We start from the raw sequence: 57671 nt of genomic DNA, 5'->3' as shown, positions 1-57671 counted from the left end.
TGGCCGATGGAATTAGCTGATAAAAAACCCCAAATGTTTTGGAAATCATGCAAATATTCCTTTACACGATAACAGACTCAATTTAAAGTTGATGAACTTGTAAAAAGTCAAAAAACACCGTTTCCCGTCATTCCGGCGAAAGCCGGACACGTAGTGAAGCTAAAGCGCTATCCAGTCTTTTCAGGTAGTTGCAACTGCTATGGACTCCGGTTTTCACCGGAGTGACGACTTTTTACGAAATCATCGTTTTTTAGAGGAGTTAAAAAACTAAATGGGCAAAAGTTGCCTGATACTTGGTGAAATTGAAGATTATATTACCGGCAAAACCATAAAAGATACACATGACGAGCGATATAGACAAAAATTGGCGCATTTGCTTGTTAATCATAAAGGGTATCAAAAAAAGGAGATCAAAGCCGGGCATCAACTTCTTGTAAATGTGGGAGATAAAACAGCTGTTATAAATATTGATTTCATGGTTACTTTATCAGGCAGGATCTGCATGATAATAAAATACGGCCCCGGTTCCATGGTAACCAGATGCCGGCCCGCTCTTGCCATATCAAGGCTTGTTTCCGGTTATCAGGTGCCTGTGGTTGTCGTATCAAACGGAGAGGATGCGGAAGTTGTCAGCGGATCAACAGGAAAGGTAATTTCGAACGGCCTTGATTCAATACCTTCAAAACCCGAGCTCCTCGAAATTGCCGGACATGCTGACTTTATATCAATTTCGGAAAAGCAGGCCATGATGGAAGCAAGAATTGTTTATGCATTTGAAATTGATGGGAGCTGCTCAATATGACACGACTTATGAACTATAATTATTTTATGGAAAAAGCGCTTGACCAGGCAAAAAAGGCATTATCAGCCGGAGAATTCCCTGTTGGGTGTGTGATAGTGCATCAGGATAAGATTGTCGCAACCGGATCCCGGGCAGGCACCTCAGGAACCTCCGCAAATGAAATAGACCATGCAGAGATAGTTGCCTTAAGGCATCTTGTCAATTTTAAAGGGGTTTTAAACAAGAAAGAAACAACCCTGTTCTGCACACTGGAACCGTGCCTTATGTGCTACTGCGCTCTTGTTTTAAGCAATATCGGCAAAATTGTTTATGCATATGAAGATGTAATGGGAGGATTCACAAAATCTGATTTGACAAAATTATCTCCTTTGTATAGAAATAGTAAAATTTTAATGATTCCAAATATATTACGTGAAAAAAGCCTGAAACTTTTCAGGCAATATTTTGCAAATCCGAATAATAATTACTGGGCGGGAAGCCTGTTGGCCAAGTATACACTTATACAATAGCACTACAGCGCGAGTTCTTGTTTTTCAGCAATAAGGTTGCACTGTATTTAAATCAATGTTTTAAACCGTATTTTTTTTCTTGCATTTATTAATATTGTTATATATGCGATAGTATTCTATATTAAAATTGTAAAATTTTAATATTTACTACGGTTGATTGAACTGCAACATTAGGAGGTGAAGGCATAGCAATATTCAGACACACAAATAAACCAGAGAGATCAGACAGAACAAACATTAATAACAAGATAAGAGCAAAAGAGGTAAGGGTTATAGATCCCGACGGCAATCAGATCGGTGTTATTCCAACTTATAAGGCGCTCGCAATGGCCAAGGATTTTGGCCTTGATCTGGTAGAAATTTCTCCTAACGCAAACCCTCCTGTTTGCAAAATAATGGATTATGGGCGGTATAAGTATCAACTAACCAAGAAATTGCAGGAAGCCAAAAAAAAACAAAGCTCATTTCAGGTAAAAGAGATAAAAATACGTCCAAAGACCGGGAATCATGATCTCGTGACCAAGATCGGTCATATAAAGAAATTTATAGGCAATAAGGATAAGGTCAAGATAACAGTCGTTTTCAGAGGCCGGGAAATTACTCTGTCTCAGTTCGGCAGGGATTTGTTGGCACAAATTGCCGAAGAAACCAAGGACATAGCATTTGTTGAGCAGTTTCCCAAATTTGAGGGACGCAACATGATGATGATTCTATCGCCAAAATAATAACCGGAAACCGGATTATTTATTAATAATCATTTCCTTAATGAGGCCTTTGAAAGAAGGTTTCGATGGCGTGGGCCGGCATTTGTCAATCGCTCACGCCATCGATTTTTGAGCTGTAAAGGAGAAAATATAACATGCCAAAGATTAAGACAAATAGAGCCGCTGCAAAGCGTTTCAAGAAAACAGGCACAGGTAAATTCGTCTTTTCAAAATCGCATTCAAGTCACATACTGACTAAAAAGACCACTAAACGTAAAAGGTCTTTAAGGAAGAGCCAGATTATAGACAAATCCAACAAAAGGGAAGTGCGGCTGCTTCTTCCTAATACATAGGTTGAGGCCAATGACGAATAACAGTAGTGTTGCAAAGCTTTCAAGCTGAGTTATTTTAACAAGGTAGCCGAACTAAATATTATTGAGGAATAAATTATGCGTATTAAAAGAGGTTTTAAAGCAAGAAAACGTCGCAACAAGGTTTTAAAATTAGCAAAAGGGTTTCGTGGAGGCCGCAGCAAACTATTTCGCACTGCTGCTGATGCTGTAGATAAAGCACTCATGTATGCTTATAGGGATCGAAGAGCTCGCAAAAGGGATTTTCGCAGTCTCTGGATTCTCAGGATTAATGCAGCAACCCGCATGAATGACATGTCATACAGTAAATTCATCCACGGGTTAAAGGTCGCAAATATCGAGCTTGACCGCAAGGTGCTTGCAGAGCTGGCAATATCCGATCCTTTAGCATTCACACAGATAGCCGGCCTGGCTGCGCAACAGATATAAATTCTGAGTAACCATCAAAACCCAACATGCTTCGGTCATTGCATGGTTTATTGAAAAAACTGTGGGCCGATAACTGTAAACAGTTACAATTTTTTTATACCCTATGATAAGGGATGTAAAACAATAAGTGAATAAAAGCATAGAACAGATTAAGGAGGATGCGCTTAAAGAGATTGAAGCCGCTTCTGACACCAAAAAGATTAATGATCTTTCTGTAAAATATCTGGGGCGAAAAGGGGCTGTTACTCAATTCTTAAGAACTATTGCAAGCCTGCCAGAGGGGAAAAGAGCAGAAGCGGGGAAAAAGACTAATGAAATAAAAAAGAGCCTGGATGAAGCATTTAAGGAAGCATTAATACGGATAGAAAACAGGTCAGCGGCAATTGAAGACAGCATTGATGTTTCGATGCCCGGAAGAATTGTAAGCCATGGTTCTTTGCATCCCATTACACAAATTACCCGGCAAATATGTGATATTTTTTCCAGGCTGGGTTTTGCTATAGCTGAAGGACCTGAAGTTGAAACAGATTATTATAATTTTGAAGCTCTTAATATCCCGAAAAATCATCCTGCCAGGGATATGCAGGATACATTTTATATATCACAAAATATAGTTCTACGAACTCATACCTCTCCAACTCAGCCCAGAATAATGGAAAAGCAGAAGCCTCCATTAAGGATTATTGCTCCAGGCAAGGTTTACCGGTGCGATTCCGATTTAACACACACCCCTATGTTTCACCAGGTGGAGGGCCTTCTTGTGGACACACGCGTGTCTTTCGGAGATCTCAAGGGAATACTTACCACCTTTATTCACCAGATTTTTGACGAACAGACAAGCCTGAGATTTCGCCCCAGTTTCTTCCCTTTTACAGAACCAAGCGCCGAGGTTGACATACGCTGCGTCATGTGCAGGGGAAAGGGATGCAGGGTCTGCTCACAAACGGGATGGCTCGAGATAATCGGCGCTGGCATGGTTCATCCCGCTGTGTTTGAAAATGTCGGATACGACACATCTATTTTCACAGGATTTGCCTTTGGGATGGGGATAGAACGAATTGCCATGCTGAAATACGGAATTGATGACATCCGCAAATACTATGAGAATGATTTAAGATTCTTAAGGCAGTTTTAATATGAAGGTTAGTTTAAGCTGGTTAAAAGACTATATCTCCGTTGATAAGAATATTGATGACTTAGCCGATGCTCTTACCATGGCCGGCCTTGAAGTCGAATCTGTTTCAGACAGATACAGCTATCTCAATACCGTTGTCATAGGCCGTGTTGTAGAAATCGAAACACATCTCAATGCCGATAAGCTTAAACTTTGTCATGTGGATATAGGCAACAGGGTTATTCCTGTTGTTTGTGGCGCGCCAAATGTAAAAAACGGTATTCTTGCACCATGCGCTCTGCCCGGCACTGTTTTTCCGAACGGAACCATACTGGAAAAATGCTCTATCCGGGGAGAGGTGTCGGAAGGAATGCTTTGCAGCGCCGTTGAATTAGGGCTTGGAGCAAACAGCAACGGCATAATGGAGCTCGAAGAAAGTTTTGATGTTGGAGATAAGCTTCATCAAGCGCTTAACCTGTCAGACCATGTGCTTGAAATCGACCTCACTCCAAACAGGCCGGACTGTCTCAGTATAATTGGGACAGCACGTGAAATTGCTGCATTTCAAGCTACAAAGCTAACCTGCCCTGAGATCAGCCTCCCTGAATCTGATGGAGATATTGCAAACTTTACTTCGGTTAAAATATTAGATCCTGATCTTTGCCCAAGATATAGCGCACGGCTTGTTTTTGATGTTAAAATTGCGCCGTCACCTTTCTGGCTTCAGGACCGCCTGATATCGATAGGGTTAAAGCCGATAAACAATATTGTTGACATCACTAATTTTGTAATGATGGAAACCGGCCAGCCGCTTCATGCCTTTGATTTTGACCGCCTTGCAAAAAATAAAATTATTGTCAGAACAGCTGAAAAAGATGAAATTTTTACAACTCTTGATAGAAAAGAGCACCCTCTTTCTCCGGAAATGCTCATGATCTGTGATGGTGAAAAACCGGTGGCTCTTGCAGGCGTTATGGGTGGATTAAATTCTGAAATCAAACAGTCCACAACAAGGATTTTGCTTGAAAGCGCGTATTTTGATCCTGCCTGCATTCGCAGGACTTCTAAAAAAACAGGGCTTGCCACAGATGCGTCCCACCGTTTTGAACGTGGAACAGATCCTAAGGGCACGATCACGGCATTAAACCGGGCAGCGCAGCTTATCTCCGAAATCTGCGGGGGCAATCTGATCGGCGATGCAATTGATGAATATCCAAAACCTGTGCCTGACAAGGTGATTACCATGAGCGCCGACTCTACAAATCGCATGTTGGGCACTGAGTTAAGCCAAAATGATATTAAGCAACACTTAAGTTCCATTGAATTTAAGGTTGAAAAGATTGACGATGATCAGCTTCGAGTTATTCCGCCATCTTTCAGGGTGGATATAAATAGATTTGAAGACCTTGTAGAAGAAATTGCGCGTCTTTACGGTTATAACCATATTAAAACAACCTTTCCTCTTATAGCAGCCGAAGCAGTTAGACCGTCAAAAAAAATCGATTCAAGGTATCATATCAAGCGCCTGCTTGTGAGTTTTGGTTTTACCGAAACGATAACTTATAGTTTTATCAATAAATTATCATGCGATCGCCTCGAACTTAAATCAAATGATCAGAAAAGACGCTTAATGAACATTTTAAATCCAATTGCAGAGGATCAATCGGTTTTGCGGACATCACTTATTCCAGGCCTGCTTGAAACAATGCATTACAACATGGCTATGCAGAATAAGAATCTTAAGCTTTTTGAGATCGGCAATGTTTTTTTCAATACCGGCAAAGAGGACAGCCAGCCTGATGAGATTGAAATGCTGGCAGGCCTGTGGACTGGAAATAGAATGGATGACTCCTGGCTTTCCATGGGAAAAAGCTGTGATTTTTATGATATAAAAGGGGCTGTTGAAGCTTTTTTAAGAAATCTGTGCGTAACAAACGTAAAGTTTACCCGCATGCAGCCTGAAGACTGCTGCTATACGAAACCCGGATATACAGCCCAACTTTTTGCTGGAAATAAATCAATAGGCATTCTCGGAGAGATTCTTCCTCAGGTGCTTAAGAATTATGATCTAAAACAACAGGCATATATTTTTGAACTTAATGCCGACAATCTTATTGAACTTATACCTGATATTAAGTCGGCAAAACCGCTGCCAAAGTTTCCATCAACATCCAGAGATGTTACCCTGATTGTCGATAAGGATATCGAGGCATTTAATATTATAAAAAGTGTTGAAGTTCTTAACGAAAATCTGGTAGAAAATTTACATTTGTTTGATGTTTATGAAGGCAGTCCGATCCCTGCCGGCAAAAAAAGCATCTCACTTAGAATAACATACAGGTCGGCCTTTGAAACACTTGAAGATAAAATAATAAATTCCCTGCACAAGGATATTACAGGCAAGCTGATAAAGGGATTTGATGCAATACTTCCTGCCTGATTAATTTTTTACATATGCAAAATAACAGGCCATATCAAAAAGAATTGCCGGACAAACTATACTTTAAGATCGGAGAGGTTGGCGAACTCGCAGAGCTTCCAACGTCCGTATTACGATTCTGGGAAACCGAGTTCACAAAGATAAAACCAAAAAGAACATCTTCAGGCCAGAGACTGTACAGCAAAAACGATGTTGAGCTTATCCTGAAAATCAAGCATCTCTTACATAACAAAAAATATACTATCCAGGGAGCAAAGCAGCATCTTAAATCCAAAATTCCTGAAGAAGAGTCAAATTCTTCATCAAACATACTTGATGACATCCGATCAGAACTTAAAAGCATCCGAGATCTTCTTGCCTGATCATTAAAGTAAGACATTTGAACCACAATAGAAAATTTGAAAGGTAAACAATGAAACAAAAATATTTAATCCTTAAAAATGAGGAAAAAAACGAGTTGATAATTAGAGAATTCCTGGAAATAAATAAAGAGCACTTTTCACTTGTCTGCGAGGAAACATACGATAAGAATGACATAGAAGCGGCTGTTGCAAAAGGCAGGAAGCATCTGGTCGAAGCGTTGAGAACAAATAATATGTTTCCTGTTGGGTTATATGCAGACAAATTAGCCGAAGCTGTTATAAGTATATATAGCACGGAATACAAAGAGCCCATTAAACTTTTTTTTGATGATGCCGCATCGTTTTCAAAAACAATAGAAGTTAGTATGGATTTAGAAGAGGTTGAAGATAAGGTGCTTGGGGATGATGAATTGTTTGAGGATGGTTTTGATAGTCATAAAATATTAAAAAATGTTTGCTCCATTAAAGTGGCGGATGATGAGCCGGATGATGATGTGATTGATTCTGAAGAAGAAAATTAAAGCTTCAGAGCTATCCTCGAAATATTCTCATATGTAAATAAAGTAGCCGAATCGATTGAGACCACGTATGGTTCCCGCGAGGATTAATCCACGGAGTTTTTTTGTTTAACTTTCTTCTTGACAGGAGTACCGAATCAAACTTATAAGTTACAAAAATGGATGGGCTGGTAAAAAGTTGTTTTATACGTTACGCCTTCGATTTTTATAAATTCGTCAAAATTTGTTTAACGTACAGAAAAAGGCAACTATGTCGAAAGACATTGGCGCAAAACCACGAGTCTACAGCCGCAAGGTCATGATTGTCGGGTTACCAAAGGTACGATATGATGTAAAAAAAAACGCCTTTGGTAGAAAGATACCAGAGGCGTTTTTTTTGTGAGTTTACCTCCTAACAGGTTATGGTAATGGCGTATATCGATAACAGGATAATAAAATTGCCAAACTTACACTTAATCGATAAATATAATCGATGCTTGAACTATTTGCGCATATCTATTACCGACCGTTGCAACCTGCGATGCATATACTGCGCTCCTGATGATCTGCATCAGCTCCTTCCGTATAAAGAAATTTTAAGATATGAAGAAATACTGCGTCTTGTCAGAATCGGGGCGCGGCTGGGGATATCCAAGGTCCGAATTACCGGTGGAGAACCGCTTATACGAAAAGGGGTTTACGATTTCCTGGGCGAATTAACTAAGATAAATGGCCTTGCGGATGTGTCTCTAACAACCAACGGTATTTTGCTGAGAGATAATATTAAAAAAATTAAATCTGCCGGCATAAAACGAATCAATGTCAGCATGGATACATTAAACAGACAAAAATATAAAGAGATAACAGGGCACGACATGTTTGATCAGGTCTGGGAAGGTATAGAATCAGCGCAAAGAGAGGGTTTTAATCCTATAAAAATTAATGTCGTAGCCCTAAATGGAATCAATGATGATGAATTAACAGATATCGCTAAATTATCCTTTTCTTATCCATTTCATATTCGATTCATCGAGTACATGCCAATAGGAATTCCTCATATTAAGAATATCGGCAAGCAATTGCTTGCTCCTGAAATAAAAAAACGCATCAATGAATTAGGGGAATTGATTCCTGTTAAAAATGGAATCAATGACGGCCCTGCAAGGCGTTATAAGTTTAAAGACGCAAAAGGGGAAATAGGTTTTATTGATGCAATAAGCCGCCATTTCTGCAATCAATGCAATCGGTTGAGATTAACGGCAAGCGGCCAGCTGCGAGCATGTCTTTTGTCAGATTATCAAGATGATCTTAAAGGTCCTCTCAGAAAAGGATATCTTGACAGCAGTCTGGCCGATATTTTTCTACAAGCTGTAAGCCACAAACCATTTGATCACAACATTGCCTGTGATCACCCCGGCGAAGTTGCAGGGCAAATGTCGGCAATTGGTGGATAATATTAATTAATATTAACCGGAGATTTAAAAAGGAGGTAGGTTTTATGAATGTTACTCGAAGGAAGTTTATCCAGATTACTGGTGCTTCCGTTGCCGGTCTTGCTGTAAGCGGTTGCGGTTTGGGAGTAGATCTTACGCCGATCAAAGCCCATGCGCAGATGCTCAAGACAAAGTATGCCAAGGAGACCACCACAATCTGCTGCTATTGCGCGGTGGGATGCGGTGCTATTGTGCATACCAGCAAGAAAGGCGACGGACGTGTCATCAACATCGAAGGTGACCCGGACCATGTCATCAGCAGGGGTTCGCTCTGTTCAAAGGGAGCTTCAATTTCTCAGCTGACCGAGAATGAAAATAGGCTTGTTGAACCCATGTACAGAGCGCCGTATGCTAAAGAGTGGAAAAAGGTTTCCTGGGACTGGGCGCTAACCCAAATCGCCAAAAGGGTTAAGGAAACAAGGGATGCGGCATTTGAACACAAAAATGCCAAAGGGCAGGTGGTAAACCGGACGACAAACATTGTTTCGGTAGGAAGCGCTGCCATGGACAATGAGGAGTGCTGGATTTACCAGGCGCTGATGCGAGCGCTCGGACTTGTCTATATTGAACATCAGGCCCGTATCTGACATAGCGCTACTGTTGCGGCTCTGGCAGAGTCGTTCGGACGCGGCGCAATGACAAATCACTGGATTGACATCAAAAACAGCGATTGCATACTTATCATGGGGAGTAATGCTGCAGAAAATCACCCCATATCATTCAAGTATGTTACCGAGGCTCAACAAAATGGCGCAACGCTCATCAGTGTTGATCCAAGGTTTACAAGAACATCTTCAAAGGCCGATATCTACGCTCCTATGCGTTCAGGTACGGATATTGCCTTTCTTGGTGGTATGATAAAGTATATAGTGGACAACAATCTCTATAATAAAGAGTATGTGGCCAATTATACAAACGCCCCCTTTATAGTTGGAAAGGACTTTAAATTTAGCGATGGTCTGTTTTCCGGCTATGAAGCAAAAAACAGTAAATATGACAAGGGCAAATGGTCTTTTGATATGGACGCAAACGGTGTACCCATGTTAGACCGTTCTTTAAAAAACAGCCGTTGCGTACTGAATCTTTTAAAACAACATTACAGCAGGTATAATACAAAGCTGGTTTCCTCTATTACCGGAACCCCGGAAGCCGATCTCCTGAAAGTTTACAAGGTTTATGCTGCTACCGGCGCTACAGGAAAAGCCGGCACATCCATGTATGCCATGGGTTGGACTCAGCATACAGTAGGCGTCCAGAATATCCGGACAATGGCGATAATACAGCTTCTTCTTGGCAACATGGGTGTTGCAGGCGGTGGTATTAATGCTCTGCGAGGCGAGTCAAATGTTCAGGGTTCCACAGATCAGTGTCTGCTGTGGCACATCTGGCCCGGATATCTTAAAACACCGAGGGCTTCAAATGTGTCTCTTGCCGAGTATAACAAAAAGTGGACTCCAAAGAGCAATGATCCGCTTTCAGCCAACTGGTGGCAGAATTATCCAAAATATTCTGTCAGCCTTCTGAAATCGTTCTTTGGTGAAAAGGCCACAAAGGCAAACGATTTTGGGTATGACTGGCTGCCTAAGGTTGAGGATGGGACCGATTATTCCTGGTTGAGCCTCTTTGATGTAATGTACAAGGGCACTGTTAATGGTTTCTTTGCCTGGGGTCAGAATCCGGCCTGTAGTAGCTCCAATGCCGGAAAAGTCCGCGAGGCCATGAAAAACCTTGACTGGATGGTTAACGTCAACCTTTTTGACAATGAAACCGGCTCCTTCTGGAAAGGTCCTGGCATGAATCCTTCCACAATAAAGACCGAAGTCTTTATGCTTCCGGCATGTGTGTCTGTTGAAAAGGAAGGAAGTATTACCAACAGCGGCAGATGGATGCAGTGGCGCTATCAGGGGCCGAAACCGCTTGGAAACAGCCTTTCTGACGGAGACATCATAATGGAGCTCGGCCAGAAGATCAAAGAGATTTATGAAAAAGGCGGCGCTTTTACCGAGCCCATACTCAACCTGAAATGGGATTATACGACGGACGGCCTGTATGATCCGCACAAGGTAGCTAAAGAGACCAACGGCTACTTCGTGGAAGATGTTACCATAAAAGATAAACTTTACAAAAAGGGAACCCTTGTTCCGAGCTTTGCTTTTCTGCAGGCTGACGGTTCAACCTCATCAGCGAACTGGCTCTACTGCAACAGCTACACGGAAAAGGGAAACATGTCAGCAAGGCGCAGCAAAGTAGATGCACCGAACAACATCGGTCTGTATCCTGAGTTTGCATGGTGCTGGCCTGTAAACAGGAGAATTATTTACAACCGCGCTTCAGTCGATCTCAAAGGACAGCCTTGGGACAAAAAAGACTGGGTTATCAAATTCGCAGGCGATGCCAAGGACGGCAAGTATGTCTCAAATAAGTGGGTCGGAGATGTTCCGGACGGTGGATGGTATCCTCTTGAAAATCCTGACGGAACAAAGAGAGCGGATTCAAAACATCCTTTTATCATGAGAAAGCATGGACATGGGCAGATATTCGGCCCGGGCCTCGCTGATGGTCCGTTCCCGGAACATTACGAGCCTCTTGAGTGTCCTGTTGAAAAGAACCTTATGAGTAAGCAGCGCATGAGTCCGGTAGCGCCTGTTTACGGGACAGCTGCGGATGCTTATGCTTCATGCGATCCAAGGTTCCCGTTTGTAGGCACGACATATCGTGTGTCAGAACACTGGCAGACAGGCCTTATGACGCGTCCACAGCCTTGGCTGCTCGAACTTCAGCCACAGGTCTTTGTTGAAATGAGCGAGGAGCTTGCCAAACTTAAAGGCATTAATAATGGAGAACGGGTCAGTGTCTCATCTGCTCGTGGTGCCCTTGACTGTACGGCTATTGTAACAAAGCGCTTTAAGCCATTCAACATAGGTGAAAATGTTGTACATCAGGTCGGTATTCCATGGCATTTTGGATGGAGATGGCCTGAAAGCGGCACAGAGGAGAGCGCAAATCTGCTCACTCCATCTACCGGTGATCCAAACACCAGGATACCTGAAACCAAGGCCTTTATGGTCAATATAACCAAAAAATAAGGGAGGTGATCTGAATGAGTAAGTCTTTTTTCGTAGATACGACTATTTGCACGGCCTGCAGAGGATGTCAGGTAGCCTGTAAGCAATGGCATAACCTTCCCGCAGAAATAACTACAAACCGTGGAACTTACGAAAACCCCGCAGATCTATCCTTTATAACTTATAAAGTGGTTAGAATGCGTGAGCAGGTTATTGACGGAAAGTTAAACTGGCTCTTCTTTCCTGAACAGTGCCGTCACTGTATTGAGGCACCCTGCCTTGAAACAGCGGGAGATCCGGGCGCTATATTCAGGGATGATAAGACAGGTGCCATTATATTTACGGCAAACACCAAACGTTTGGACGCTGCGGCCATTATTGAAGCATGTCCTTATAATATTCCGCGGAAAGCAGCCGACGGCACACTTGCCAAGTGCGATATGTGCTTAGACAGGGTTGAAAACGGACTGCCTCCGGCATGTGTCAAGACATGCCCGACAGGCGCCATGAATTTCGGCGACCGGGATGAAATGCTCGGTCTTGCAAAAAAGCGTCTTGGAGAGGTTAAAAAGACCAATCCAAAGGCCATGCTGATAGATGAAGATACTGTAAGTGTTATTTATCTTGTAGCTTATGAGCCGAAACTGTATTGCAAGAATGCCATGGCCTCAAATGCTGACTTCAGCATTACAAGGCAGATGGCATTAAAGCGGATGATTCGCCCGTTGACGAATATTACTTCGCGTCTGCTTTAATTAAATCTAATTAAGTCGGTAACTATAAAAGGGGAGGGGATTTTTATCTTCTCCCCTTTTATGTTGCAAACAAATGTGATAAGAAATAAGAGGCCTTTGAGAACACTCAACATGAAAATCTATTTGTTCACATAATAACAACCACTTGAAAACATCTGAACAGGAGAGCACATGGCAGATAACATTCAACTTACCGAAGATCAGATAACAAAGGCCGCAGAGTCATTAAAGCAGCTTAGGCCTGCTTATGGAGCTATTTTAGATTTTTACAAACAAATCTTTATTGCCCAGGAAGATTCCAAAGACAAGATACAGATCGACCCGATACAGATTCCGGAGGAGATGCTTTTAATAAAGGCCGATGAAGAGTTTCCCCTGGTAAATCTGTCTGAATTTGCAATTGATGCTAAAGCATCCAAGATGCTTTTAATAAAAATTTGCGGGATAATAAAAGCATCAAGCGGAGACATGGCCTCTTCCGCCCGGGCAATACTAAAAGCTGTTGACGCAGAAGAATTTGATTTTGACTCTCTGTTTTCCGGTCTTCTCGAAGAGGATGACTCTGTTTTTGAAAAAACCGCAAAGAAACATGATATAAAAAAAGGTGACCTTGCCTTTATCATTTACAACAGCATAAAACCATCTTTATCAATGTGTGCTCAGCAACTTTCAACCTGTCTTAATAAGAATCAGCCCTGGACAAAAGGATACTGCCCCATTTGCGGAAGTCCTCCTGTGTTTTCAATGTTTGAAGGAGAAGGGGGGGAGCGCTTTCTGCTATGCGGTTTCTGCGCGCACAAATGGTCGTCCAGAAGACTGTACTGCCCATTTTGTGACAATACGGACAGCAAGACACTCAGCTATTTATACAGTGAAGAAGAAAAGGAATACAGGGTTGATCTGTGCGACAAATGTAAAAAATATATCAAAAACATAGATACAAGAAAAACAGAGCGTATTATATATCCTCCCCTTGAACAGGTGGCGACGCTGCATCTTGACATAAAGGGTAAGGAAGCGAAGTATGAAAGCGGAATAGATTTTGCTTAGTTCCTCAAAATTAACAGTTTCGTAAAAAGCTACATTATGCCGATTTAGGGCACTGCAGACCAAAACAACCAAGTTGTTCGAAAGTCTGTTTTTCACCGCAGAAAACACAGAGAATGTGGTAAGATGGCTATGACTTCCCCCAAAAGAACATTTCCTTTTTTATTGATTATACTTTTTCTTATCCTTATTCTCATTGGTATTAACCTTGGCGAAGTCTCAACGGTCATGGGAAAAGCGGCCAGGATCTGCCTGGACTGTATGGGGATTGGATAATGCGGGTTTTAAGGCGATGGATACAGATCATTGCAACTGCTTTAAGTAATGCCTACTGGTTGTTTCCACACACAAAAGGAATATATCAGGGCACGCTTAAATCAATATGTGTGCCCGGTCTTAACTGTTATTCCTGCCCTGCTGCGACAGGTGCATGCCCGCTTGGTTCATTACAGAATATAATAGCCGGTTTGAGGCCGGCTGTTAAAGCAGGTCATTACCATTTTGGCACATATATTATCGGAACACTGGGACTGATTGGAAGCCTGGTGGGACGCATGCCCTGCGGCTGGATTTGTCCTTTTGGTTTACTGCAGGAATTAATTCATAAAATCCCTTCACCAAAGTTCGAGATCCCTAAAATTCCAACATATATGAAGTATCTGTTTCTGGCGCTGTTTATTTTTATTCTTCCCGCGCTGGTTATAGATGACTATGGCTACGGGATGACATGGTTTTGCAAGTTTATATGCCCTGCCGGGACCATGGAGGCCGGTCTTCCGTTGATGATTCTACAACCTGAACTAAAAGAGTCAATAGGGGTGCTATTTTACTTTAAGTTGACGATATTGTTCATTTTCATCATATGGATGATATTGAGCCGCAGACCGTTTTGTCGTGTAGCATGTCCTTTGGGAGCTATTTATTCCCTTTTTAATAAACACAGCGTGTTCAGGATGGTTTACAATTCTGATAAATGCACACACTGCCGGGAATGTTACAACAATTGTCCAATGGGGATTAAGTTCTATGAAGGGCCCAACCAGCATGATTGTATCAGATGCCTGAAATGCCTCAATGAATCATGTGGTTTTGGGGCTATCTCCTATGAGATTGCCGGCATGACGGTCATAAGTCCTGAAGAACGAAGATCAGAAATCAAAGGTCGGATGCCAGAGAGAACCAGTAACCAGCAACAAGCAACAAGTAGCGAGTAACAGGCTTAACCCTTTTATCCCAGAAAATCTGCCAATTTCTTATCCAGAAACTTTTCTGATCGTATTCCGACAATTTTTTCAACTATCTCGCCTTCTTTGACTAAAAAAATCATCGGCACGGCATAAATATTATATTTTTTTGCTGCTTCTTCGTTGATCCAATATACAAGAAAATTAACACGCACCTTGTCAATAATCGGCTGCATGGCCATTGGCCCATCAAAGTCGATACTTATACCGATTATTTTGAGGCCACGGCCCTTATACTTGTTGTTCAGATTAATTAATCCGGGCAACTCTTCTCTGCAAGGGCCGCACCATGATGTCATAAAAACAATCAAATACCGGTTTTCTCTGTCCGCGATAATCTTGTCAAAAGCAGCAGGGGTGATACTTTCAACAATTATCCTGTCAGCAGGTTCAGCATGAGCGGTTGATAAAATTTCCGGCAAAGCAATGGTTGAACCTATTATTAACAAAACATATATTATTAATTGTCCGGCAATCTTTTGCATTGTTTTTGTTTAGCTCCTACCACACAATATATTCCCTTGCCGTTCATGGCTGGAATAAAGCACTTGCTGTCGGAAAGGCAGGCAGCTTGATTATGATCTCCGGCCTTCCAGCGTTTTATCAGACCAGGCTCTCTGATAAACGGCCTGCTCATGGATATATAATCCGCGATATTATCGTTAACTAACTGTTGTGCAAGAGAAAAAGACCTGATTCCACCCACAAGCATTATCGGAAGATCAATCTTTTCCTTAAACACAGAAGCTGCGTCCTTGAAATAAGCCTCATTTTTCCCTGATACAATTCCTGTTCTTACAGGCCCTTTCTTTCCTGATGCAATAGTGCCGCCGCTTAATTCAATAGCGTCTATACCCGCCTTTTTCAGGATAGCTCCGACTATCAATGAATCATCAAGTTCAAGCCCTTGTTCAAGAAAATCACATGAGTTCATTTTAATCAGCACAGGATAATTATTCCCGACCTGCTTTCTTATACCGCTCAAAATCTCAATTAGGATATTGGCTCTGTTTTCAATGTCTCCCCCATATTTATCCTGCCGTTTATTAAAGGCGGGAGAAAGGAATTGACTCAAAAGATACCCGTGTGCCGCATGAATCTGAACACCGTCAAAACCGGCTTTTTTTGCCCGTTGTGCCGCCAGGCCGAATGCTTCAATTACGTCCTGTATGTCCTGCGGCATCATCTCCTGTACCGCAGATTTTCTAAAACCACTGACAAGTGAAGGGGCAAAAGGTATATCCCCTTTAATGCCGGTGTTTGCATACATGCCGGCATGCGCAAGCTGCACCGCGATTTTGCCTCCCCTTTTATGCACGGCATCTGTCATTTCATGCAGCCCTGGAATAAGCCTGTCTTCATATATGCCCAACTGCCAGGGGCTTGCTTTCCCCTTTTTATGAACATAAGTATGACCTGTAATAATGAGGCCCACCTCCCCTTCGACCAATTTACACATTAAATTTATCAGCTTATCTGTGCACATGCCGTCATCTTCTGCCAGTCCCTCCCAGGTGGCGGACCGGACAAACCGGTTCTTAATAATCATGCCGTTTATGTTTGTTGCTTCAAACAGCTTTGACACCTGAACCTCCTTCAAACATATCAACCCATGACTGAAATTTCATAACCTTATCATGACCATATTGCTCAAGAAGGAGCTTGATATCTTCAACAGATTTTTCCTTTGCGATAAAATCATTGTTTTTGGAATAAAACTTGTCAGCATAGCATATAATCTGTTCCTCTATTGAGACAGGTTCCATATTACGTTCAGGAAGCGGAAGGTTATAATGTCTTATATCTTCGGGCGTTATTCCAACGCCTACATGCCGCTCACATACAAGCGCGAGTTCGGGCATGCCTTTGTTTTCCAGCAGGTTGCGTCCCAGATACCCGTGACATATATAAGGATGTTTACCAGTACAACCCAGCTTTGGCATATTTGTAAGGAAGATGCCGATGTCATGGAGCATGGCGGCATGCTGTATAAAATCAAGATCAGGATTTAGGTGGGATACATTTTTAGCTGTATCAAGAGCCTTTTTTGCAACATTTTCACCGTGCTGTATGAGAATTTCATACAGCACGGTGCCCTGTTCGTAATATTCACTTATGATATCAAGACAATCCATAGTTTAAACTAGGTTTTCCCTGCGAGTAACACCCCTTCTATAAAAGGATCGAGCCCTCCGTTCAGAACATTGTTTACATCACCGATCTCAAGATTTATTCTGTGATCCTTAACCATTTGATATGGTTGCAAAATATATGATCTGATCTGGCTTCCCCAGGCTATTTCATCTTTGGTTCCATGCAGATCTTGCATTTTTTCGTCCTGCTTAAGCTTTTCACGCTGGTAAAGCCTGGCTTTTAACACCTTCATAGCCATCTCTTTATTCCTGTACTGGGATTTTTCCTGCTGGCACTGAACAACAATCCCGCTTGGATAGTGTGTAATACGGACGGCACTGCTTGTTTTATTGACATGTTGTCCTCCGGCGCCGCTTGCCCTGAAAACATCTATACGCAACTCTTTATCCTCGATATCGATCTTGATTTCATTGTCAAGCTCAGGATAGACAAATACAGAAGCAAAGGAGGTCTGCCGTTTCCCGCTCGCATTAAACGGTGAAATTCTCACCAGGCGGTGCACCCCGCTTTCTGTTTTTAAGTATCCGTACGCATATTCTCCGCTTGCTGTGAAGGTAACACTTTTAATGCCTGCCTCATCACCGGGTTGATAATCGATCATACTGATTTTAAAGCCTTTCCGTTCAACCCATCTTGTATACATTCTAAAGAGCATCTCAGCCCAGTCCTGGGCATCGGTTCCACCGGCTCCGGCGTTAATTGAAACAATAGCGTTATTCTGGTCGTCTGCGGCGCTCAAGGTCAGGCCAAGCGAAAATTTTTTTATTTTTTCCTTGATGTCCTGAACTTGCTGGATTGCTTCTTCAACTGTATCAGCATCTGATTCCTCCCTGGCAAGATCAAACAGGATTTTACTTTCTTCAAGGTCATTGTAGAGCCTTTTCCATCCTTCGATTTTATTGGAAATAGATGTTCGCTCTTTTAAAACAACCTTATTATTTTCAGGATTGTCCCAAAAATCCTTTTTTGCAATCAGGTGCTCAATTTCCTTTAGCCTTTTTTCTTTGCCGGCAATGTCAAAGATAGCCTCGCAATTGTTCTAATTTTACGAAAAGTTCCTTTATTGTTTGCTCAAGTTCTATCGACATATTATTTCCTCCATAATAATTACGGTTTACGGTTGTAGGTTCACAGTTCACAGTTTTTCAACCGTAAACCGTGAACTCTTATGATCTATTATAAACATATTTTAACATATAGCAAATAGCTGTTGCAACCATACAGGCTATGGCAAACAGATCTCCGAAACAGGTATAAAAGGATGTCATCTGTATCAAAGGCACAGTACGTGTAGCTACCGCTTCCTTAAAAAGATCTGTTTTTTCAATGATTCTGCCGACAGGATCGATAAATCCGCTTATTCCTGTATTGGCCGACCTGACAAGGGCTCGCCTGTTTTCTACAGCTCTAAATATTGCCATGGAAAAATGCTGATAAGGAGCGCTGGTTGTGCCAAACCACGCATCATTGGTAATATTTATGAGTAATGCCGCATTGTTTTTTACCATAGCTCTGGAAAGGTCAGGAAAAATAATCTCGTAACAGATCTGCAAACCTAAACTATAGTCACCCCACTTAATGGTTTTACCTTTAATGCCAGGCTTGAAATCACCAACCCCTTCCACCATTTTGCCGACAAATGGCAACCATTTATTAAAAGGGATGTATTCTCCGAAAGGGACAAGACGCACCTTGTCATATTTGCCGCATACCTTTCCATCCTGGCTGACCAGGTAAGCGGTATTGTAATATTTAATAACCCCTTTTCCGGAAACAAATGAAGGGCTGCCAAGCAGGAATGTTGTCCCTGTATTATTAATCCCTTTTTTAACCATGTTTGAGAGCTCGATATCATAAAGGAAATAAAAAGGGGTAGCGGTTTCAGGCCAAACAATAATGTCGGGATTATCAGCTTTTGATAAAAAAGAAAGCTTAATATATTTTTTTACAGTTAAGCGTTGAAATTCGGGATTCCATTTTACAGCCTGATCAATATTCCCCTGAGCAACTGCGGCTTTAATTGATGGAGAAGAGCAAACAAGTCTGTCAATTGAATCTATCCGCCATTTTCCATAAGACAATACAAGGACAAAAATCAGCGCAAAAACAGATATTGATCCTAAAACGGTTTTTTTTGTTACAGTCTCCCTTTTCCAGTCTTTTTTAATTAAGTAAAGAAGGGTTAAATAAATTGTTGTATTTGACAAGGCGATTAAAAAGGATACGCCATAAACGCCGAATATATCCGCAATCTGTATAAGGGGTAAATTATTATATTGGGAATAGCCGATAAGTTCCCATGGAAACGCGAGAAAAAAAAGGCTGCGCGTATATTCAAACGCAACCCATAAAACAGGAACCGCAAACATGCAAATCGCAGGCTTTGCGCATAAGTTTAACAGGGTTGCTGAAAATGCCGCAAGGTAAAGGGCAAGAAAGGCCGAAGCAAGAATAAGTATAAACACGCATAGCACCATGGGAAGATAACCGTATGTATGCATTGTATATACAAGCCAGTATAAAAGTGTCAGATAATGAACAAGCCCTGCAATAAAACCAAGGATAAAACCTCTTTTGGGAGAAAGATCTCTTAAGGCAAACAGGAGTGGAACAAGGGCAAACCAGGCAAGCAGACTAATACCGGGTTTGGGGAAGGAGCCGGTAAGGAGCAATCCGCTTAATATTGCCAAGCATAATTTTAGTTTGTTAATTTTTTGATTTTGCAATTTTCAACGTCTTTCATGTTTGCATATAAGGCCTGATTTTTTTAATACTCTATCATACTTTGACGATTTCGTAAAAAGTCATTTTGCAAAAGCGTCAAAGTTGAGTTGACATTTATTCCATCCGTTTATAGTATTATTTTTTAATAATTGCTTCAAAATGAATTTAAAATGCATGATATCAAGGTTATTGTCAGGACAACAGAGATGCAGGAATATTCCGATCATATGCGGAATCTGGGCAAAACTGTTGCCTTTGTGCCGACCATGGGGTTTTTGCATGAAGGACACCTGTCCCTGATAAAGGAGGGACGCAAACTAGGAGATAATTTAGTTGTCAGCATTTTTGTAAATCCCTCCCAGTTTTCTCCTGAAGAAGATTTTGAATCATACCCAAGAGATTTTGATAACGATCTTAAGCTATTGCAAAAAGAGGGCGTAGATGTAATTTTTTATCCAGACAAAAATGATCTGTATCAGGATGGGTTTCAAACACATGTAGAGCTGGACAACCTTCCGAAACACCTTTGCGGAATCTCCAGACCGATATTTTTTCAAGGGGTTGCGACAGTTGTTACAAAGCTGTTTAACATTGTAAGACCGCATATTGCCATATTCGGCCGGAAAGATTATCAGCAGCTTGCAGTCATACGCCGGATGGTGAGAGATCTTAATTTTGATATAAAAATTGTCGGATTTCCGACAGTAAGGGAGCCTGACGGTCTTGCAATGAGCTCAAGAAACACTTATCTTACTCCTGAGCAGAGGATTAATGCGCTCTCACTTTACAAATCATTAAAGCATTCTAAACAACTTGTTGAAAGCGGAGTTAAGGATGCGAAAAAGATAATTGATGCGGCATATACTTTGATCAAATCACACCCGGAAACAGTTATAGATTATATCGCCATCTGCGATCCTGAAACCCTTGTTGATATGGAAACAATCGACAGGCCGGCATTGATGGCTCTTGCGGTAAATGTAGGGAAAACCCGCCTGATCGACAACATGATGCTTAATCCAGAGTAACAGTTCAGCCACAAAGCACAAAAAAGGAGAAACTTATGAGCAAAGAACAATTCTTTTTTACATCTGAATCCGTCACAGAAGGGCATCCGGACAAGGTGGCCGACGCGATATCTGATTCAATACTGGACGCAATTATTAAAGAGGATAAAAACTGCAGGGTTGCATGCGAAACTCTTGTAACAACGGGTCTTGCTTTTATCGCCGGCGAAATTACAACCGAGTGCTATGTTGATATGCCTCAGATTGTTCGGGAAACGATTCGTGAAATAGGATACCATTCCTCCCAGATGGGTTTTGACTGGCAGACATGTTCGGTGATTACCAGTATAGACCATCAATCACCAGATATCGCTCAGGGTGTAAATATAGGCGAAGGCCTGTTCAAGGATCAGGGTGCGGGAGATCAGGGGCTTATGTTTGGTTTTGCAAGCGATGAAACTCCTGAGTTAATGCCCATGCCCATAATGTATGCTCACAAGCTGTGCCGCCGTTTAGCAGAGGTTAGAAAGAACGGTTCCCTTGGATTCCTAAGGCCTGATGGAAAGTCCCAGGTTACAATAGAATATGAAAATGGTATGCCAAAGAGGGTTGATGCAATCGTAATAGCTGCCCAGCACAAGCCGGATGTGGAATATGAAGATTTGAAAGAGGCTATCATAGAAGAAGTCATAAAAAAAGTTATTCCAGAAGAAATGACAGACAGAGGTACCCGATATTTTATTAACGCCACAGGCAGGTTTGTACTTGGCGGTCCCATGGGTGACTGCGGTCTTACCGGCAGAAAAATCATTGTTGATACATATGGCGGTCAGGGCAGCCATGGCGGCGGATGCTTTTCAGGAAAAGATCCTTCCAAGGTTGATCGCAGCGCATCATACATGGGCAGGCATATTGCCAAGAACATTGTTGCAGCAGGTTTAGCAAAGAAATGTGAGGTGCAGATAGCATATGCCATAGGTGTGGCTGAGCCGGTTTCTATTATGGTAGATCTTATGGGTACAGGGGTCGTATCCAAATGCAGGATTAAAGAACTAATCAGAGAGGTTTTTGATTTAAGGCCTGCTGCGATAATCGAGTATCTTGATCTATTGCGACCTATATACAGAAAAACTTCCGCTTATGGACATTTTGGAAGGACTGAACCGGAATTCACGTGGGAAAAAACCAATATGGCTGATGTGCTCAGAGAAAAAGCAGGGTTGTAAAATCTGTAAGCGTTCACGGTTAACAGTTTACAGTTAACGGTTGATCAAAACATAAAAGCAATCAGTAAAAAAACCATAAACCGACAACCCTGATACCAAGGAGAATGATAAAATGTCTAAGATAGATCCCTCTCTTCCATATAAGGTAGCCGACATTTCACTTGCGGATTTCGGATTCAAGGAGATGAAACTTGCAGAAAATGAAATGCCCGGTCTTATGGCGGTCCAGAAAAAATACGGGCATGAAAAGCCTCTAAAAGGAATGAAGATCATGGGAAGTCTCCACATGACCATTCAGACCGCAATGCTTATTCAAACACTAAAGGAGCTTGGAGCCGACCTTCGCTGGGCCACGTGCAACATCTTTTCAACACAGGATCATGCGGCCGCTGCAATCGCCAAAGCAGGACTTGCCGCAGTATATGCATGGAAAGGCGAAACTCTCGAGGAATTCTGGTGGTGTACGGAACAGGCCCTTACATGGCCCGACAACAGCGGCCCTGATCTTATCGTCGATGATGGCGGAGACGCTACCCTATACGTTCACGAGGGCGTAAAAATAGAAAATGACCCTGCTCTTTTAGACAAGGCTTATGACAGCCGTGACATGCAGTATCTTATAAGGCGTTTAAAGGCAAGCTATGAGCGGGACCCTAAGCGCTGGACAAAAATTGCATCAAAAATCAGGGGTGTTTCCGAAGAAACCACTACCGGCGTTCACAGGCTTTATCATCTCGCAAAAAACGGTGAACTTCTTTTTCCGGCTTTTAATGTAAACGACTCGGTCACAAAATCAAAATTTGACAACCTTTACGGATGCCGGGAATCTCTGGCTGATGGAATCAAACGCGCCACAGATATTATGCTTGCCGGCAAAGTCATAGTAATATGCGGTTACGGAGATGTCGGCAAGGGATGCGCAAAGTCGATGAGCAGTTACGGCGCACGTGTGCTTATTACTGAGATCGATCCCATATGTGCTCTTCAGGCTTCCATGGAGGGATATGAGGTCGTAACCATGGAATATGCAGCAGCCATAGCGGATATCTTTGTCACAGCCACGGGATGTTATCATGTTATTACCGGCGAGCATATGGAGCAGATGAAAAACGAGGCTATTGTCTGCAATATCGGCCACTTTGATAATGAAATTCAGATGACCTATCTGGATGATAATCCGGATTGTAAAAAGGAGCGGATTAAACCACAGGTTGACAAGTGGACCCTTAAATCAGGACGATCCATTATTGTTCTTGCTGAAGGGAGACTGGTAAATCTTGGATGCGCGACAGGACATCCAAGCTTTGTAATGAGCAACAGCTTTACAAATCAATGCCTTGCGCAGATTGAACTTGCGACAAAACAATACGAACGCAAGGTTTATACTCTTCCAAAAAAGTTAGATGAAGAGGTGGCCAGACTTCATCTCGGCAAGCTTGGCGTAAAACTAACAAAACTCAACCAGTTCCAGGCCAATTACCTGGGAGTGTCGGTTAACGGGCCATTTAAACCTGATTCTTACAGGTATTAGCCGCGGCCCCGCTTTCGGGCGGGGTTCGACCGCGTGTCCCCTATATCCCCCGTCCCCAACTGTTGCCCGAAAGTTTCCCTAACTGCCAATATGCTTCTCGGCAGGATTGAGATATTTGCGTTTATGCTGTTTTTTATGGTAAAATTATAAAAACGAGTAATTGTATCTTAATTAAAAAGTTTAATGGAGAATAAATAATATGATGATAATGGGACATCGCGGGGCTGCGGCTATTGAACCGGAGAATACTCTGTTATCTATTAAAAAGGCAATGGACATTGGTGTAGATGCTGTGGAAATTGACGTGCATCTGAGCAAGGACAAAGAAATAATTGTAATACATGATTCAACTCTTGACCGGACGACCAGCGGAACCGGACCGGTTAATAATTATACCTTATCTGAACTAAAAAAATATGATGCCGGAAAGGGTGAGTCTGTTCCAACTCTTCAGGAGGTTATGGAATTAACTGATAAAAAGGTTAAGCTTGTAATTGAGCTCAAGGAGAAAGGTACGGAAAGAATAGTTGTTGAACAGATAAAAAAGAACGGTTTTGAAGACAATGTTTATGTTATTTCATTCTGGCACAGACTTGTAAAAAACGTTAAGGAAATAGACAGCAATATTAAAACAGGCGTTCTCATGGTTGGATGTCCTGTTGACACAAGTATTGCGGATCAGACATCGGCTGATGCGCTGGTTATGAAATATGATTTTGTTGACGCGGAATTAGTTGAATTATCTCATAAAAACGGTTTGAAAGTTTTTATATGGAACATAGATACTCCAGATCTTGTTAAGCCTTTTGCCGATATTGGTGTTGATGGTATTGGAAGCAATAACCCCGGCATGCTGGTAGATTACTTCAGGCGATCAGGGATATAGTCAACCCGGGTTCAAATTTCTTAATAAAGAAAGGAGTCGCATAATATGAATCCTTATACTGTAATCAGCATTTTTACTCTGCTCGCCGGTTTTTCATGGGTCGTGCTTTCCTATAATCATTATGCTGAACTTAAAAACTGGCATATCAGCAAATGGTATGAAAAAAATACCTCTCTGATAAAAATTGCCGGCTTGATTTCTTTACCAGGTTCAGCACTTGCTTCTGCTTACCTGTTTCAGTGGTGGAGCCCATTTATAGTACTTATTATTGGTTTCTGCTTAGCTCAGTTAATGACAAGTATATTTAAAAAGAATGTGCAGTACATAGCATTAGTGGGCACTCCAATCTTACTTTTTACAGGCATAATAATTTTACACAATATTTAACATAAAAATAGTTCGCTTCCCTTCCGTGCGGGCCACGCAGGTATCACCCCACCTGTTTCTTTCGGAGTTTGTGTAAAGATTAGGAAGAAAATTGCAAAAGAAAATCAATGTTCATTTCTTGACGATACAAACTTATAAACTGAGGAATGTCCCATAGTCCAACGAAGCGCCAGGATACACAAGAAAGGTCTTGACTGCGTGATATTTGACATGTAAGCTGGCAATTATCATGATATATGACGGTATTCATGGCAATATTGTGGAGGCGAGTGATGTATGTTAAAAGGCAATTGGATTTATTAGGGATTCTACAAGAAAAATCTTACTTTTTATTCGGACCGCGTCAAACAGGAAAGACATCCTTAATTCAACATACGTTAAATGAATACAGGTATTACAATCTGCTTCAAACGGATGTTTATCTGAAATTAAGCAGAGCGCCCCAAAGACTTCGCCAGGAAATAACGGACGATGACAAGATTGTTATCATCGATGAGATTCAGAAGCTGCCGATTCTGCTTGATGAAGTACATAACCTGATTGAAGAAAAAGGGATTCATTTCCTTCTTACAGGGTCCAGCGCCAGGAAGTTGAGAAATAAGGGTGTGAATCTGCTGGGAGGGCGCGCCAGAACCAGGCACCTGCGCCCCTTTATTCTCAATGAGTTAAAGGGGAATTTCCAATTACTGAAAGCCCTGGATACAGGCTTGATCCCTTCTATCTATTTTTCCACTGCACCATTTGAAGATCTGGAGGCATATGCGGGAAATTATTTAAGGGAAGAGATTGCAGCGGAAGCCATCGTTCGGAATGTGCCTGCATTCAGCAGATTTCTCACCGTGGCCGGGCTGTGTAACGGTAAAATTATTAATTATACGAACATAGCAAGCGATGCACAGGTTCCAAGATCAACGGTGCAGGAATATTTTCAGATTCTACGCGACACGATGCTTGGCGATGATCTGCCTGCATGGCGGAAATCCGTCAAACGAAAACCGGTTTCCACCTCTAAATTCTACTTTTTCGATATAGGAGTCGCCAGATTTCTGCAAGGTCGTAGGGGTCTGAAGATGAGATCTCCGGAATTTGGGGAGGCATTTGAAGCTTATATCCATCATGAGATAAAAACCTACTGTGATTACAAGCGGGGGTGTGATCTGTCTTACTGGAGGGCAACCTCAGGTTTTGAGGTTGACTTTGTTGTTAACGGAAAAACAGCGATTGAGGTAAAAGGTAAGGCAAATATCACAAAAAAAGACTTCAAAGGATTGACTGCGATAAAGGAAGAAGAACTTTTAGAAAATTATATATTGGTCACTCTTGAAGATACCCCCCAAAAAGATGGAGATATATGTATCGTTCCCTGGAAAGATTTTATTACAAACCTGTGGCAGGATGCGTATGTATAATAATCTCCCTAAACGCTCGCTCCGCAATGCGAGGCTTTTCGCTTCAGCCCACCTGTTTTTTAACATACCCTCTTGGATCTTGATTAATTAAACAACAAGGGTCAAAGGCAGACCCCATCTCCCTATGTCAACATATGAAGGAGCGTCCCATAAATGCCCCTAATTTCATAATTTCCAAATCAATTACCCGCGCTTGCATAATATGGCGATGGGACAGTCGGATATGCCCGATAGACATGATAATAAACATCTTCGGCCTTTTTATATACATCGTTTTGAGTATAAAACGCCACAGGCAAACCGCCAGCTTCATCCCATAAGAAATTTCGTATTAATACTTTCACATCATCTCTTGTAGGCTCCTTGTCTTGCCACCTATACAGATACTTCAATTTTGCTTTCAGTGTTTTTAGCAGTTCTTTGGCTACCTTCTTTATCTTTTGGATTTCCTGAGATTTCAAATCTGTTTTTATCAAAAGGTCATATATAGCCAGCGTCTCCTCATTCAATCCCTCTCGCACTGCTCGGCTTTCTTCCTCGTCCAACTCTTGCACAAATTTCAACAATGCCTCAAAGGTGGCCTCAATATTCTGGCGGTCTTTTTCTTTATTGTACTCATTGATTATCTTTTCATAATGTTCCTGAAAATCTGTCCGGAGCGGATTTCTTTGGATGAGCCGTGCCAGTTTTTTCTCAATCACGCTTTTCAGGCTTTGAACAGTGGTGTTTTTTGTTTTAGCGTGTTCAAATTCCGCCCGCAACCGGTTAAAGTCAACTTTGCTGATATCATAAGCCTTGTTGGGTTCTTTGCCTCTGTCGGGTGTAACGGTTATCGACTCATCGATAACTTCATGAAGCTGTTTAATGATATCGCTGATATCCGCTTTATCTCGGTCTTTTTGCAGGCTTTTGTAGATGATATTTATTGCGCTGTATTGGTTGCGATAAGTATTTACACCAGGAATTGTCAGGCACGCTTTAAATTTAATAAACACTTCGCGGCACATTACCTCAAACTTCTTTCTGGTTTCATCATTTTCGTTCACCGCTTCTTTAGCCGCGACAATCGCCTTGTTTCTCTCAAAACCGCTCGCGTTGATGATTGCATCAAGAGGCGCTTTTCGCTCATTAAGAAAATCGCTTACCAGGCCAATCGCTTGTTTTAATCCTTCGAGTAATTCTTCTTTAGTTCTGGTTGGATCCAGTTCATCCGGCCCCAATCCACCGGGTCTGCCGGTATCGCCTGTACCGGTGAAAGTAGCGAGAGCTTTGCGTAAATTTTTGAGGATACCGCAATAATCAATAATAAGGCCGTTATTTTTATCGCCGTTTACCCTGTTGGCACGGGCAATCGCCTGCATCAGCGTATGGGCTTTGAGCGGTTTGTCCAAATAAAGGTTTGCCAGACTCGGCACATCAAACCCGGTTAACCACATAGCGCAGACTATCGCGATTCTAAATGGATGTTCTTCTTTCTTAAAAGCGGAATCCACATCAATTCGTTTTCCATCGGAAAGTTCAAAGCCATTTTTAATAAGCCGCCGATGAGATATGATATCAAAACCCCATTTTTTGAACTTGTCGACCTCGCCTTGCTCTTCACTCACAATCACCGCCATCTTTGTCTCTTTCATCCAGATGAGCTGATTGGAAAGATAATCCTTTTCTTCCCCTGCGGCCATTTTCCAGGATTCTTCTATTTCCTCTTCTTTCTGATCCCAGTATTGCCTTATCAATTCATACATCCGCACACAGGTTAATTTATCGATGCATATAAACATCGCCTTGCCTGCTTCCCAGGAAGTGGTGTAGTGATAGACAAAATCCCTGGCGATTTGATTGAGCCTCTTTTTCGCCGTAATGATATGGTAATCACGCTTGAGTTCTTTTTGCAGCCTCTGACTTACATCAATATCATTAATTTCAATCTGTTCCAGTTTTTCGGCGATGCGCTCATTAATATCGTTCGTGGCTACACCCAAGGTGTCGCCACGCGAGTCATAATAGAGCGGGACCGTAGATTTATCTTCCACGGCACGCTGAAAATCGTAAGTGGAAACATAATCACCAAAGACCTGCATGGTGATTTGATCGTCTTTAAATAGCGGTGTTCCCGTAAATCCGATAAAGTTGGCATTCGGCAGAGCATTGCGCATATTCAAGGCCAACGCGCCGTATTGAGTGCGATGCGCTTCGTCAGTAATTACAATAATGTCATCGCGTTTGGTATATCCCTCACCCGGATCTACATCCTGATTGAATTTTTGTATTGTTGTAAACAGATAGGCTTTGTGCTGCGTCATCAGTTCGGCCAAGTGTTTACCACTACCGGGGCGGCAAGGATTTTTATCATTATCAGCCACACCACATCCGGCAAAGGTTTTATATATTTGGGTATCCAGGTCCTCGCGATCTGTGCAGATTAAAAATGTATAATTACCGCCGATTTTACGGTGCACTTTGGCGGTAAAAAACACCATCGAATAACTTTTCCCGGCGCCTTGCGTATGCCAGAAAACGCCGAGTTTTCCTTTGACTCTTCCGGGATCATGAAGGGCTTTGATAACCTGATTCACGCCAAGATACTGATGGTTTTTCGCCAGAACTTTTATCTGCCTGCCGGTGGAATCGTCATAGATGATGAAGTTTTCAAAAATATCCATGAAATTCTTTTTATCGCAAACACCTTTTAAAAGTGTTTCCATATCCACCACGCCCGGGTCGGATTCGGACAAGCGCTTCCACTCATGAAAATGCTCATAACCGGCAGTAATAGTGCCGATTTTTGCTTTTTCGCCGTTTGCCAGCATAATAATAGCATTATGATGAAAAAAATGCGGGATAGTGTCTTTGTAATCGGCAAAGTTTTTTGCGTAAGCGTTTTTAAGGTCTTTATGTATGTTTTTGCATTCAACGAACAACAACGGGATGCCGTTTACAAACCCGACGATGTCAATCCGACGTCGATATAAATCACCCTGTACCCACAATTCCCGGACCGTCAAAAAGTGATTTCTTATCGCTTCATTAAAATCAAAAATCTTGAGCCGTTCCTTTTTTATCTCGCCATGTTCTCCCTGAAAAGAAACCAGCACACCATCTTTGAACAGTTTGTATTTATCATAGTTGGAAGAGAGCATTGACTGGCTCTGGGAATAATTTACAACTTGTCGTACTGCCTCGTCGTATGCGGTTTCGGGAAGTCCTGGATTGAGTTCTTTAAGAGCGTGCCTGAGATATCGTATGAGTACCACTTCACGATCGGATTTTCTCCCCAAAAGACCATCCTGTCCAAAAGTTTCCTGATTATAGGCATACACCGAATCCCAACCGAGTTTATCTTTTAAGTAATCGACGGTTGTTTGCTGGACCAATGTATCTTCGTTCAAGTAGGTCATAACTCATTCCTCTTCCGAATGCCCGATCAGCCCTTTGGCGTCTTTTTCTTCCAGTTCCAGCTTTGGAGGTACACCCTTTACCCTTTTCTCGACAAGCTTTATATGTTCGGCAGGAGGTAAATGCTCAGGAGGTGTTCCACCGATACGTTTGATAGCGTCTCTAACCTCCTTGCCTACACTTTCATGGGTTCGTATGGCAGCCTGTTGATCCCTTATCCGTTCGCGCGCCAGCTTGTCACGCGTCTGGGTCATGCGGAACTGGTTTGCAGCAAGTTCGGTTGTATCCATCCTGTCCATCAGATTTTCTTTTTCGGGTATCCTTTTAAATCGCTTAATGGCGTCACGCCCCATACCACCGTACATCCCTTTATATCCTGCATCATGAAAAACACCAAACATCTTGTCATGAACCCCTGCTTCCCGCGCTGCGCCCGACAGGGCTTTAAACTCCTCAGCGGTCTGTTTGCGAAGCTCCAACCGTTCTAAATCGGCAGTAACGGCATCAGAAATTTCCTGTCTGCGCGCCTGAATTGCAAAATATTTTTGAGCATTTGCGATTTCAGGTTTGCGAGGATCTCCATTCTGAGCAATCAAATAACAGGCAAATCGGGACAGATGGTAGTCATTAACCAATTGCACTGCACCTTTTCCACCCTCTATCGGTTTGCCGGCGCCGGCAAAGTGATAGCGAGGTTCATTCCCTGAATTTTTACAAGATGTTATTGCCCTTTTAACGGCGTCTTCAAATCTCCTCCATTGCGTATATCCCAAAAGAGGCTGAATCTCCCGCGCGCTCCAATATTCCGCTCCATATTCATTTATTTTCTTCAGGTCTTCAAAAGACTTGCTTCCCATTGATACCAAATGTTTATCCGACATACCCTCCCCCAAAATAAAGAAATAATATCAAGTGTTCACAGCTCATCATTTCATACCTCAATCGCGCCGCTCATCAGCCGCGGCAAAAGCAAATCACGGGCTTGGGCGAGTTTTTGGTTTTGAATTAATAGCTGGATTATCTCACTATTTATCAAACTAAATATTTCATCAAACGACTCAAGCAATGGATCGGGTGGAAGAATTACCTTTTGCTCTCCAAGCTTAATGGGGCTCAAATTTTGCTGAGCGGAACCATAAGATAAATTTTCAATTCTCTTTTGCATTGTTGGGCTATCAAACATCCAATAAATATAGCTTTTAGGTAATTTGTTTTTCGATTCGATTTTTGCTACGCGTTGGTTTAGTAAAAAGTTCTCACCATATACTAAACAGACTCTTCCAACATTGCCCGTAAGAGACATTAAAATATCGCCATTAGATAAAAAACAATGTTTTCTCATTGCATTTGGGGTGTCGTCCAAGTAATCAGTGCATTGAGGAATAAAACTGCCTTGCTGAACATTTTTTATAGTTACAATTCCGTACTTACCCTCTTGTTGATATGATGTGCCTTTAAATGCATGGCCTCCCAAAAGAGAAACGAGGGTATTTATCTTTTCTTTCTCCCACCCATCCGGCACGCCATCGACTATCTTTACTTTTCCATATCCCGGAAAGCGGAAATACACAAACCACTCGCGGAATAATAGCCGCGCCGATTCTTCCAAAAGCTGTATCCGTCGGCGGTTGGTGTAGATAAGGTCGTCGTAGGCATATACAATGTCAATAATGCTTCGCTGAGTGTCAATATCTGGCAAAGTAATTTTTAAATTGTCCAGCACCGGTTTTGTTAAATACTGCGTTGCAGCTCCTATTGAAGCACTTTTGAAATACTCTAAAACGGGGCGAAGAGAGAAATAAACAAATTTGTTTAATACTTTATTCCTATCTTTTGATTCTATAATGTAAGTCCTTTGATACGCATTAAACTTCCCTTGATAATATTTTAGTGGAAATATCCCATTAGCATTGTTTCCTCCAAGTAACACCGCCTCTGTATCGAATGCGAATTTATCTATACTGAATGTTTCTTGAGCACAAGTAAAAAAAGGGTATTTGCCGCCTTCAACAGCAGCATTAGAATCAAGCTTGCCTGTTCTGATTGTACAAATATGACCTAATTTCGATTTTTGACTTGTTTTCATATCTCTATCTTCTTAAAATTTTCACTAATTTTTTTTGCTAAATCGACAGCTTGGGCGTTCAGGCCTTCCAGCTCGGTATGAATAGTGCGCATGGTTTCACCAAAGTCAAAATCCGGGTCTTCCTCCTCCGGTGCTACGCCCACATACCTGCCCGGGGTCAGGCTCCAGTCGTTTTCTTTCAGTTCGGCTTTATCCACCAGCTTCACCAACCCTTCCACATCGCGGAGTTTTCCTTCCGGGAATCGCTCGATGAGCCACTGCGCTTGGTGATGAAAATAGCGGGCTAATTTAAGTTGTTCTACCGCTGTGTCGCGCGCCGCTTCGGTTTGTTTTTTGAGGATGGCAATTTCTCGCGTATTCCACTTGTCGCTATCTTTGGAGTTGTGGGTATTGAGGCACACATCAATCAAACGGTTGGCGAGCCGATACATCAGTTCGGCTTCTTTAATTAGCTTATTGTTTTCCTCTGCGAGTGGTTCCAATTCTTTGAGCGCTGCGGCAAGTTTAATAGTGTCTTTATTTTGCTTTTTCCACCAGGCGGTTTTTTCTTGCGCCAACTTGGCAAATGCCTGACTTCCGCTGGTGTAGTCTTTCAGACAGTCGGCTAACTCTTTAACTGTTTCTGCTTGTTTCCCGCCTTTAGCAAGTGTAGCCATAAATGGTTGAATCTCTTTATTTAATTTGGTAAAAATAGTTTCATAGTCTCGTGCCGGAGCGATGCTTTGCACGGCTTCATTAATCGTGGCGGAAATATAATTCACTACCAAGTGATGAAAACGCTTCGTCTCACCCCGATAAAGCCATACGATGGAAAGAATATTTTGCAATTGCTCCGGTGAAAATTCCCAAATTTTCCTGCTTCCCTTTAGTTTACGAGCAACATTCCGCGCATCGATCATCAGTACCTTATCTTTTAGATTCTCCGGTTTAGATTTATTAAAGAACCAAAGCTCACATGGAACAGTACGTGTATAAAAAAAGCCTGATCGGATTGCGATCATGATATCCACATGACCGGTCTCAATCAGCTTCTCCCGCACTTTGGCTTCAGTGTTGCCTGCACTTGACGCCTGGGACGACATTACAAATCCAGCCCTGCCTTGTTCGGTCAAGTAACTGTAAAAATAACTGATCCAGACATAGTTGCCGTTGCTGACTTTGCCTTTCTTATTCACTCCGGGCAGGCCAAAAGGCAAACGGGGATCGTTTTTGATTTTGTCGGCATCAATTTCATCCACATTAAACGGCGGATTGGCCATCAAAAAGTCGGCTTTCTTATACAGATTATGCGGGTCTTCATAGTAGGTAATCGCTTTTTTGATATCACCCACCAAGCCATGCACCGCCAGATTCATTTTTGCCAGGTTGATCGTGGTGGCGTTTTTCTCCAGACCATAAAAGCTCAATTTATCGTTTGGATTTTCGTGCAGATTTTCTACAAAACGCGCACTCTGAACAAACATCCCGCCGCTGCCGCAGGCTATATCCAGCACTGTTCCTTTTTTGGGTTCCAGCACATTGGCAATGAGTGCTACCAAGGATACCGGCGTAAAAAACTCGCCGCCGTCATGCGCTTTTTGATCAGCGAACTGTGTGAGAAAATATTCATAAATTCTTCCAAATACATCGCCGGATACTTTTTTAAGTTCTTCAGGATTCAACCCCCGCAGCAGTTGGCCCAATATTTCATTATCCAATTCACGATATTCTTTTTTGGGCAACACGCCGCGCAGAGTGTCATAATCTTCTTCAATTGATTCCATTGCATCAATAACTGCCTTGGCGCGATCATCGCTGTCTTTGAGAGCTACGAGATAATCAAATTGAGCTTTGGGCTGTAGAAAAATAGCGGATTTTTTGCTGAAATCCTTTTTTGTCAACGCCGGGGTTTTGCCCCCGCGCATCGGCAGGCTGGCAATGATTTCATCTTTTACCGCCAAATACCGGCTGTAGGCATGGCGCAAGAAAACCAATCCCATTACCGGCATAAAATATTCATTGCTTGCATAATTGGAATTTGCCCGGAGCGTATCCGCCGCGCTCCAGAGTCTTTTCTCTATTGCTTCTATATTTTCCAGTTGTGACATGGTTTTATTTTACTTAAAAAGTAATCCTTTTTCCTTAAAACTGATATAACCGTCATCGGTGATGATGATATGGTCAAGTACTTCAATATCGAGAATCGTGCCCGATTGGATCAATTTTTCAGTTAGCTTGATATCCTCATCAGACACTTCCGTGTTTTTTGATGGATGATTGTGCGCCAATATGATGGAAGAAGTAAAGTGGCGTATAGCCGGTTCAAAAACTTCGCGTGGATGCACCAGTGTTTCCGTCAATGTGCCTATAGAAATAGTTTCTTTATGAATGAGTTGCTTGCGAGCATTGAGATACAGCACCATAAAATATTCTTTTTGCTTACCGCGCAAATCGGCAAGCTGGGCAACCGTGTCTCTTACGGAATCGAGGATGGGAAGAGAATTATTAAAGGAACCAACCGCGCGACTGCCAAGCTCCAAAGCCGCCTTGATCGTAATGGCTTTGGTATCTTCCAGCCCCTTAATACCTTTCAGATCATCTATTGAAACTGCCAAAAGTTTTGATAAGGGATATTTTTTCAAAGTTTCCTTAGCAATATCCAAAGCGCTTTTACCGGCCCGCCCGATACGAATCAGGATTGCCAATAACTCGGCATCGCTTACATTCTCCGCTCCCTTTTCCGACAGCTTTTCTCGGGGCCGCTTATGTTTTGGTAAGTCTTTGATTTTTGGCATAGATTTTCCTCAAGTTTATAATGTTTATTGTATTTCATTTCCCCTTATAAATAAATCATTTTCAGAACGAGCTAAAAAAAGGGGGTCAAGTCTGCCTTTGACCCTTATTAATGCTGTCTTGTATTTTCCCTATCTGTTTTTTAATTTTCCTGTCGTATTTTATAAGCTTCGAAACTCTTCTGTTATTAAGGTTTTTGTCTCTTATTGTCTTTCATGGGTCAAAGGCAAACTTGCCCCCTTTTCTTCGGTGCGATGTTGTCGAGATCAGATTGACCTCCGAGTGCATGCGCTTTTATGTGATCAAAGTGAACATTTTCAGTCTCAGGGATGGGGTGGCCAGTCGCAAAACAATTCCTGCCATGCCGTTTTATAATGATCTCTTTTTCCTCAGCATTGAGTTGCCTTTTCATCGTAATTGCCATAACCCCTTTTTCCTCCTTATAAATATGATTCTTTGCTTACTGCACAACGTGAAGCTGAGCCGCCGCGCACGACTTTTCTATTCGCGATGAAGATCACGCGGTCGGCCTCAAGCGTCTGGTTATAGGGCGCTTTTATTCCTTGGTATCAAAAATAGCCTCTTCGGGATTTTTAATTGCAGAAAGAATATTCTCTGCAACCTTGTCAATTAATTTCTGCCCCCAAAAAGGATCGTTTACATCGTAATAGATAACTCGAATATGATTTAAATCAAAGGGAACATCTTCTTCGTTCGATGAAACTAGAACAACAGGTTTTTTTAGAGCATGTGCTATACCAAGTTCATAATACACATTAGGGTTTCTACTGGTAAGCTCAGCAATTAGAATCTTTGCTGAATTTATACCTGCCCAAATTTGATCAATTATTTTTCCTGTACCAAATAATTCATCATCAGCACGAATAGGTTTTAAACCTGCCTTCTCAATAGCGGTTTTATATATTTTTTCATAATAGCTGCCAAGTGGGTTAGCAAATGGCATCATAACAAAGCAAGAATCATCAGATTTAACCTTTACTGATCGTTCTAGTTTTTTAAAGGTTTTATTTGCTTTAGCTTGACCAGCGCCTTCATCTTCTAACGCATTTACAACCCGATATTTTCCTTCGTGTTCTGTAATGAGTTTTGCAAATGTTAATGTGTCAAAGAAAATTGATTTAAACTCACTCAACTTTGATTGTGGAATTTTAAATTTATCAGTTAATGCGTTATCAAAAAATTCCATATCTGGAAGGTTTTCACCGCGATAGTGAGTATAAATGTCAGAGATCACAGGGGCTTTCATAGCGGCTTCTTGTACACCTGACAGATAATCATTGCTTTCTTGAGGTTTTAGAATCTTTCGAGCTATATCAGTTAACCGTAATTTTCCGGATTCAGGGCGCTCAATTAATCCATATTTAATTGCAGTGTTAATCTCAACTGCATATGGCCCTTTGTTGTACTTTACTCCAACATAAGTTGCAGTTTCCTCATCTGTGCACGGTTTTCCTGCATTTTGTTCCAAGATACCTTTGGGAATTCTTAAAGCTTTTTCTATAGATGACCTTGGGTAATTAGGAACCTTGGGTGAGCTGGGTCTTTTGGCCTTTTTTGGTTTAGTTTCTTCGGTCATTTTATCTCCTTAAGTTTTGGTGTTCATGCCCTATAACGTATTGTATTAAGCAGAAAAAAATCTGCATATTAACGCTATATATTTTCTTTATAATATCGTATTGCTGTATTTAATACAGTTTTAAGAGGGATGTAATGGGCTGTTTATGGAATGCTTCTCAAGTTTATCAGCTTGTATCGCAGAGGAAGAGGGCAGCTAAGTTCTTTTTCAGTTCGAGGTTCAGATCCAGGGTTGTGAAGCAAAAAGCCCCATCCTTCATGTTGCTAAAAGAAATGGGGCTTTATTTTTTTGTAATCCAGTTACAGGTCACATGATCCTCCTTGTTTGAGGTTCAAAAACATACCAAAATTAATTTGAAACACTGTATATCATGTGAACATGCAAGTCAATTTAATTTGCCGTCTTTTCGATGAGTTATCTTTGATGGATTCGTAAAAAGCAAAGACAGGCAACGCTGTTTATCAGGCGAACCTTAATTTAATGAGGATAATTATTTATTTTCTCTGCGATCTTTGCGTCTTGAGCAAAGCGGGCGGTTGATACTTGGATATTTTCTAAAGATGTGCTGAATTGTGTGGAGGCGGCAATCAGATTCGAACTGATGAATAGCGGTTTTGCAGACCGCTGCCTTACCACTTGGCTATGCCGCCGGAACACCAAAGCTAAAAATAAAAATGGAGCGGGAAACGGGATTTGAACCCGCGACTTCGACCTTGGCAAGGTCGCACTCTACCACTGAGTTACTCCCGCTCAGAGATTTATGAATATTTTACAAAAACAGCAATTTTGTCAACAAAAAACTGGGTTATATTTTGAGATGCTTTTTGAACTTCATAAAATAATCAACTCCCGACCAGACCGTTAATATCAGAGCCGCCCATAAAAACATGGTTCCGATTGCATGGAAATTTACACCAAAACGAGGATAATGGAATAAAAGAGGTATGATAGCTGCTATCTGAAACCCTGTTTTATATTTTCCAAGACTTGATGCTGCAATATCCTCTCTGTTTTCAACGGCAAAATTACGCAGGCCGGTTACGGCGATCTCGCGGCCTATAATTATGCAAACAATCCATCCGGGAACCCAGCCATGAGAGGCTAGCATGATAAAGGCCGAAGCAACGAGGAGCTTGTCGGCAACCGGATCCATAATCCTTCCAAACTTGGATTCAAGTCCATGAAGCCTTGCAAAATAGCCGTCCAGATAATCGGTAATTGCCGCGGCGCTGAATAAAAGGGCTGCAATAAATGTGAAAAATTTGTTCGGAAACACCATTAGAAACACAATGACCGGTATTACCGCCATGCGATATAATGTCAGCTTGTTAGGATTGCTGAGTAAATCTTTTATCTTGTCTTTAGAAATCATTCTGTCTGATTACTTCTTTGCCTTGTTCCAGTCATCAAGAAAGGCTTTAATCCCTTGGTCGGTCAAGGGGTGGGCGGCAAACTTGGCAAGCACCTTATATGGTATGGTAGCAATATCGGCGCCGATTAACGCCGCGTCAAGAACATGGAGCGGATTCCTGACACTTGCCACAATAATCTCCGTATCAAATGCATAATTGCCGTAAATTTCAACAATCTGCTCTACCAGAACCATACCCTCATTAGATATGTCATCTAAACGTCCGATAAAAGGGCTTACATAAGTAGCCCCCGCTTTTGCCGCCATAAGGGCCTGAAGAGGTGAAAAAACCAGGGTGACATTTGTCTTTATTCCCTCTTCCGAAAGCTTGCGCGTAGCCTTTATTCCATTAACCGTCATGGGGATTTTAACAACTATGTTATCATGAAGCGCTGCAAGATGCCGAGCCTCCTTGACCATGCCTTCAGTATCAAGACTGATAACTTCCGCGCTTACAGGTCCATCCACAATCTCGCAAATCTCTTTAATAAGTTCTTCAAAATCACGGCCTTCTTTTGCAACCAGACTTGGGTTGGTTGTAACTCCGTCAACCATGCCCATGCTGTTAGCATCCTTTATTTCTTCTATATTTGCAGTATCAATAAAAAATTTCATCTGTTAAAACCTCCTAAACGTCCATTTTTGAATGCTTTGCAATAAATTTATCTCTGCATTCTGTGCCGCAAAAATACAGATCCTTTTCGTCAATCTTTAAATGTACCCCGTTTCTCTTTGGGAAATATGCCTCGCAATAAGGATCTTTTACCATTACATCGTCGATTTCACCGGCAGCCTCGCGGGAAACCTTGGTTTTCGATGACCCGCCTTGAAGCATCCATGACTTAATCGCCCTGTATGCAAAGTATATTAATCCTAATATTATTAAAAACCGCATCTATATCAAATCCTGCTCTTTCAGCTCTCTTACTATTTGCCCATCATCATCCAGGCTGTCTAACAGGCATTGCATATCCTTTTTAAAAACAGGATGAACAATGTGTGGACCTATATCACAAATAGGCTTTAAAACAAAGCGTCTTTTATGCATCCTGGGATGAGGGATGATCAGCTCAGGTGAATTTATTATAATATCATCATATATAAGGATATCAAGATCAAGTATTCTGGGGCCGAACCTTTCGGCATTATGATTGCGACCCGCATTGCCTTGAATTAATTTTAGTTTATCTAAAAGCCGGAAAGGATCTAGTCTGGTCTCAATTTTTACAACAAGATTTACAAACCAATCCTGATTTATATAATCAACCGGTTCGGTCATGTAAAAAGGAGATATGCTCCTTATAATAGATGTTTTCGATTCTGCCAGGGAGGTCAGGCTGTTTTTGCAGTTTTCAAGCCTGCTTCCCATGTTTGACCCTATGGAAATATATGCGATATGGCCATAATTCATTTAAAAGCCGACTGAGCCGATTCTTTCAAGAACCTCTTTCAATCTTTTTTTACCGACGGTTAAGGCCATTCTTATATATCCTTCTCCTGCCGCTCCAAATCCATTGCCCGGAGTTACGACTATGCCTGCCTCTTTCAGAAGGCGGCCTGCTGTTTCCGTCGAAGAATATCCCTTTGGAACCTCAATCCAGAGATAAAATGTAGCCCTGGGTCTTTCCACCGAAAATCCAAGATCAGCAAGACCGTCAACTAATATATCACGGCGGGACGCATATTCTTTGTTTATCTCCTCTAAACCGGTCTGGTCCCCTTCCAGGGCAGCTATGCCCGCAATCTGGATCGCCTGGAACGCACCTGAATCGATATTGCTTTTCACCTGGCCAAGCGCCTGTATTACCTCGGCCCTGCCGACCGCAAACCCGATGCGCCAGCCCGTCATATTATATGTTTTTGAAAGTGAATGAAACTCTATCCCCACATCCTTTGCGCCTGGGGTTTCAAGAAAACTTTTCGGTTTGTATCCATCAAAAGCCATCTCAGTATAGGCTGCATCGTGACAAACAATTATATTGTTCGTTTCTGCAAAAGCGACCGTTTCTTCAAAGAATTCCCCGGTTGCAACCGCAGACGTCGGATTGTTGGGATAATTAATAAACATCATCTTTGCTTTCCCCGCGATCTCGTCAGGCACAGCCCCTAAATCAGGCAGAAAATTATTCTCCTTTATAAGATCCATGAAATATGTCTGACCGCCCGCAAACCTCACCCCGATATCATAGACCGGATAGCCCGGACTTGTTACAAGAGCCGTATCTCCGGGATTAATAAAGGCAAGGGGTATATGGGCTATCCCTTCCTTGGACCCTATCAGCGTGACAATTTCCTTCTTATAATCAAGATCTACATTAAATCTGCGCTTATACCATTTCGCAACCGCCTTGTTGAAATCATCCATGCCTGTATATGATGGATATCTATGATTTGCCGGATCCAGCGCCGCCCTGTTTAAAGCTTCAATTATATGCGGAGGGGTCGGCATGTCGGGATCCCCTACCCCCAGGTCAATGATATCAACACCTGACTTCCTGACCTCTTCTTTTTGCCTGTCTATTTCCTTGAACAGATATGGCGGCAATGAATTTAATCTGTCCGATTTTTCGATTTTAATCATTATTTTTTATTCCTCAAACTTCCAGGCATCCTCATAAACTTCTCCCCTGTAAATAATGCGGGCATCCCCCTCAAGATAAACATCGTAAAAAATGTCTTCCTTTTCCTTGTAGTAAACATAAAGATTCTGCCTGCTTTTAGTTCTAATATTAACAGGAGATTTGATTTTTGACTTTTTTGCCGTTACAAGAGCCCCTGCTACCGCACCTGTGCCGCATGCCAGGGTTTCATCTTCGACTCCGCGCTCATAAGTCCGTATGGCAATAACGCCATCCTGCCGCGGGCATATGAAATTTACATTTGTTCCTGCAGGAGCAAACCTCTCGTGAAACCGCATCTCCCTGCCAAGATTAACAACATCAATATCATCAATGCTGTCAAGCATAATTACCACGTGAGGAACGCCGGTATTAACACTGCTGATAAACAAAGGCCCGTTTTTAAGGTCAATGGAATAATCGACTTTAAGATTCACAGGGTCCGGCATCTTAACCTTAACCAGATGGTTTGTAACCTGTGCGGAAACTATCCCCGCATCTGTTTCAAATGACATCTCAGGGCCGGCGATCCTGTTTAAATATGCAAAACGCGCAACACATCTTGCCCCGTTTCCACACATCTCGGCAGGGTTTCCGTCAGAATTAAAAAAACGCCACTTAAAATCAACCAAACCAGACTTTTCTACCAATATTAATCCATCAGCGCCAACAGACATTTTTCTGCGGCACACATTTGCGACAAAATTTTTCAGATTCTTTTCATCAATAATCCTGTCCCTGTTATCGATTATGATAAAATCGTTTCCGCTGCCGCTTACTTTAAAGAATTCAATATGTTTCATAATTTTAAGAAAGAAGTGCTCAACTAAAAGTTGAGTAACATTTTAGCCTTTTGAAAAAGACTCTGACAGGATAACAGGATATATAACTTACTGAACTCATACGTGGTTTCAAGTATTGTCTTAATGTTTGTTGTTGGTGCCGTTGTCGAAGCTTAAGGTATAATATTTCGCTTTAAAAATTTATTTTGGCCCTTACCGTTTAAAGAACTAACGTGTTACAAAGTCTCTAATTTTCTAAAAACGGCGGTATCGATTCTCCTGCTATCAGGTCAGTATAATCCTGGCGTTTTTTTACAACATAAAACCGGTCGTCCTTTACCATAACTTCGGCAACGCGCAGCCTTGAACAGTAATTAGACGACATTGTAAATCCATATGCGCCGGCGCTCATCACCGCTAGAAGATCGTCTCTCTTTACATTAGAAATCCTGCGATCTGCGGCCAGGAAATCTCCACTCTCACAGATAGGCCCTACAATATCCGCTGTTATCAGCTCATTTTCAGACTTTACAACCGGTTCAATCGCATGAAATGCTTTATAAAGGCTCGGACGCGCCAGATCGTTCATGCCCGCATCAACGACAATAAACTCCTTGTCTTTGCCTGATTTTCTATAAAGAACTTTTGTGACCAGTATCCCTGCATTTCCTACAATGACTCTGCCGGGCTCTAAAATAAGTTGAAGCGGCATCCCTTCAAGAGACTTAACTATTGCTCCCGCGTAATCATTAAGCTCAGGAGGAGATTCATCATTATATGTTATTCCAAGGCCACCGCCTATATCAAGGTATCTTATTTCAATCCCCGAATCCTTCAGTCTGTTTATCAACACCTTGATGCTTTTCAGCGCATCTACAAAAGGCTGCACCTGGGTAATCTGTGATCCGATATGACAGTCGATTCCTATTACATTAATATTCTTTAAGCTCTTTGCAACCTTGTAGCATTCACTCGCGGTCTCAATGTCAATACCAAATTTATTCTTTTTCAGACCCGTTGAAATATATGGATGTGTTTTGGGATCAACATCAGGATTTACCCGGATTGCAACAGGAGCTCTCAATTTTAAAAAGCCGGCTCTTTTGTTTATAAGTTCAAGCTCTTCAAGAGATTCGACGTTAAACATCATGATGCCTGTATTAAGAGCGTAGTCGATCTCATCTATGCGTTTTCCAACGCCTGAATAGACAATTCTATCGGGCTGAAAGCCGGCTTTTAATCCGCGATAGAGTTCCCCTCCTGAAACAATATCAAGGCCGCTTCCAAGACCTGCAAAAAGTTTTAAAACAGCAAGGCTGGTATTTGCCTTTGCAGAAAAACAGACAAGCCGTTTTATGCCGTCAAACGCATCGTTAAAGGTGACAAAATGACGCTTTAATGTGGCATGACTGTATAAATAAAAAGGGGTGCCGACCTTTTGAGCGATGGTTTGAACCGGAACATCTTCACAATAGAGTTCATTGTCACGATAATTAAAATGATGCATAAAATTGCTGCTCGTTACTGGTGATTAATAATAAAATTGCCTGAATTAATGACATTGAGCCGTTAGTGGTCAAGTTCTATATAATTGGAGTCTTTTCCAAAAGCTCCTGTTTTTGTATAAACGGCTACCTTATAGATATATCTGCAGCCCTTTTCCAGGGTTTCCCTGTAGGTTATTTTTTTATTTATATCCTTTTCTACAATAGGAATATCGGCAATTTTCTTAAAACGCACAGGACACTTTTCACAGACAGGCTCGGAAAGAGATGTTTTTGATTTATATACAATAAAACCGCCCAAGCCTGATGCGATCTTCCCTTTTTCATCAGGAATGGTCCAGGCAAGCTCGAGAATATCACCGTCTATACTTGAATTTAAATTATCAACCACAGGCGGCCCGGCCTGACCTGGAGGGACAGGATCTGTCTTTCTGCCGCATCCAAAGGGAAAAACAACAATGCAGAGCAGAATTAAAAATATTATTGCGGCCAAACCTCTGACAAAGCCTTTATTCATCAGCATGCTCCACAGCATTAAGACCCTTTTCAGCGGCCTTTATAGCAGCCAGAACATTTTTTCTGGCGGTTCCGCCAAAAGATGTCCTGCGATTTATCATCTGATCTGTGCTTAAAATATTAAAAACATCCTTTTTAATCAGGCTTGAAAAAGGTTTTAACTCTTTTAATGTAAGTTCGTGCAGTTCTTTATCATTGTCCAGCGCATAGCTTACTGCTTTGCCTGCGCAGGTATGAGCCTGCCGAAAAGGCATTCCCGCGGTCACAAGATAATCAGCCAGATCTGTTGCATTTAAAAACCCTTTGGTTGCGGCCTCACGCATTGTCTCTTTGTTGATTTTCAGCTTGGGAAGCATCGACGAATATATATCAATGCAGGCTTTTAAAATATCAACCGTATTAAACAAAGGCTCTTTATCCTCCTGCATGTCCCGATTATAGGCAAGCGGTAATGATTTCATAATGGATAAAATGGCCATCAGATTCCCAAAAACACGACCGGTTTTCCCGCGGACCAGTTCAGGAACATCAGGGTTTTTCTTTTGGGGCATGATACTGCTTCCTGTGGCAAATGAATCAGGAAGGTCAATAAAACCGAACTCATATGTGGACCATAAAATAACCTCTTCCGATAAGCGGCTGAAATGCATCATGCATATACTTGCCGCTGATAAGAATTCAATGATAAAATCTCTGTCTGAAACCGAATCTATACTGTTTCTCGACACCTCTTTAAATTTAAGAAGCTTGGCCGTGTAATCTCTGTCGATCTGAAATGTTGTTCCGGCAAGGGCTCCGCTTCCGAGCGGCATTACATTTATCCGTTTCAGACAGTCCCTGAATCTGTCCGCATCCCGCAAAAACATCTCATAATAGGCCATCGTATGGTGAGCCAAAAGCACCGGCTGCGCTCTCTGCAGATGGGTATATCCAGGCAAAATAGTATCAATATTGGCCTTGGCAAATAACAAAATAACTTTTTTCAGATTAATGAGGCTTTTAATAATCTTTGCGGTCTCATCTCTAAGGTACATACGCACATCCAGGGCCACCTGATCATTACGGCTCCTTGCTGTATGAAGCTTCTGGGCAACCTTTCCTACCACATGGAGAAGTCTGGATTCAATATGCATATGGATATCCTCCAGACCATCATCAAACAGGAATTCTTCTCTCTCAAATTCCTTTTTTATATTGCTAAGGCCCTGTATTATTGATGAAGAATCCTCTTCTGTAATAATCGACGCCTTTGCAAGCATACTGCAATGAGCGATACTGCCTTCAATATCATAAGCATAGAGCCGCTTATCCACATCTATTGAAGAGGTAAAAATCTCTACGCCTCTATCTGTTTTTTCTGAAAATCTGCCGCCCCATGGCTTTTCTGTCATATATAACCTCTTAATTAGAATTGAATATTGTCGATTGAAAATTGGAGAAATAAATCTTGATGACTTCGTAAAAAGTCGAAAAGTTCTCTTTTCCGTCATTCTGGCAAAAGCCGGGCATGTAGTGAAGTGTTAGCGCTATCCGGTAATTACAAATAGTTGTCTCTGTGGTCTCCGTGTGCTCTGTGGTAAATTCGGCTTTTTACGAATTCATCATTTTTTGAATACGCAATCTTAGTGCATTAAGGCGGATAAAGCCTTCGGCATCTTTCTGGCTGAAAACACTGTCTTTTTCAAATGTTGCAAAATCCTCACTGTAAAGGGATTGATCTGATTTGCGCCCAAGAACACGGCAGTTTCCCTTATATAGTTCTAAGCGCACAACCCCTGAAACATTATGCTGGGTCTGGTCTATCATAGCCTGCAGAAGCTTCATCTCAGGTGAAAACCAGAAACCATAATATATGATTTCAGAATATTTAGGTATCAAAGAATCCCTGAGATGCATTATCTCTCTGTCCATGGTAATCGATTCAATCGCTATGTGGGCTGTCCTCAATATAGTGCCACCGGGGGTTTCATATACTCCACGGGATTTCATGCCGACAAAGCGGTTTTCAACTATATCTGCCCTGCCTATGCCGTTACGGCCGCCAAGTCTGTTTAGCTCCTTAAGCAGATTTGCCGGCGACAGCTCTTTACCGTTTATTGCAACCGGATCACCCTCCTTAAAAATTATTTCAATTATTTCAGGCTTGTCAGGCGCGTTCTCTGGCGAAACAGTCAATGTAAACATATTCTCAGGCGGTTCCTGCCAGGGATTTTCAAGCACGCCGCCTTCGTAACTTATATGAAGGAGGTTTCTGTCAGAGCTATAAGGTTTTGCCGGGGTTGTCGGAACAGGTATGCCGTGTTTTTCTGCAAACTCCATAAGGGATGAGCGAGAGTTAAGCGTCCATTCACGCCATGGAGCAATGATTTTAATGCCTGGATTAAGCGCAAGATAGCTCAGCTCAAATCGTACCTGGTCGTTCCCCTTTCCTGTAGCTCCATGGCTTACGGCGTCCGCCCCTTCTATCTGCGCTATCTCAATTTGTCGTTTCGCTATAAGGGGTCTGGCAAGGGATGTGCCTAAAAGATACTGGTGCTCATAAATGGCATTTGCGCGAAAAGCCGGAAATACATAATCCTTAACAAAGGTCTCCTTAAGATCATCTATATAAACCGCTTTAGCGCCGGTCTTTAATGCTTTTTCTTCTAAATGATCAAGCTCCTCTTCCTGCCCTAAATCGGCTGAAAATGCGATCACTTCGCAATCATATGTCTCAATAAGCCATTTTAATATAACTGATGTATCAAGGCCGCCCGAATAGGCTAAAACCACCTTGTTTATTTTATCAGACATGATATTATCCTGTTTCCATTACTTACCCATCAATACTTCAAGCACCGCCTTATGCATATGGCGTTTGTTTTCAGCCTGATCCCAAACAACCGAATTAGGCCCTTCCAGCACCTCTTCGCTAATCTCTTCACCCCTGTGAGCCGGCAGGCAGTGCATTACTATAACATCTTTCCGTGCCTTATCAACAAGCTCTTTATTTACCTGAAAAGGCTTAAACGCCTGCTTTCTTTCAATTTGCTCGGTCTCCTGTCCCATGCTTGCCCATACATCGGTATATATCACATCTGCATTATCCGCTGCCTCAACAGGGTCCGAGGTTGTCATAATCTTGCCGCACTTTCTCTTAAGCGCCTTTTCGACAACTTTACTGTCAGGATAATATCCTTCAGGACAGGCTAATGTAAGATTAAGCCCGAGGACAGCAGCAGCATTTATCCATGAATGAGCCACATTATTGCCGTCTCCAACCCATGCTATTTTTAGGTCTTTATATCCCCCCTTGTGCTCTATCACGGTCAAAAGATCGCTTAAAACCTGGCATGGATGATAAAGATCGGTCAGGGCATTTATTACCGGAATGGAAGCATACTCTGCAAACTCATTTAACAGATCCTGCGAAAATGTCCTGATAGCCAGGCAGTCCAGGTATCTTGAAAGAACCCTGGCAGTATCCCTTACCGGTTCATCCCTGGCGATCTGAGTATCTTTGGCGCTGATAAATATAGAGGTTCCGCCAAGCTGAACCATTGCCGTCTCAAAAGACAGACGGGTGCGTGTCGAATGTTTATCAAAAATAAGGCCTAGTGTTTTCCCTGCAAACGATCTATTGGAAATCCCTTTATTATGTTCCTTTTTAAGCTCAAGCGCCCGCTTAAAGAAGATCTCAAAATCTTCTTTGGACAGGTCTAAAAGTGTTAGTATGTCTTTTTTCAATTCAATCCCGCCATCAATATTTCATCCAGGCATTTTATCAGGGAGTTTATCTCATCCTTTTCTATGATAAGGGGAGGAATGAATCGCAGGATATTACCCTGAACGCAATTTATCAGAAACCCTTTTTCCATGCATTTTTTCACAACAGGCCCTGCGTCTGTTTTAAGTTTTATTCCAAGCAGCAAACCGATTCCGCGAACATCTGTAATGGAATCATGCCTGTCTTTCAGCCACAAAAGTCTTTCCTTAAAATAGGCTCCGACCTGCAAGCAATGGTCTATAACCCTTTCCCTGACAAGCGTCCTGACAACTTCTAATGAAGCAGCGGTAACAACCGGCGTGCCTCCAAATGTCGAAGCATGTGAACCCGGCCCGAATGCCTCGGCAATATGCTCTTTAGCCAGCATAGCTCCTATTGGTAATCCATTGGCAAGCGCTTTGGCCAATGTCATGATATCAGGCTTAATCCCGAAATGCTCATAAGCAAAAAGTTTTCCGGTCCGTCCAATTCCTGTCTGTATTTCATCAAAAACCAGCAAAACCCCTGTTTTATCACAAAGCCGCCTCACGTCTTTAAGGTATTCGGCATCAGGGCAGCGGACACCCCCTTCACCCTGGACAGGCTCTATAATAACCGCGCATGTAGATGTGTTTATTTTATTTTTTAGCGCGTCAATATCGTTAAAAGGCACAAAATCAAAACCTTCGAGTAATGGGTCAAAACCCTGCTTGATCTTGTCCTGGCCGGTAGCAGAAAGGGTGGCCATGGTGCGTCCATGAAAAGATTTCTCCATGGCTATTATCCTGTTACGGTGCAGATCTCCTTTATCATTGAAATATTTTCTGGCTAATTTTATTGCAGCCTCGTTTGCTTCAGCGCCGCTGTTGCAGAAAAAAACCCTGTCTGCAAAACTGTTGTCGACAAGCCATGACGCAAGCTCTACCTGGGGAACAGTATAATAAAGGTTCGACACATGAAAAAGGGTGTTTGCCTGATCTGACAAAGCCTTTGACACTGCTGGATGCGCGTGACCAAGGTTGCAAACGGCGATCCCCGCTACAAAATCGGTATAAGCCTTGCCTTCGCTGTCCCAGACGGTGCATCCTTTGCCCCTTGTGATTACAATCGGAAACCTGTTATATGTTTTTGCTATAACCTTATCAGCTCTATTTATTATATCGGTTTTCATATTATAACTTCAGTTCCGATCCCTTTGTTGGTAAAAAGCTCCAACAATACGCAGTGACGTTTGCATCCATTAATAATGTGAACCTTTTCAACCCCGTTTTTCAGTGCGTCTAAAGCGCATTCAAGCTTTGGAATCATACCCCTGGAAACGGTTTTATCCTGAATCATGTTATTTATCTTTTCAGCATTGATTGAAGATATTGTCGAGCCCGAGGCATCAAGCACTCCGTCAACATCTGTAATATAAATAAGACGTCCGGCTTTCAGCGCTATGGCCATCCTGCTTGCCACATGATCAGCATTGATATTGAATGTCTCTCCGGAATCTCCAACCCCGACCGGAGCAACAATTGGGATAAAATCCTCTTTAGTCAGCGTATTGATAATATCAGGATTAATATGTGTAATCTGTCCAACCAGACCTGGATCAATTATTTCAGGCGGCTTATCAGCATCCTCCTGATATTTGATATGGAGTTTTTTTGCCGATATAAGTCCTCCATCCTTGCCGCTTAAGCCGACTGCTTTTCCCCCGTATCGATTAATCCCAGCGACAATCGCCTTGTTTACCTTGCCCCCAAGTACCATCTCCACAACATCCATAGTCTGCTCGTCGGTAAAACGCATTCCTCTGACAAACTTTGGATCTATCCCCATTTGCTCAAGGACTGAGTTGATCTGCGGGCCGCCGCCATGCACAACAATCGGGTTGAGCCCAATAAATTTCAACAAAGTGATATCCTGGGAAAAATCGGCCTTTAACTGCTCATCAACCATTGCATGCCCGCCGTATTTAATTACAATGGTCATCCCGTAAAAACGACGTATATAGGGAAGAGCTTCAATGAGTATGTCTGCAACATTTGGAGTCATAATAAATCGCTGCGCTCTAATTTTAAATTATGAATGTTTAATTTAAAATTAAGAACTAAAAATTCAAAATTATTCTGTTAAAGGATATATCTGCTAAAATCTTCGTCATCCTTGATATCCTTAAATTTATCATCAACATACTTTCCGTCGATTACAATCCTTTTTTCTTTCATGTCAGGAGCATCAAAGAGTATATCCTCAAGCAGATGTTCCATCAGTGTATGGAGTCTCCTTGCCCCGATATTTTCAGTCAGATTATTAACCTCTTCAGCAATTGCCGCGATTTTCGCCACAGCATCATTCTCAAAAATCACATCAATACCTTCTGTCCTTAAAAGCTCCAGGTATTGAAGAAGCAACGCGTTTTTCGGTTCGGTAAGTATCCTGACGAACTCGTCCTTTCCAAGGGAATCAAGTTCTACCCGGATCGGGAACCTGCCCTGAAGCTCGGGAATTAAATCAGAAGGTTTAACTGTGTGAAATGCGCCTGAAGCAATAAAAAGGATATGGTCTGTTTTCACGGGACCGTACTTGGTTGTAACACCGCACCCTTCCACTATGGGAAGAAGATCCCGCTGCACCCCTTCCCTGGACACATCAGGGCCGTGGCTGTTGTTTTTACTCACAATTTTGTCTATCTCATCAAGAAAAATTATTCCTGTCTGTTCAACCTTTTCAATTGCCTGGCTTACGACTTTCTCCATATCCACAAGATTTTGAGCCTCTTCCTGAGATAAAATCCTCATGGCTTCAGGAACTTTAAGCTTCCTTCTCTTTGAGCTTTTTGGCATTATGCCGCCCAACATATCCTTAAAGTTAATGCCCATCTCCTCTATCCCCATGCTCGAGAATATCTCCACAACAGGCACAGCCCGATCTGAAATATCAATGTCAACATACCGGTTGTCAAGTTTTCCTTGCCGAAGCATTTCGCGAAGTTTTTCTCTTGTTGAGGATGATTCATCATCATTATGCGCCATAAAATCGATTGGGATTTGTTGTGCGGCTTCACTATCCTGCTTTTGCTTTGCTCTTGGTTTTGGAAGCAGAAGGTCAAGCATTCTTTCTTCGGCAATCTGCAGCGCTTTTTCTTCCACCGCTTCCTGAGCCCTTGCTTTAACCATGTTTACGGTAAGTTCCAGCAGGTCCCTTACCATTGATTCAACATCTCTGCCCATATATCCGACTTCGGTAAACTTGGATGCCTCAACCTTGGTAAATGGTGAATCTGTAAGCCGGGAAAGCCTCCTCGCTATCTCTGTTTTTCCCACTCCTGTTGGGCCGATAAGTATAATGTTTTTTGGCGCAATTTCATCGCGAAGTTCTTCGGGAACCTGTTGCCGACGCCATCTGTTTCTTAAAGCAACAGCTACTGAACGCTTTGCCTTGTGCTGACCAATAATATATTTATCCAGCTCTTTAACGATTTCTGATGGTTTTAAATCACCCATGTTAGTTATATATTCCTACAATTCTTCTATGGTTAATGAATCATTTGTAAACACACAGATTGAACCGGCTATTCTCAAGGCTTCTTCTACAATACTCCTTGCATCCATATCTGTATGCCTTATCAGAGCTGTTGCCGCTGCCTGGGCGCTGACTCCTCCGGACCCAATGCCGATAATTCCTTCATCAGGTTCAATTACATCACCGTTGCCCGAGATAAGAAACATTCTGGTTTCATCCGCGGCAATCATTATTGCCTCAAGACGTCTCAAATACTTGTCAGTTCGCCAGTCTTTTGCCAACTCAACAGCGCTGCGTGTCAGGTTTCCGTTGTAACGTTCAAGTTTTGCTTCCAAACGTTCAGAAAGATTTAAAGCATCAGCGGTTGCTCCGGCAAATCCCACAATAATTTTATCATTATAAATCTTTCTTACCTTTTTGGCATGATGTTTTATAATAATATTATTCAAAGTTACCTGGCCGTCACCGGCAACCGCCAGTTTATCCTTATGCCTTATGGCAATTATGGTCGTTCCATGAAATTTCATATTAGAGTCACTCATAAATAATTACCTTCTGGGATGGGCTTTGTCATAAGTTTCCATTAGTCTGTCTATACTTACATGTGTATATTTTTGTGTAGTAGAAAGGTTTTTATGCCCCAGGAGTTCCTGCACTACCCTTAAATCCGCTCCCGCGTCAAGCATATGTGTTGCAAATGAGTGACGCAAAGCGTGTGGTGAAACAGGCATTAAAAGACCGCATTCTTTTGCAATCCCGGCAAGGATGCGGGCAATAGATCTTGCTGTAAGACGGCCATTGTTTTTGTTTAAAAACAATGGGCCGTTTTCATCAATTTGCGTGCCTGCTTCCAGTCGCAGCCTGTTTCTATAAGCCTTTATTGCATCAAGAGCATTTTTGCCGATCGGCACAATTCTTTCCTTGTTGCCTTTTCCAAAGACACGGATAACACCGCTCGCAAAATCCACGTCAATCAAATTCAATCCCGCAAGCTCGGATACTCTTATTCCGCTCGAATATAGAGACTCAAAAATAGCGCAATCCCTCAGTCCGGCCAAAGTGTCCGTGTTTATGAAATTCAGCAGCCTGAATGTGTCATCGACTGTCAAACAGACAGGCATAGCCTTTATCTGTTTTGGCGAAAGAATCAAATCAGCCGGATTATCAGTAATTACACCATACTTCACAAGATATCTGAAAAAGGAACGCAAAGAGGAAAGCTTGCGCGCTATGGTTACTTTTTTGTTCTTTTTGTGTAAAAACCCCAAATAACCCCTGATTATCAATGGGCTTACTTCATCCACTCCAGCCTGATTTTCTTTGTTTGGAGCAAAAAAGGATGCAAACTCTTCAAGATCGTGCAGGTATGCGCGAGAGGTGTTTTTGGAATACCCCTTTTCAATGGAAAGAAATTCGATAAAAGATCCGATTAACTTTTTGAAAGAAGATGAAATCATTAAAATTTAATTAGCTCTTCAAGATCGCCCCAGGTTTCAACCTCCACAAATGGATGAGCCTCTCTGTTCCACGGCTGCTTGAACAGAACCGGAGTTATGCCTGCTTTTTTAAGCCTAAAACATGTCTCAAGCCTGTCTTCAACAAAATAGGCTATATTTCTGCTCAAAAGAACATCCGACTTGCCTTCAAATGTGCCTGTTGTAACAATCTCTATTGAATCAGGCTTAAGCGGCAGGATGCTTAACATCCAATCGTAGATGGGACCCAAATAAGGTCGCGCTGTCACAAAGAGAAGCCGTTTCTGGCTTTTCCCGAGTTTCGTTAACACCTCGGGAGCACCGGCTATAGGTTTTAAGGTAGCATTATAATTGCCATCGAGTATGCGCTTCAATATGTTGTTAATAATGTTTTTATCGATATCAATGCAATCTTCAATAGCATAAGTGGTAATATCTTCGGGCGTTATCCAGTTTATGCCATACTCCTTTTGCGCTATATCAAGAAACAATGTCATGGTGTCGGCAAAAACCCCATCAATATCAAAAGCTACAGAGGACGGATTAATCATAAATATTACTTTATGCTGCTTTTCTTGTTTTTTTCTTCAGCCTGGCAATGCGCCGCTTGGAAATAATTACCATCTTTTTATTATCGGCCTTTAAAAAAGCCTCTTGCTCAGCCTTTAATTTTTTGATTTTCAACTTGATATTGCGGACCAATGCATCAGCTTTCTTCCCGGGCTTATCTTCAATTCCCCTTGCCTTTTTTATTAAAATGAGCAATTCCGCCTTGTTCATTCCGTGAACACCGATAATTTCAGGAATCTCCTTGGCTATCTCCCTCAGCTCCTTGACAGTCATCTTGTCTATAGATTTTTCTTCGATCTTCTTTTTTCCCTTAGTACCCATATCCAGTGGATCTCCTTTTCTATCCTTAGAGGGTTTTGCAAAACCGTTAATTATAACAAGAAAAATAGTCTTTTTAACTATTTTATTTTATTATGTCAATAGTTGATGTCCTTATACAGGGTAAACATATTTATTTGTCTTCCTTTTCCCGAGGTTTGATAAACGCGCTGAACAACTCAATCGGAAACGGAAAAATTGTTGTTGTATTCTGCTCTGCCGACATCTCGCGCATTGTTTGGAGATACCTGAGTTGCAAGGCCGTAGGGTGACCTTCAATTATTTTCGATGCTTCGGCCAGCTTTGTCGCAGCCTGGAATTCCCCTTCTGCATTGATTACCTTGGCGCGACGTTCCCTTTCCGCCTCAGCCTGCTTAGCCATAGAGCGCTGCATCTCCTGGGGCAGATCAATATGCTTTAATTCCACGGTTGTAACCTTTAAACCCCACGGATCTGTATGTGTATCCAGTATTGTCTGAAGCTGTTCATTAATGTTTTCCCTTTCAGACAAAAGCTCATCCAGATTTACCTGGCCGCATACACTTCTCAGGGTTGTCTGAGCAAGTTGAGACATGGCATAGCTGTATTGCTCAACCTCAATTATAGCCTTTATCGGGTCGATTACCCTGAAATAGATTACAGCATTAACCTTCACCGAAACATTATCCCTGGTTATAACATCCTGAGGATCTACATCCATGGCTACAAGACGCAGGCTTACCTTTACCATTTTATCTATCATTGGAATAAGTATGATCAGACCTGGCCCTTTTGCCTTGATAACCCTGCCAAGCCTGAATATAACCCCGCGTTCATACTCGTTTAATATTCGTATGGCTGTTGACAGAAAAAAGGCTACAAATACAACAACAGCAATTAATGTAAACATTTTATCCTCCTTTTTTAAACAACCTCTAATTATCCTGTCGGCCGATACTGATCGGCTCAACATCGAGTATGAGATTTACCACCTTTATCACCCTTACCCTTGTGCCTTTGCTTATCCTGTTTTTTGAGGTCGCATTCCAGAGCTCCCCGTGCACAAAGACCTTACCCTCAGGCATGATATCCTCTTTTACAACTCCGATTTCACCGACAAGGCCCTTTGCGCCTGTTTTAGGCTTTGATACCTGAGCTTTAAAAACCAGGCTCGCAAGTGTGACAAAAAAACCTGAAACCATAACAATCGTCGGCAAAAACACATGCCACGATACCCTTAGTTCAGGGCTTGTGTTCTCAAACAACATCAGGGAGCCTAAAAAAAGGGAGGTTACCCCTGCCACGCTGAGAAGACCATAGCTTGCAATCTTCATCTCCATAATAAAAAATATCAGCGCAAGTATAATAAGAAGTATGCCGGCATAGTTGACGGGAAGCGTCTGAAAGGAAAAAAATGCCAGTATAATTGCAATGGCTCCGATTACTCCGGGGAAAATAGCGCCGGGATGCGAGAGCTCAAAATAAATTCCTGCCAGGCCTAGCATCATAAGAATATATGCAATATTAGGATCGCTTATTATTTTTAAGATCTTTGTTCTTATATTTTCTTCCAGTATCTTTCTTGTGGGATTATCAAGGTTAATTACCCCCTTGTCCTTAATTTTACGGCCGTTAATCTGTTTGATCAGATCATCCATATCTTTTGCCACAATATCGATGATATTTTGTTTCAGGGCCACGGTTTCCGTGACGGAAACACTTTCACGAATGGCCTTTTCAACCCAGTCTGCATTCCGCCCCCGTTTGTTTGCGACACTCCTGGCCTGAGCCACCATGTCGTTTACCACCTTTTCAGACATGGTTTTGTCTATCTTTTTTCCTCCGGCTCCTACCGGATGCGCAGCACCGATATTTGTTCCAGGAGCCATTGCGGCAATATCGGCCGCCATGGTAATCATAACCCCTGCCGAAGCAGCCCTTGCTCCGCCCGGAGAAACATAAACCACAACAGGAACCCTGCTTGCAAGTATGGCCATCACAATATCACGCATAGACTCAGCCAGACCTCCCGGGGTATCAAGCTCAATGATAACGCAGGAAACATTATTATCTGATGCCTTCTTAATCCCCTGTTTTAAAAAATCAGCCGTGGCAGGGCTTACTGCGCCTGATGCCTTGATAATATAGATTTCATTTTCTCCTGAAAAAGCATTTGCGGAAAAAAAGAGCAATAATGCCGACAGGATAATTATGAAAAATTTGTATTTCATATCAACTGCTCCGCAATAATAACCAAAGTTTTTTATTCCCCTATTTCATTGATCAGCTTCTTCATATCCTCCCAGACATCCCTTTTTTTATCCGGGTTGCGAAGAAGATATGCGGGATGATATGTAGGCAAAAGCTTAATCCCCTTGTAATCATGGAAACGCCCTCTGAGCTTCGAAATAGGTTCTTTTGTTTCAAGGAGGATCTGTGCAGCAAAAGTCCCGAGAGCGCATATGAAATCCGGCTTTAGAGTAGCGATCTGGCGCTCTAAAAAAGGAAAACAGGCCTTAATTTCATCAGGATCAGGATTTCTGTTGCCCGGAGGACGGCATTTTATAACATTGCAAATATATACCTGCTCACGTGTAAGTTTAATGGCCTGAATTATTTTGGTAAGAAGCTTGCCTGCCGCCCCAACAAACGGCATGCCGGTTTTATCCTCCTCAAAGCCCGGTCCTTCGCCTACAAATACAAGCCTTGCTTTTGGGCTCCCCGCTCCAAAGACAATATTTTTACGGCTGTTTGATAGTTTGCAGCGGCGACAGTCTCCGATATCAGCGCGTATTTTCTCCAGGGTTTCCGGTGTAAACGACCTGTCTTTTCCCCAGTATTCAATGGTCTCAAGACTTTCCTTTTTACAGTCAAAACCGGCGCACCCGGTTTCAGCCAGAAAACAAAGATAGTTTTTCACCTCTTCAACAACAATATTTAATTCCAGACCATTTGTCATTTTATAATTATCACCCGAAATTACCACAGAGATCACAGAGCACACAGAGAGAAAAATAATCACGAAATCTTCTACAGCATTTTTACAATCCTATCTAAAAGTATATGCGCCAGATCATCCTTTAACATTTCAGGAAGAGCCTCCCTGGTCTTATCTTTATAAAAAAGGATTACCTTGTTGGTATCTGTTCCGAATCCTGAAGAGGGGCTGTTAACAAGGTTTGCTGCAATGATATCAAGTTTTTTTTCCGCGAGTTTTTTTTCCGCGTTGATTTCAAGGTTCTCTGTTTCCGCGGCAAAACCAACAAGAATCTGATCCTTTTTTTTCCTGCCAAGCTCCTTTAAAATATCCTGGTTTTTTTTCAGAAACAAAGCAATCTCATCTTTTCCCTTCTTTATCTTCTGTTTTGCCGAATCAACAGGCCTGTAGTCGGAAACTGCCGCTGCTTTTATGATAATATGGGCATCTTCCATATGCTCAAACACAGCCCGCGCCATCTCCTTTGCCGTTCCCACCCTGATTACTTCTACATTAACCGGATCGGAAAGATTTGTCGGCCCGGTAATCAGCACAACATTGGCTCCCCTGTGCTCTGCTGCTTTTGCAATGCCATAGCCCATCTTGCCTGATGAAGGGTTGCTGATAAACCTGACAGGATCAATCGGTTCCCGCGTCGGGCCCGCTGTTACAAGAACCTTTTTACTTTTCAGATCCTTTGGGGCAAGACAGCATAAAAGCCTGTCCAGTATATCTTTTGGTTCAGGAAGACGTCCTGGACCGGAATCGCCACATGCAAGCTCACCCGCCTCCGGCTCAACGATAAAATATCCATCATTCCTTAGTGTGGAAAGATTTCTGCATAGCGCCTTATTCGCATACATTTGAGAGTTCATTGAAGGGCACAAAAGAACAGGGGCTGTTACTGCAAGCATTAATGTGGTCAAGGCGTCATCAGCTATGCCGTTTGCGATCTTGCCGATAATATTGGCTGTTGCAGGAGCAATGATCACCGCGTCCGCATCCCTTGCCCAATCAATGTGCCTTATGGACGCATCATTTTTTCTATCAATATTTTGAAAAAGATCAAAGCAGACCGGATAACCTGATAAAGCTTCAAAGGTCAGCGGCCCGACAAAAGATCGGGCATTTTGAGTCATTACTACCCTGACCTTTGCCCCCTGCTTATTAAGAAGCCTTAATAATTCCACACTCTTATATGCTGCAATCCCGCCGCATACACCAAGAACGATATTTTTATTGTCTATTTTGGTTTGCATAATAATTTTTTTATTTAAGAAGCCCTGCTTCCGCTTCATTAATTGTAGGCGCAACCCACACCTCAACATAGGTTTTAAAATCTTCAGACATGTTTATCATGCACCATCTGCTTTCTTTCTGAAACAGCATGACGGTTCGCGGAGACTTAAATGAACTTATAATCCTCCAGTTATCCTTTTGCATATTGTTTTCAAAAAAGGCGATAAGGGAGCTTATTGCGACCCTGCCGCTTAAAACAAGAACACCTGCGGAAAATCCGGGGGTTTTGTATACAAAGGATTCTTTTTTGTTGACCTTTAATTCGTTTGGTATAAGCACATCTCCAAAATCATAATATAGAGGGGAAGGCCCTTTAGGGGTTGTAACTTGCGATTCAGGGTCGCTATTTTTCGATTTTCCTCCCGCACATCCGGAAATTATGAGAAAAAAAACAGCACCTATTCCGATAAATGCCAAAACCTTTTTTCTCTGCCTTATTATTGCCATGACCTTACCTCCTTATAATTACAATGGTCTAATGTTGATGAACTCGTAAAAAGTCAAATTCATCAAGTGTTAAGTGTTAGGTGTTAAGATAAAACATTTAATTGTCATATCAAGCTCTTAACACTTAGCACCTAACACTTAACACGTTTCGTAAAAGTAGTTCTTAGACTTTTTACGATGCTATCAAAGTTAACCTATTATGTTTACAATCTATTTTTAATATTTTTGAGCTTTTTCAAGTTGTTATATTTAAGCTCAAGATTAATCCATTTGCTAAGCAATAAAACAGCATTACTTGGAGCTTTTTCAGAAAGTTTTTTTTCGATTTTGGAAAGCTCGTCAACAAGATCCTTCCTGTCAGGCTCCTGTTTTAAAAGTAATCTATAGATTTCAGCCGCCTTGCTTAAATAGCCCTGGTCGCTATAAACCTTTGCCATGGTTTTTGTATAAAAATCAGGATGATCTGTCATTTTTTGTTGTCCTGCTTTTTACCTGTTTTGAATATAACC

Annotated in this window: 57 protein-coding genes, 2 tRNA genes and 1 riboswitch (1 of these 60 only partly in view); of the genes, 21 read left to right on the top strand and 38 right to left on the bottom strand. The window is 42.0% G+C overall.

All coding sequences use genetic code 11. From position 1 onward, the window contains the following. Positions 1-271: 271 nt before the first annotated feature. The 15 genes from VMW78_05925 to VMW78_05855 all read left to right on the top strand — a co-directional run bounded on the left by VMW78_05925 (position 272) and on the right by VMW78_05855 (position 14802). On the top strand, positions 272-802 hold the full coding sequence (locus VMW78_05925; GenBank protein HUV50540.1) for a type I restriction enzyme HsdR N-terminal domain-containing protein: 531 nt from the start codon (positions 272-274) through the stop codon (positions 800-802). Then, positions 799-1311, top strand: a complete 513-nt coding sequence (locus VMW78_05920) for a nucleoside deaminase (GenBank protein ID HUV50539.1) — start codon at positions 799-801, stop codon at positions 1309-1311. Before VMW78_05925 ends, VMW78_05920 begins: the two co-directional genes overlap by 4 nt. 191 nt (positions 1312-1502) lie before the next feature. After that, positions 1503-2036, top strand: coding sequence for a translation initiation factor IF-3 (infC, locus tag VMW78_05915; protein ID HUV50538.1), 534 nt, complete (start codon positions 1503-1505; stop codon positions 2034-2036). A gap of 134 nt (positions 2037-2170) precedes the next feature. Then, positions 2171-2368 (top strand): 50S ribosomal protein L35, encoded by a 198-nt coding sequence (gene rpmI, locus VMW78_05910; protein ID HUV50537.1) that lies wholly within the window; start codon positions 2171-2173, stop codon positions 2366-2368. Positions 2369-2461: 93 nt separating this feature from the next. Further along, positions 2462-2815: a 50S ribosomal protein L20 gene (gene rplT / locus VMW78_05905; protein HUV50536.1), complete on the top strand. Its 354-nt coding sequence runs from the start codon at positions 2462-2464 to the stop codon at positions 2813-2815. Positions 2816-2942: 127 nt separating this feature from the next. Then, the gene (gene pheS / locus VMW78_05900) at positions 2943-3950 is read left to right on the top strand and encodes a phenylalanine--tRNA ligase subunit alpha (GenBank protein ID HUV50535.1); all 1008 of its coding nucleotides are present in this window, start codon (positions 2943-2945) and stop codon (positions 3948-3950) included. A gap of 1 nt (position 3951) precedes the next feature. Beyond that, positions 3952-6369, top strand: a complete 2418-nt coding sequence (pheT, locus tag VMW78_05895) for a phenylalanine--tRNA ligase subunit beta (GenBank protein ID HUV50534.1) — start codon at positions 3952-3954, stop codon at positions 6367-6369. A gap of 14 nt (positions 6370-6383) precedes the next feature. Beyond that, positions 6384-6731, top strand: coding sequence for a MerR family transcriptional regulator (locus tag VMW78_05890; GenBank protein ID HUV50533.1), 348 nt, complete (start codon positions 6384-6386; stop codon positions 6729-6731). A gap of 50 nt (positions 6732-6781) precedes the next feature. Next, positions 6782-7252 (top strand): hypothetical protein, encoded by a 471-nt coding sequence (locus VMW78_05885; GenBank protein HUV50532.1) that lies wholly within the window; start codon positions 6782-6784, stop codon positions 7250-7252. A gap of 230 nt (positions 7253-7482) precedes the next feature. Then, positions 7483-7567: riboswitch (cyclic di-GMP riboswitch) on the top strand. Between the two features lie 119 nt (positions 7568-7686). Next, positions 7687-8682: a GTP 3',8-cyclase MoaA gene (gene moaA / locus VMW78_05880; protein ID HUV50531.1), complete on the top strand. Its 996-nt coding sequence runs from the start codon at positions 7687-7689 to the stop codon at positions 8680-8682. Between the two features lie 44 nt (positions 8683-8726). Continuing rightward, positions 8727-11807, top strand: a complete 3081-nt coding sequence (gene fdnG / locus VMW78_05875; GenBank protein HUV50530.1) for a formate dehydrogenase-N subunit alpha — start codon at positions 8727-8729, stop codon at positions 11805-11807. Positions 11808-11821: 14 nt separating this feature from the next. Further along, positions 11822-12541 carry a 4Fe-4S dicluster domain-containing protein gene (locus tag VMW78_05870; protein ID HUV50529.1) on the top strand — a complete coding sequence of 240 codons (720 nt, stop codon included), beginning with the start codon at positions 11822-11824 and terminating at the stop codon, positions 12539-12541. A 171-nt stretch (positions 12542-12712) separates the two neighbouring features. Next, on the top strand, positions 12713-13591 hold the full coding sequence (locus VMW78_05865) for a formate dehydrogenase accessory protein FdhE (protein ID HUV50528.1): 879 nt from the start codon (positions 12713-12715) through the stop codon (positions 13589-13591). A 123-nt stretch (positions 13592-13714) separates the two neighbouring features. Beyond that, entirely contained in the window at positions 13715-13864 is a 150-nt protein-coding gene (locus VMW78_05860; GenBank protein HUV50527.1) for a CD1871A family CXXC motif-containing protein, read from the top strand. Next, complete coding sequence (locus tag VMW78_05855; GenBank protein ID HUV50526.1) at positions 13864-14802, top strand: 4Fe-4S binding protein; 939 nt, start codon at positions 13864-13866, stop codon at positions 14800-14802. Before VMW78_05860 ends, VMW78_05855 begins: the two co-directional genes overlap by 1 nt. A gap of 14 nt (positions 14803-14816) precedes the next feature. Here the strand turns inward: VMW78_05855 and VMW78_05850 are convergent, their stop codons facing one another. The 5 genes from VMW78_05850 to lnt all read right to left on the bottom strand — a co-directional run bounded on the left by VMW78_05850 (position 14817) and on the right by lnt (position 19712). Then, positions 14817-15317, bottom strand: a complete 501-nt coding sequence (locus VMW78_05850; GenBank protein HUV50525.1) for a TlpA family protein disulfide reductase — start codon at positions 15315-15317, stop codon at positions 14817-14819. Further along, positions 15293-16417, bottom strand: a complete 1125-nt coding sequence (locus VMW78_05845) for an NADH:flavin oxidoreductase (GenBank protein ID HUV50524.1) — start codon at positions 16415-16417, stop codon at positions 15293-15295. The genes VMW78_05850 and VMW78_05845 overlap by 25 nt, the downstream gene beginning before the upstream one ends. Continuing rightward, entirely contained in the window at positions 16401-16967 is a 567-nt protein-coding gene (locus tag VMW78_05840; protein ID HUV50523.1) for an HD domain-containing protein, read from the bottom strand. The genes VMW78_05845 and VMW78_05840 overlap by 17 nt, the downstream gene beginning before the upstream one ends. An 8-nt stretch (positions 16968-16975) precedes the next feature. Further along, a protein-coding gene (gene prfB, locus VMW78_05835) for a peptide chain release factor 2 (protein ID HUV50522.1) occupies positions 16976-18074 on the bottom strand; the annotation gives its coding sequence in 2 pieces (ribosomal slippage) (positions 16976-18004 and positions 18006-18074; 1098 coding nt in all). Positions 18075-18152: 78 nt separating this feature from the next. Then, positions 18153-19712 (bottom strand): apolipoprotein N-acyltransferase, encoded by a 1560-nt coding sequence (lnt, locus tag VMW78_05830; GenBank protein HUV50521.1) that lies wholly within the window; start codon positions 19710-19712, stop codon positions 18153-18155. A 177-nt stretch (positions 19713-19889) separates the two neighbouring features. Here lnt and panC point away from each other — a divergent pair, with 177 nt between their 5' ends. From panC to VMW78_05800, 6 genes are all read left to right on the top strand, one after another. Further along, positions 19890-20738 (top strand): pantoate--beta-alanine ligase, encoded by an 849-nt coding sequence (panC, locus tag VMW78_05825; GenBank protein ID HUV50520.1) that lies wholly within the window; start codon positions 19890-19892, stop codon positions 20736-20738. Between the two features lie 35 nt (positions 20739-20773). Next, positions 20774-21943 (top strand): methionine adenosyltransferase, encoded by a 1170-nt coding sequence (gene metK, locus VMW78_05820; protein ID HUV50519.1) that lies wholly within the window; start codon positions 20774-20776, stop codon positions 21941-21943. Between the two features lie 112 nt (positions 21944-22055). After that, positions 22056-23474: an adenosylhomocysteinase gene (gene ahcY / locus VMW78_05815; GenBank protein ID HUV50518.1), complete on the top strand. Its 1419-nt coding sequence runs from the start codon at positions 22056-22058 to the stop codon at positions 23472-23474. Positions 23475-23673: 199 nt separating this feature from the next. Next, positions 23674-24360 (top strand): glycerophosphodiester phosphodiesterase family protein, encoded by a 687-nt coding sequence (locus tag VMW78_05810; protein ID HUV50517.1) that lies wholly within the window; start codon positions 23674-23676, stop codon positions 24358-24360. A gap of 45 nt (positions 24361-24405) precedes the next feature. After that, positions 24406-24747: a hypothetical protein gene (locus tag VMW78_05805; protein HUV50516.1), complete on the top strand. Its 342-nt coding sequence runs from the start codon at positions 24406-24408 to the stop codon at positions 24745-24747. 272 nt (positions 24748-25019) lie between these two features. After that, entirely contained in the window at positions 25020-26156 is a 1137-nt protein-coding gene (locus VMW78_05800; protein HUV50515.1) for an AAA family ATPase, read from the top strand. 179 nt (positions 26157-26335) lie between these two features. Here VMW78_05800 and VMW78_05795 read toward each other — a convergent pair whose 3' ends face one another. The 33 genes from VMW78_05795 to VMW78_05635 form a co-directional block, all read right to left on the bottom strand. Beyond that, positions 26336-29554 (bottom strand): type I restriction endonuclease subunit R, encoded by a 3219-nt coding sequence (locus tag VMW78_05795; GenBank protein ID HUV50514.1) that lies wholly within the window; start codon positions 29552-29554, stop codon positions 26336-26338. 3 nt (positions 29555-29557) lie between these two features. Next, on the bottom strand, positions 29558-30433 hold the full coding sequence (gene dinD / locus VMW78_05790; protein HUV50513.1) for a DNA damage-inducible protein D: 876 nt from the start codon (positions 30431-30433) through the stop codon (positions 29558-29560). A 50-nt stretch (positions 30434-30483) separates the two neighbouring features. Further along, a complete protein-coding gene (locus VMW78_05785; protein ID HUV50512.1) occupies positions 30484-31638 on the bottom strand; it encodes a restriction endonuclease subunit S in 1155 nt (384 codons plus the stop codon). After that, positions 31635-33725: an N-6 DNA methylase gene (locus tag VMW78_05780; protein ID HUV50511.1), complete on the bottom strand. Its 2091-nt coding sequence runs from the start codon at positions 33723-33725 to the stop codon at positions 31635-31637. Before VMW78_05780 ends, VMW78_05785 begins: the two co-directional genes overlap by 4 nt. A 9-nt stretch (positions 33726-33734) precedes the next feature. Then, positions 33735-34412, bottom strand: a complete 678-nt coding sequence (gene radC / locus VMW78_05775; protein ID HUV50510.1) for a DNA repair protein RadC — start codon at positions 34410-34412, stop codon at positions 33735-33737. Positions 34413-34966: 554 nt separating this feature from the next. Next, positions 34967-36007, bottom strand: a complete 1041-nt coding sequence (locus VMW78_05770; protein ID HUV50509.1) for a hypothetical protein — start codon at positions 36005-36007, stop codon at positions 34967-34969. Positions 36008-36582: 575 nt separating this feature from the next. After that, a tRNA-Cys gene (locus VMW78_05765) sits at positions 36583-36657 on the bottom strand. Between the two features lie 25 nt (positions 36658-36682). Next, positions 36683-36757 (bottom strand) — tRNA-Gly (locus VMW78_05760). Positions 36758-36812: 55 nt separating this feature from the next. Next, positions 36813-37379: a CDP-diacylglycerol--glycerol-3-phosphate 3-phosphatidyltransferase gene (pgsA, locus tag VMW78_05755; protein ID HUV50508.1), complete on the bottom strand. Its 567-nt coding sequence runs from the start codon at positions 37377-37379 to the stop codon at positions 36813-36815. Positions 37380-37388: 9 nt separating this feature from the next. Beyond that, complete coding sequence (gene fsa / locus VMW78_05750) at positions 37389-38033, bottom strand: fructose-6-phosphate aldolase (protein ID HUV50507.1); 645 nt, start codon at positions 38031-38033, stop codon at positions 37389-37391. 13 nt (positions 38034-38046) lie between these two features. Continuing rightward, positions 38047-38313, bottom strand: a complete 267-nt coding sequence (locus VMW78_05745; protein HUV50506.1) for a hypothetical protein — start codon at positions 38311-38313, stop codon at positions 38047-38049. Then, the gene (gene folK, locus VMW78_05740) at positions 38314-38829 is read right to left on the bottom strand and encodes a 2-amino-4-hydroxy-6-hydroxymethyldihydropteridine diphosphokinase (protein HUV50505.1); all 516 of its coding nucleotides are present in this window, start codon (positions 38827-38829) and stop codon (positions 38314-38316) included. Continuing rightward, entirely contained in the window at positions 38830-39999 is a 1170-nt protein-coding gene (locus VMW78_05735; GenBank protein ID HUV50504.1) for an LL-diaminopimelate aminotransferase, read from the bottom strand. 6 nt (positions 40000-40005) lie between these two features. Continuing rightward, positions 40006-40839, bottom strand: a complete 834-nt coding sequence (dapF, locus tag VMW78_05730) for a diaminopimelate epimerase (protein HUV50503.1) — start codon at positions 40837-40839, stop codon at positions 40006-40008. 226 nt (positions 40840-41065) lie between these two features. Further along, positions 41066-42325 (bottom strand): diaminopimelate decarboxylase, encoded by a 1260-nt coding sequence (gene lysA / locus VMW78_05725; GenBank protein ID HUV50502.1) that lies wholly within the window; start codon positions 42323-42325, stop codon positions 41066-41068. Positions 42326-42387: 62 nt separating this feature from the next. Then, positions 42388-42840 (bottom strand): hypothetical protein, encoded by a 453-nt coding sequence (locus tag VMW78_05720; protein ID HUV50501.1) that lies wholly within the window; start codon positions 42838-42840, stop codon positions 42388-42390. Next, on the bottom strand, positions 42833-44230 hold the full coding sequence (gene argH, locus VMW78_05715) for an argininosuccinate lyase (protein HUV50500.1): 1398 nt from the start codon (positions 44228-44230) through the stop codon (positions 42833-42835). The genes VMW78_05720 and argH overlap by 8 nt, the downstream gene beginning before the upstream one ends. Before the next feature lie 199 nt (positions 44231-44429). Further along, entirely contained in the window at positions 44430-45635 is a 1206-nt protein-coding gene (locus VMW78_05710; GenBank protein ID HUV50499.1) for an argininosuccinate synthase, read from the bottom strand. Between the two features lie 15 nt (positions 45636-45650). Then, a complete protein-coding gene (argF, locus tag VMW78_05705; GenBank protein ID HUV50498.1) occupies positions 45651-46565 on the bottom strand; it encodes an ornithine carbamoyltransferase in 915 nt (304 codons plus the stop codon). Further along, positions 46562-47755 carry an acetylornithine transaminase gene (locus tag VMW78_05700; protein ID HUV50497.1) on the bottom strand — a complete coding sequence of 398 codons (1194 nt, stop codon included), beginning with the start codon at positions 47753-47755 and terminating at the stop codon, positions 46562-46564. Before VMW78_05700 ends, argF begins: the two co-directional genes overlap by 4 nt. Beyond that, positions 47752-48627, bottom strand: a complete 876-nt coding sequence (argB, locus tag VMW78_05695; GenBank protein ID HUV50496.1) for an acetylglutamate kinase — start codon at positions 48625-48627, stop codon at positions 47752-47754. The genes VMW78_05700 and argB overlap by 4 nt, the downstream gene beginning before the upstream one ends. A gap of 77 nt (positions 48628-48704) precedes the next feature. Then, on the bottom strand, positions 48705-50078 hold the full coding sequence (hslU, locus tag VMW78_05690) for an ATP-dependent protease ATPase subunit HslU (GenBank protein HUV50495.1): 1374 nt from the start codon (positions 50076-50078) through the stop codon (positions 48705-48707). Between the two features lie 15 nt (positions 50079-50093). Then, positions 50094-50639, bottom strand: coding sequence for an ATP-dependent protease subunit HslV (hslV, locus tag VMW78_05685; GenBank protein HUV50494.1), 546 nt, complete (start codon positions 50637-50639; stop codon positions 50094-50096). A 6-nt stretch (positions 50640-50645) separates the two neighbouring features. Then, positions 50646-51554 carry a site-specific tyrosine recombinase/integron integrase gene (gene xerA, locus VMW78_05680; protein HUV50493.1) on the bottom strand — a complete coding sequence of 303 codons (909 nt, stop codon included), beginning with the start codon at positions 51552-51554 and terminating at the stop codon, positions 50646-50648. After that, positions 51554-52123: a haloacid dehalogenase gene (locus VMW78_05675; protein ID HUV50492.1), complete on the bottom strand. Its 570-nt coding sequence runs from the start codon at positions 52121-52123 to the stop codon at positions 51554-51556. The genes xerA and VMW78_05675 overlap by 1 nt, the downstream gene beginning before the upstream one ends. 10 nt (positions 52124-52133) lie before the next feature. After that, on the bottom strand, positions 52134-52463 hold the full coding sequence (locus tag VMW78_05670) for a transcription termination factor Rho (protein HUV50491.1): 330 nt from the start codon (positions 52461-52463) through the stop codon (positions 52134-52136). A gap of 130 nt (positions 52464-52593) precedes the next feature. Then, a complete protein-coding gene (locus VMW78_05665; protein ID HUV50490.1) occupies positions 52594-53349 on the bottom strand; it encodes a slipin family protein in 756 nt (251 codons plus the stop codon). A 25-nt stretch (positions 53350-53374) separates the two neighbouring features. Beyond that, positions 53375-54670: a nodulation protein NfeD gene (locus VMW78_05660; protein HUV50489.1), complete on the bottom strand. Its 1296-nt coding sequence runs from the start codon at positions 54668-54670 to the stop codon at positions 53375-53377. A gap of 32 nt (positions 54671-54702) precedes the next feature. Continuing rightward, positions 54703-55398 (bottom strand): uracil-DNA glycosylase, encoded by a 696-nt coding sequence (locus tag VMW78_05655; GenBank protein ID HUV50488.1) that lies wholly within the window; start codon positions 55396-55398, stop codon positions 54703-54705. Positions 55399-55469: 71 nt separating this feature from the next. Beyond that, positions 55470-56675 carry a bifunctional phosphopantothenoylcysteine decarboxylase/phosphopantothenate--cysteine ligase CoaBC gene (coaBC, locus tag VMW78_05650; GenBank protein ID HUV50487.1) on the bottom strand — a complete coding sequence of 402 codons (1206 nt, stop codon included), beginning with the start codon at positions 56673-56675 and terminating at the stop codon, positions 55470-55472. A gap of 10 nt (positions 56676-56685) precedes the next feature. Further along, positions 56686-57162: a hypothetical protein gene (locus tag VMW78_05645; protein HUV50486.1), complete on the bottom strand. Its 477-nt coding sequence runs from the start codon at positions 57160-57162 to the stop codon at positions 56686-56688. Between the two features lie 203 nt (positions 57163-57365). Further along, the gene (locus tag VMW78_05640) at positions 57366-57632 is read right to left on the bottom strand and encodes a hypothetical protein (GenBank protein ID HUV50485.1); all 267 of its coding nucleotides are present in this window, start codon (positions 57630-57632) and stop codon (positions 57366-57368) included. Next, on the bottom strand, positions 57629-57671 hold the final stretch of the coding sequence (locus VMW78_05635) for a septum formation initiator family protein (GenBank protein HUV50484.1). 236 nt of this gene lie beyond the right edge of the window; only the last 43 of its 279 coding nucleotides appear in the window; its start codon lies off the right edge, out of view — the gene reads right to left on this strand; it ends in the stop codon at positions 57629-57631. The genes VMW78_05640 and VMW78_05635 overlap by 4 nt, the downstream gene beginning before the upstream one ends.

Source organism: Anaerolineae bacterium, from assembly GCA_035529315.1.
In the GTDB taxonomy this organism is placed as follows: Bacteria; Desulfobacterota; Desulfobacteria; order Desulfobacterales; family ETH-SRB1; genus Desulfaltia.
This window is presented reverse-complemented; position numbering and strand designations above follow the sequence as displayed.

Coding starts and splice junctions, on each gene's coding strand:
- VMW78_05925 (HUV50540.1), top strand. CDS start 272: ATGGGCAAAAGTTGCCTGATACTTGGTGAAATTGAAGATTATATTACC.
- VMW78_05920 (HUV50539.1), top strand. CDS start 799: ATGACACGACTTATGAACTATAATTATTTTATGGAAAAAGCGCTTGAC.
- rpmI (HUV50537.1), top strand. CDS start 2,171: ATGCCAAAGATTAAGACAAATAGAGCCGCTGCAAAGCGTTTCAAGAAA.
- pheT (HUV50534.1), top strand. CDS start 3,952: ATGAAGGTTAGTTTAAGCTGGTTAAAAGACTATATCTCCGTTGATAAG.
- VMW78_05890 (HUV50533.1), top strand. CDS start 6,384: ATGCAAAATAACAGGCCATATCAAAAAGAATTGCCGGACAAACTATAC.
- VMW78_05885 (HUV50532.1), top strand. CDS start 6,782: ATGAAACAAAAATATTTAATCCTTAAAAATGAGGAAAAAAACGAGTTG.
- VMW78_05870 (HUV50529.1), top strand. CDS start 11,822: ATGAGTAAGTCTTTTTTCGTAGATACGACTATTTGCACGGCCTGCAGA.
- VMW78_05865 (HUV50528.1), top strand. CDS start 12,713: ATGGCAGATAACATTCAACTTACCGAAGATCAGATAACAAAGGCCGCA.
- VMW78_05860 (HUV50527.1), top strand. CDS start 13,715: ATGGCTATGACTTCCCCCAAAAGAACATTTCCTTTTTTATTGATTATA.
- VMW78_05855 (HUV50526.1), top strand. CDS start 13,864: ATGCGGGTTTTAAGGCGATGGATACAGATCATTGCAACTGCTTTAAGT.
- VMW78_05850 (HUV50525.1), bottom strand. CDS start 15,317: ATGCAAAAGATTGCCGGACAATTAATAATATATGTTTTGTTAATAATA.
- VMW78_05840 (HUV50523.1), bottom strand. CDS start 16,967: ATGGATTGTCTTGATATCATAAGTGAATATTACGAACAGGGCACCGTG.
- metK (HUV50519.1), top strand. CDS start 20,774: ATGAGCAAAGAACAATTCTTTTTTACATCTGAATCCGTCACAGAAGGG.
- ahcY (HUV50518.1), top strand. CDS start 22,056: ATGTCTAAGATAGATCCCTCTCTTCCATATAAGGTAGCCGACATTTCA.
- VMW78_05810 (HUV50517.1), top strand. CDS start 23,674: ATGATGATAATGGGACATCGCGGGGCTGCGGCTATTGAACCGGAGAAT.
- VMW78_05805 (HUV50516.1), top strand. CDS start 24,406: ATGAATCCTTATACTGTAATCAGCATTTTTACTCTGCTCGCCGGTTTT.
- VMW78_05800 (HUV50515.1), top strand. CDS start 25,020: ATGTATGTTAAAAGGCAATTGGATTTATTAGGGATTCTACAAGAAAAA.
- VMW78_05795 (HUV50514.1), bottom strand. CDS start 29,554: ATGACCTACTTGAACGAAGATACATTGGTCCAGCAAACAACCGTCGAT.
- dinD (HUV50513.1), bottom strand. CDS start 30,433: ATGTCGGATAAACATTTGGTATCAATGGGAAGCAAGTCTTTTGAAGAC.
- VMW78_05785 (HUV50512.1), bottom strand. CDS start 31,638: ATGAAAACAAGTCAAAAATCGAAATTAGGTCATATTTGTACAATCAGA.
- VMW78_05780 (HUV50511.1), bottom strand. CDS start 33,725: ATGTCACAACTGGAAAATATAGAAGCAATAGAGAAAAGACTCTGGAGC.
- radC (HUV50510.1), bottom strand. CDS start 34,412: ATGCCAAAAATCAAAGACTTACCAAAACATAAGCGGCCCCGAGAAAAG.
- VMW78_05770 (HUV50509.1), bottom strand. CDS start 36,007: ATGACCGAAGAAACTAAACCAAAAAAGGCCAAAAGACCCAGCTCACCC.
- pgsA (HUV50508.1), bottom strand. CDS start 37,379: ATGATTTCTAAAGACAAGATAAAAGATTTACTCAGCAATCCTAACAAG.
- fsa (HUV50507.1), bottom strand. CDS start 38,033: ATGAAATTTTTTATTGATACTGCAAATATAGAAGAAATAAAGGATGCT.
- VMW78_05745 (HUV50506.1), bottom strand. CDS start 38,313: ATGCGGTTTTTAATAATATTAGGATTAATATACTTTGCATACAGGGCG.
- folK (HUV50505.1), bottom strand. CDS start 38,829: ATGAATTATGGCCATATCGCATATATTTCCATAGGGTCAAACATGGGA.
- VMW78_05735 (HUV50504.1), bottom strand. CDS start 39,999: ATGATTAAAATCGAAAAATCGGACAGATTAAATTCATTGCCGCCATAT.
- dapF (HUV50503.1), bottom strand. CDS start 40,839: ATGAAACATATTGAATTCTTTAAAGTAAGCGGCAGCGGAAACGATTTT.
- lysA (HUV50502.1), bottom strand. CDS start 42,325: ATGCATCATTTTAATTATCGTGACAATGAACTCTATTGTGAAGATGTT.
- VMW78_05720 (HUV50501.1), bottom strand. CDS start 42,840: ATGAATAAAGGCTTTGTCAGAGGTTTGGCCGCAATAATATTTTTAATT.
- argH (HUV50500.1), bottom strand. CDS start 44,230: ATGACAGAAAAGCCATGGGGCGGCAGATTTTCAGAAAAAACAGATAGA.
- VMW78_05700 (HUV50497.1), bottom strand. CDS start 47,755: ATGAAAACCGATATAATAAATAGAGCTGATAAGGTTATAGCAAAAACA.
- argB (HUV50496.1), bottom strand. CDS start 48,627: ATGACTCCAAATGTTGCAGACATACTCATTGAAGCTCTTCCCTATATA.
- hslU (HUV50495.1), bottom strand. CDS start 50,078: ATGGGTGATTTAAAACCATCAGAAATCGTTAAAGAGCTGGATAAATAT.
- hslV (HUV50494.1), bottom strand. CDS start 50,639: ATGAGTGACTCTAATATGAAATTTCATGGAACGACCATAATTGCCATA.
- xerA (HUV50493.1), bottom strand. CDS start 51,554: ATGATTTCATCTTCTTTCAAAAAGTTAATCGGATCTTTTATCGAATTT.
- VMW78_05675 (HUV50492.1), bottom strand. CDS start 52,123: ATGATTAATCCGTCCTCTGTAGCTTTTGATATTGATGGGGTTTTTGCC.
- VMW78_05670 (HUV50491.1), bottom strand. CDS start 52,463: ATGGGTACTAAGGGAAAAAAGAAGATCGAAGAAAAATCTATAGACAAG.
- VMW78_05665 (HUV50490.1), bottom strand. CDS start 53,349: ATGTTTACATTAATTGCTGTTGTTGTATTTGTAGCCTTTTTTCTGTCA.
- VMW78_05660 (HUV50489.1), bottom strand. CDS start 54,670: ATGAAATACAAATTTTTCATAATTATCCTGTCGGCATTATTGCTCTTT.
- VMW78_05655 (HUV50488.1), bottom strand. CDS start 55,398: ATGACAAATGGTCTGGAATTAAATATTGTTGTTGAAGAGGTGAAAAAC.
- coaBC (HUV50487.1), bottom strand. CDS start 56,675: ATGCAAACCAAAATAGACAATAAAAATATCGTTCTTGGTGTATGCGGC.
- VMW78_05645 (HUV50486.1), bottom strand. CDS start 57,162: ATGGCAATAATAAGGCAGAGAAAAAAGGTTTTGGCATTTATCGGAATA.
- VMW78_05640 (HUV50485.1), bottom strand. CDS start 57,632: ATGACAGATCATCCTGATTTTTATACAAAAACCATGGCAAAGGTTTAT.